This window comes from Microcoleus sp. CZ3-B2, assembly GCF_036705055.1.
Classification (GTDB): Bacteria; Cyanobacteriota; Cyanobacteriia; order Cyanobacteriales; family Microcoleaceae; genus Microcoleus.
Genome location: NZ_JAUBTN010000011.1, coordinates 1 through 57671, shown reverse-complemented (window position 1 = coordinate 57671; position 57671 = coordinate 1). Strand labels below are relative to the sequence as shown.

Here is a 57671-nt window from a genome sequence, read left to right as displayed (position 1 = left end):
AATGCAGCAGCTTTTCCAACCAATTTATCCATTTTGCGATGCCTCTATAGTTGATAGATTGAGAAATGGGAAATTTGAGCCTGAAATTTGCAGATTCAACTTCAGGTGTTAACTAATTCTGATTCTTCCGATTCTTCTGATTCATCCCGGATTCTGAAATAGTAATATAAATTAGCAACAGCCAAATCTGATGCTTTCTCCAAGTTCGACAATACTAAACTTTTATGACCCGCATTTTCCCCTTGCTCAATGATATAACCTTCATACTCTTCACGTCGCTGCGGATCGAGCATCAGTTCCAGTTGAGTGCGAAGCGCATAAAAATGAGACTTCGGGCGCAAATTTTCATAAAATAACTGTTCGTCGGGTATTGCTAAAGCTGTGGTGGCTGAATTTTTCTCCCCAATAACAGCTAAGTTTGATTTACTAAAATCAGCACTTTGTAGCTCTTTTAATTCACTGGGCGGTAAAGATTTTATCCAGTCAATCTGATTTTGCCAAGTGTCTAATAAAACTAAATCGCGATCGTGAATGCACGCAATCTCTGGAAACAGAAAATCTAGTTCTCCGTCTGAGTCGCAGCCAGCAATTACTGTTAAGCCATCTTGACGGATTTGTTGTTGAAGTTGAGAAATGCGATCGCCCGCAGCACCAAATTCATTCTGCACCTGATACGTGCCGATAATACTTTGCTCGATCGCCCAACTGCACTCTAACCGCCGCAACTGTCCCGCCGCACAGGTTTCTGCCAACAAATGCGGATTTCTGTAATCTGCTAAAGCTTCAAACAGCATCCCCCGCGCCGCATCAATTTCAGCATTGCGGCGGTTGATATCTTGCAGTTGCAAAGCCGATCGCATTCGTTGAATTGCTTGATTAAATAACCCGTAAGCCCGCACTAAAACTAAACGGTGGTTCTCAAATTTTATATCTGCAACAACTTCGGAAATTAATTGCTTAATTTCCGCACCTTGGCCTTTGACAAGTTGTTCTAAATTGATGAAACCGTTTTCTACTTTAACTTCCAGCCTTTCTACCGCTTTTTTTAGTTTCAAAGTCTGGTGCAAATTCACCGCTGACAAAGCTACCCCAGCCGCAACTCCCACACCAATGACGGCTGTAGTCGCTTGCAGCACCCCCAAACTCGCTTGGACGGCTTGAAAGCCCATGTGCGTTTGGTGCATCTGCAAGCCGCCCATAACAAGCTGCACGGGAGACACTAAGGGCGATAGCGGGCTGTTGTTGACAACCGCACCCACAGCATGGGCCGCAAACTGTCCCGTGGCTGCATCTCTCGCCATGCCGATCGGCACTCCAGCCGATGTAAACACTTGTGCGTACTTGCCAGCCTCGATCGCAGCCTGTACCGCTGCGGGAAATACAAAGTTCATCATCAATTTTTACCCTGGTAGCAACCCACAGAATAACTAATATATTATGATACATTAAATAAAAAAAAAATTATCAATAGGCCCTGCAAATGGAGACTTCGCTAATTAGTCCGCAAACGGTTGAGCTTGTTTCGCTGCTGACTGGGCAAAAACTACGAAAAGAGGATATTACTCCGCCTCTGCTTTTTCTGGCGGCGCTGGTGACGGTGTTGTTGGGAGTCATTAATGCCGACGGTACTGTTGGCGCTGAAGAAAAGCAGCAACTGGCGACAACTTTGAAGGAACTTATTCCTGCTAATAACAGTTTGCAAAAATTGGTAATGCCAATAGTTAAAAGCGTGACGCAACATCAAGTTTACAAGAAATTTCCGGTATTTTTGGCGCTGACAGCGTGTTTTTCTGAGGTGGAAAAATTGCTGCTAATTAGTTTTGGCTATCAGATGTCGGCAGCCGATGGAACGATGGACGATCGCGAAAAACAGTATTTGCAAATCATCGCCGATAGACTCGGAATCGACGGGCGATATTTGACTGTTTTGGAGGCGAGTTTTAGCAATCAATCAATAAGCGATACAGCAGCTTTAGCAGAAGTCCACTCGTTACTCGATCCAGCACAATTTCAATCTCTCGATTCTATGTTTGTCCGTGCTGCTAGTCACATTATCGAACATTTGCCAGCAAAACCCAAACAGCAAACAAATCGCAAGCATTTAGTTTCGTCCTATCAGGAGTTGAAAAAGTTTCAGGAGTATCGGCAACAACTTAACGCTGTTTGTGGCAAACTAGGTTTAACTTTGCTAGATGGAAGCGATCGCAACGTGCTATCTGCTAGTTTAACAGAAGAAGTCACAAAAATATCTCGTAAATTAGAGTCTCAATGTTTTCGCGTTGCTGTTGTCGGCGAGTTCAGCAAAGGCAAATCTACCTTACTCAATGCTTTGCTGGGGGAGGAAATTCAACCGGTGCGGGATATTCCCTGTAGCGGTACGGTGACTGTTTTAAAATATGGGCCGCAGCAGCGGGTGATTTGCAAATATACAGATGGACGCGAGGAGGAGATTTCACCTGAGCAATATAAAGATAAAGCCTCAATTTCTGAGGAAGCGGCTTTAGGTTCTTTTGGAGATGAAATTGTCAAGTCAGAAATCACAGAAATCATTTTCGAGCATCCGAATCTCGAATTGTGTACCAATGGTGTAGAAATTATTGATTCTCCCGGATTGAACGAACAAGCGGAACGCACTTTAGTTACGGAACAGGTTCTCAAAACAACTGATGCGGTGATTTTTTTGACTCACGCTCAAAATGCTTTGACAGAAAAAGAGCGGGAATTGCTGTTGTATTTGAAAAAAGAGTTGAATCCCGATCGAGATGATGAAGCTGCGAAGAGTATTTTTATTTTAGTTAATTTTGCGGATTTGCTGCGCCGGGAAGAAAGCCGCAAGCAGGTAAGACAAAGGGTAGAAACGATTGTTAAGAGTCAAAATGCGATCGCGGGTGAAAACCGGATTCATTTTATTTCGGCTCAATCTGCACTTGAGGCGATTTTGAACGGGACGGAAAATGAGTATTTGAAATCTTTTCAGGATTTTACTAAATCTCTCGAACAGTTTTTGACAGTTGAACGGGGGGCGATCGCACTTCAGCAATCTGTCGCCGGAATTAAGCAAATTATTAATACTGGCTGCGATGAATTGAGTCAATACAGGGAAATGTTAGAAGGAAAGTTGACAGTTTCTCAAGGAGATAAACTGAAAATATTTGAACTGATGGCCGAAGCAAGCGGTCGCGATGTGAAAATCAAACTTTTAGCGGATGAACTGATGGAGAAATGTGTAGAAGAAGCTATTCAATCTTGGAATGAATGGCTGGAAGGATTGGGACAACGCCTGATCGCAAAAAGCGCTCTCTGGACTTCTGATCATTCGCATATGTGGAGTCAAAAAGAGCTGACTAAAGATTATTCAGATCAATTTGTGGAAGATATCACCCAAGAAATAGAAGATTGGGCTACTGAAAAAGTACAGTCTATTTTACAACAGAATATGGGAGCTTTAAATAGTCAAATAGATGAAGAAATTTCTGCAATTCGGCAGGAATTTCAAAAGTTCGATAAGCAACTGAGTAGTAACCTTGTCAGTCAATTTAATAATTTGGCTATGGCAGGTAATTTGGGCGAGATTGGTACAAGTGGGAGCGGGATTGCTGAATCAATTGACGATATTGGTGACGGCGGATTCATGGGCGGTTTGGGAATTGGTGCTGTCGCGGCTGCTGTGTTAATCGCTCTTCCACTTGGTATTATTCCAGTAATTTTAGGGACAATAGTTGCGGGTCTTGGTGGAGGTTTGGGCTGGAGTTTCTTGGATGGCGATACAGTTAAAGCTCAAATCAAGGAAAAAGTTTGCGAGTTAGGGTTTGAGAATTTTGATGAATCTTCGCAGTCGATTTTTGATAAAATACAAGAAAGAATTATTGCATTATTCGAGAAGCGAATTGAGACGAGTAATAATGTGATGTCAAAAGCGATCTCGGTGTGGGAAAATTTATTGGAACAGCAGGAAAAGTGCGATCGCCAAAATCAAGCAGAATGCGACGCCGAAAAAGTTTGGCTGGCTGAAAAACGTCGAGAACTCGAACAAGTACAGAATCAAATTGAGGCTATTTTAAATCAGAGCGATCGCTAATTCAATGAGTAACGGGTAAACGCAAAAAAACCATAGTACGTTGTAAATACTATGGTTTTGTCGCATTGCGTGACAGTCAATAGTCCCACCGCCACGAGTTAAAGTTTTCCCCTTGTCACGCACCCTACGACTGATATCTTGCACAGAGTACGATCGCACTTAATCAATCAATCAATTCCGCTTCTTCAAAAATCTGTATAGTCGTCAACTCCAAACCAGGCAGCAACTCATCCACAATCAGCATATTATTCGTATAAACTTGACTCGAACCATCTGGGAAAAAGCTGCTTATTAAAATAGCCTCTGGATCGATTACCCAAACTCGCGTCACACCCGCAGCCAAATAATCTTTCGCCTTCTCTTCAAATTCCTTCATACTTTGATCCGGCGATATAATCTCGATCGCCAGTTCAGGAATTGCCGGACAAGCTTCATTTCGCCGCCAACTTTTCGGCAGACGCGCATAAGAAATGTACGTTAAATCGGGAACAGGTGCCCAATCTTTACCCTGACGTTTTAACAAAATCGCCCATTCTGGAAGCACTCGCCCGCGACTTTTACACCAGACACCAATCAGGCGACACAAAGCAAACTGTAAAGTAGAATGAAAATATTTAGGAGACACTTTGGGGATTGCTTCACCATCTACAAACTCATAATATACATCTCCGTCGGGCAAAGCTAGATATTCTGCTAAAGTGAGTTTGGTTCCGATGCCTACCATGAATCCCAGCCCTCTCGCTAATTAACTCAAATATCAATTATACAAAATTTCCCAACATTCCTAGAAGTACGATCGCCCCTGGGCCTCTATTCCAAAAACAGAATAAAAATATCCCCGACTTCTTAAAGAAGTCGGGGATTTAACCGCGATCGCATTTTAGGTTAGGCGTTTCGCCTGTTTCTACGCCAAAACTGGCACCGGTTGTGGCCAACGTTTCATGACTTTACCAATCACCGCCAATTCTTCCATCAAGTTGTCGAACTGATCCGGTGTTAAAGATTGTGGCCCGTCAGACAAAGCTTTTTTCGGATTCGGGTGCACTTCTATCATCAGCGAATCTGTACCAGAGGCGATCGACGCAAAGGCCATCGAAGGTACAAACTGAGCCCAACCAGTCCCGTGACTGGGGTCAACCATAATCGGTAAGTGAGTCAGAGTTCGCAGCACTGGAACCGCCGACAAATCTAGCGTATTCCGCGTATACTGCCTGTCATAGCCGCGAATTCCGCGCTCGCACAAAATCACGTTCGGATTGCCCGCAGCCATGATATACTCAGCAGCCATCAACCATTCTTCAATAGTTGCGGAAATGCCGCGCTTCAGCAAAATCGGTTTGTCTTGAGCTCCGACTTTCTTCAACAGCGAGAAATTCTGCATATTTCGGGCTCCGACTTGGATCACGTCGGCTACTTCTACGATCGCACTTAAGTCCGCCGCATCCATAACTTCGGTAATAATTCCCAAACCGCTGGCTTCCCGCGCCGCCGCCAGCAGTCCCAAAGCACTCTCGCCGTGGCCTTGGAAAGCGTAGGGAGAGGTTCTCGGTTTGTAGGCTCCACCGCGCAAAAATTGAGCGCCAGCAGCTTTGACACGCATCGCCGTCTCGACAATCATTTCTTCGTTTTCGACCGAGCAAGGGCCTGCTACGACTGCGATCGGGTGATTTAAGCCGATCGTCACAGTTCCCAAGGGAGTAGCAATCGCTACTCCGCTGGGTTCACCTTGGCGGTATTCCAGAGAAGCGCGTTTGTAGGGTTTTTCTACCCGCAGCACTTCTTCAATCCAAGTGCTCATTTCGCGCAGTTGCATCGCTTCGAGCTCTGCGGTGTCGCCTACCAAACCCATGACGACTTTGTAACGCCCAACGATTTTTTCTGGTATCAAACCCCAGTTAGTGCGGAGTTCTTCGTCTAGTCGATCGATCTCGGCTGCTGGAGTGCCGACTTTCATGACAATAATCATATTTTTTTTCCCTTGGTCTGTTGCGCTCAACACGGATTATGACACGGATGCACGAAGAAAAACTGATGTAATTTTAATTCTGCATTCATCTAGATTCTTTCACCTGTCATCATTTCTCAGTTAGCAATTGCCCAAATCTATTATAACAACCTGTTTATAGTAATGACTAAAGTCTTTGCTGGCAATTTTACCTAGAAGAAACTGAAGTTTTTACTAAAAACCTTTGAAATTTTGGTAATTTTGTCTGTTAGCTAAATTACTGATGACTGATGACTCAGAGGGCGGATTTTGCAATTTTTTTAGTCATTTGTATCATATATCCTCTTCTAAACCCGCCCCTACAAAATGCTAATGACTGCTGACTAATGACTAATGACTGCTGACTGATGACTAATGACTGCTGACTACTGACTAATGACTAATGACTACTGACTAATGATTTTTAACTTTTTGGTTTAGCGGCGCGCCATGCTTCTCGCATCCGTCCAAAATTGGTAGTGAATTCTTCCCACCCCAGAGTGCTTCCTGAAGTTTCTTCATCCCAGGAAGCTGAGAGGACTCCGTAGCTCAATCCCAATACGCCTAAACCAAAACAGCCCATGCTTACCAGCAATACTGCTGTGTTGGGCAAGTCAAACAAGCCTTTGCTGACTATCAAATAACTCACAAAAAATGTGGAAATTCCCAGAATGGTCGGTATGCCGCAAAATACCGCTATGCGCGATATCATGCGTTTGCTGACTGCTTCTGGGATGGATTGCGCCTGTTTTCTTGTTTTGTTAGCTGGAGGCTGCTTGTCGGCCACATTTGACTCTAAGGCTGCGTTTGTTTCAGGTTCTGGGGGCTTTTTAGGCGTTTTTTTACGATTTGTGACCGGTTCAAACGGTAAGCGCTGGCGGGGTGGTTCGGAGGACATATTTTATCTCTAACCTGAATTCTCGAACATTTATTCAATAGGTCTTGGTTTTTGTCCAAGATTCTTGAATATTGTCGCAAATTTTGGCTTTGATGTTTAGCCGCGAATGCCTAGACGTGCAATCAATGCTTTGTAGCGTTCAACGCTTCCCTTTTGGATGTAGGCTAGGAGGCGTTTGCGACGGCCGATCATCATCATCAAACCGCGCCGGGAGGCGAAGTCTTTTTGGTTGATTTTCAGGTGGGCGCTGAGTTTGCTGATGCGATCGGTCAGCATGGCGACTTGGACATCTGCCGATCCGGTATCAGTTTCATGGGTTTGGTAATCGCCCATGATTTCTTGTTTGCGCTGTTGTGTAAGTGGCATGAATTGATTTTAGGTTTTTTTGTACGATGTCACAATCTGGGATCTTATCACAGATCGAGAACGGTGGGGGTTGATTTTTTGGCGGCAAGGGTTGACCGGGCGATCGGGCGAGTTTAAATCCCCTTGGGGGGAAGTCAATTCCGCTACAGCGAAGTGGTGGCTGCTTGTCGCCAACTGATTTAGTTATCGGCTTAAATAGCCGATCGCCTCGCGTATCCAATCATCCGCATTACCTTTGTTGGACAAATTGCTGTCTTGACTGAGGGTTTGCAAGGCTTGCAAGACTTCCGCCCCAGTGTATCCCATCGCCAGCAGGATCATCTCGACTTCTTCTTGAATAGCTGCGGGGACTCCGGCGGCGACGGAAGTTGTCAAACCTGCTTCCTGTCTCCATTCCGAGAGTTTGCTTTTGAGTTCCAAGGCGAGGCGTTCGGCGGTTTTTGTGCCCACTCCGGGGGTTTTGGCGAGGATGCGGGTGTTTCCGCCAACGATCGCCTGGACTAAATCTGGCATTCCTAAAGTATCCAAAAGGGCGATCGCCAGTTGAGCACCAACACCGCTAACACTCGTCAACTGCCTAAACAAATCGCGTTCTGCCCCGCTACCAAAACCGTACAATACGATTTGGTCTTCCTTAACTTGCTGGTGAGTAAATATTTGGGCGATTTCGCCGGAAGCTGGCAATTGACCCGTCACGCGGGGTAAAATTTGGATTTCATAGCCAATTTGATTGACTTCGAGAGTCAAAATGACGCGGTTGCTGCCTTTGGCGATATTGGCGACAGTGCCTTTGAGATAGCTGATCATATTGTTTTTTACTAGACTTATTGCATAGATATTTGATTGATGGGCAAACCGCAGATGTCAGGTAGATAAACGCCCATCGACGCAGATAATTTCAACTCTTGAAAACCAATTAATTCAATCTTGTTTACTGAATAATACTACACTTTTGTATCAACTTATAGCGGTTCGATCGCGTGGTGATATCGTTGACCGTTGCATCGTCAGGTGATTTAACCGGCGCTAGAACACAGAGTACACAGAGTCCGAGAATATATATCTGAATCATTCCGATGCTACCGGATTTTATATGAGGTATGCCCGCAGAGGCCTATGCCCTATGCCCTAGGCCCAATCCCTCCGCTTCGCTCCGCCCAATGCCCTGCGCGGGCCAATCCCTCCGCTTCGCTCCGCCCAATGCCCTATGCCCAATGCCCTATGCCCAATGCCCTAGGCCCGCCCAATGCCCTAGGCCCAATCCCGCATAGTATCTCATCTTTCTGAGAAAGGCTATAGTTATTTTTTAATTCAAAATAAGATGCTTTTTGACCAACGACAAATCCGTCTTGCCAAAATTCACCGCCAAAGCCACATTTAAATTTTCTAAGGATTTTATAAACCACATAATTTCATCAGAAGCTTTACCTTCATAGTGATTGAACAAAATAGACAATCGCTTTTCCAACTCAGGCTTAACTTTGCCCGAAAGCAGGAGGATTTTGAGCATTAAAGCAATTGTCCGGCTGGGGCCGAGGTTGTACACCAAGTCGTAAAAAACGTAGTGACTGAGATGTTGAGAATTTTCCACTACTAAAAAGTTGAACAATTGGTTGCAAGTCCGAGCTAACAATATATTATTTAATTTCCCCGAATCGCTTTCTGAAAATGTATTTTTGATGTACTTGTACAAGCGGTCATTAAATTGACGACCACCGTATTCTGGCTCCACTGCCGAGATTAAATATTCATACAAATCAACTTTGAATGAACTGTAAGATGGAGTTTGTCTGGCATCTCTTAAGAAAAACTGAGCCGATTCTTTGTGGGTGCGCTCGCCTGCCACTTTTCCGACAAACTCCCTAACAGCTAAGTGCAGTTCTGAGTCGTTCAAAAGTGTGGGATTAGGCGCAGGTTCCACAATGCCGATCTCTGTATTTCTCGGCTCAACCAAATAATTTAAATATTGAGATAAATTATTTTCAAATTTTCGCAATCTTTGAATTTCTAGTTTTTTGATTGTTTGCTGGTCTTCCTCAACGCTGTCCTTACTCAGCAGAGAATGCCCGTACAAATAAGGATACCGATAAATCAATTGACCCAAGGGGTAACGACTATTTTGTTGCTCGGCTTCCGGGTCTTGTTCTACGGCTTTTACTAAACGCTCTAAGGTCTGGAATTCTTGACTTTTAGTAAAGAATTTTATTTGTTCTTGCAAGCGCTTGACTATGTAAAATTCCATCCCGAATCGGGGAGAAGTCTGTTTAAATAAATCTATTAGGTTGGCGATCGCAAATTTGTTCTGCGAGTGCAATTGCCAGCGGTTGATCGGGATGTAGCAGCAGCGGTGGAGGATATATTTAAAGTTCCGATCCGATCGCTTGACGGAGATTATATTGTACAGAGTTGCTTCAATGGAGCGATCGGGATAGCCCATACCGTCGATAAATAGCTTGCGGAACCGCTCGATTACCTGCGGAGGGGATTCTGTTTCCACGCAGAAGACGATGTGATCGTACAATCTCTGTTCGTTGCTGCCGGATTGAACAGTATCTGAGGGCGGGGTGAGAATGCTGCTGTCTGCATCGGTTTCTGGACTGCGGTCTGCAACTTGTGCGACAATGATGGTCGGTTTTTCCTGAAAAGTTCCCGGATGCAAAAACCAATAGTGTTCTTGGCTTAATTGTTTGTTCGCCGCCCAATCCAAGGCTGACTGCAAACTTTCTCCGGTCAATAAGTGCGACTCATCTTCGCGATCGGAAGCCAGCCACGCTGCCAGCGCCTCGCGGTAGGGTGCCAGATTTCCTAATTCTTTTTCCACCCAGAATTGATTGAAAACTGACTGATAAATTAGGTTGGCAACTCTTAATTTACCCTGAACTTTAACAACCAGTCCTGACAGTTGCAATTCTATTTGTTCGGCAGAGTAATCTGCCGCTAATCCCGGCGCTTCTGCTGGTTTTGTCTGGTCTGGCGGTCGCAAAATTTGCTGGTAGCAGGTTAACAGCTTGGTGAGGTCGCAGCGACTGTGGAAAATGCGTCTGCGAATTGTTGTCAAATGTAGGGGTTCGTCCCATTCTTCCCAATTTTTAATAATTCGATGTTTGAGTATTGTTTTGACTTGCTGGGCTTCGCAATTTCGGCCAATAAAAGACCCGTATTCAAGTACCAAGTTGCAAAGCTTTTGAGTCAAAAACGGTTGACCGCCAGTCCAAACTAATATTTCTTGGAGCACTTTTTGGGGACGAAAAGCTTTGAGTGCCAATCCTTTTGCTAGTGGAAAACTTTCTTCGAGTTGGAATTGACTTAAATTAATCGATTTTCCAATATTAAAAGGGTTGCAGCTTGAATCTCGGATCGATTCTAACGGGGCGGCTGTTCCAAAAACTGCAAAAGTCAGGCGATCGTATTCGGGTTGTTCTGCCCGCTTGGAGTAACAAGCCCGGATCGTGGCAAAAAAATCCTTGGTACTGAAATTTAGGTTTCTAGTGCTGTCAATGTCATCGATGAAGATTACCAGATTTTGCCGAACTGACTTGAGCAAAACTTTTTCGATAAATATCTCTAATCGGTACGCTGGCGACAGCAGTTCGCGATCGTTCCACCACTTGATGGCATCAAACCTGTTTGTGAGGTGCAAACTGCTGGCGATCCGGTGTACGATCGCCCCGTACCACTTTTGGGGGGAGATATCCGGGCTGCTGATGCTTTTCAAGTTGATGGCGGCAAAAACTGTACCTTCTGCTTGCAACTTTTTGGCTGTTTGCACTAGCAGGCTGGATTTGCCCATTTGTGGCGAACTCAACACGTAGCAGAATTGTCCGGCTTTGAGTCCTTCGTAGAGTTCGCTGTCTGCGGGTCGCCTGACATAGGTGGGCGCACCGGCAGGCAAATATCCTCCGACTTGATATTGGTAGGTTGAGTTGACCAATGCTGTCATCTGGGAATTCATCAAGATCCTGCGCCCCTATACTGTGCGATCGAAAGGTTACAAATTACAATAATTATTATTGCCAGCTTACTCTTGTGGAAAATTTTTGTGCCTCTTTCTCTATTGTCTACTAACTAAACTTTCTGCTGCTCAATCTTTACCGTATCTTTGCAACTGTTGACCTCAAATCTGGTTGGGCGGGCGATCGGACTCCCAGATCCGATTATTTACATTGGTTCACATAAATTATAACTATATCTATTTTTTGGGGCTCGATGGGATTGAAAACATCAAAACGGCATTAAGTTCATATTTTTTGACAATAATACTTTAAAATTCACCCGATGGTATGATATTGCCAGGGAAACTCATAACTGCAATGCCGTCAACCTTCTGCCTTCTGCTCCGTCTGGCGAATGCAGAAAAAAAAAAGGCTCAGCAATGAGTAGCAATAAAAAACCTCAGCATTTGGCTGAGGACTGCTTGAGTGGGAGATATCGTTAATCTGCGTTTTTTTTGTTGACTTAGATAGCATGGAATTCCATGCTGCTGACACTCCCCCGACTTCGATGAGCGCGGGGATTTTTAAGGAAAAACTTTTTGGAATGAATCCACAAAAAGTTTAATTCTTAAAGGCATTGTCAGTGCCAGCCAACCACTCGCTCAACTATAAAAGCTAAGTCTGTGGCTAATTGTAGAAGATGCGCCCTGATGAATTAACTACCCGATAGATGAGCACCCTGATGACATAACTCCCTGATGGATCGACGCCCTGATGGCTTTAGCCCCACTACCCAAAAAATTCAGGTTGGTGGATGATCGTGGACATTAGTAACACGTCACTTTTGGCGTTTTCGATCGCAAGCGGGTGTGCCTGTCTGAATTGATTATGGCAGGTAGATTTATCAGAAGACAAGTGGGCTATTGCATCAACCCACTTCTGAAAGATCGGGTTAGCCAAAAAGTGCCAATCTACGGAAATCAGGGTCATCGAACATGAAAAACAGCATCTTAGTATTAGGGGTAATTGCCTCGGCGGGCGTCGGCTTTTTCCAGGCAGGTAGCGCCAGCGCTTCTGCGATCGTCCCACAACCAAAAACAGCCAGCAGTTTGACGGTTTCCGGGAGTCATCCCGACTTCAACTACACTGGAACGAATGAGGATGGGGACCAGGAAGAGGTCAAAACGGGTAAAGGCAGGAAATAATTGGCGATATTGTGTGGTTGGCCCGCAGTGCGGTTGCGATCGTAGTTGTGGTTGTGGTGTTTGTTGTCGCAACCGCCTCGGCTTGAGGCGGTCAAAAGTCGATCGCGAATATCAGTCTACCTAATCAATCTCGGAGGTTGGAGTCAGCTTCCAAGAACGGTCAATGAGAAAATAAAGAGGTGAGGCGAGTCTGTCTGTGGAGTTTCCCGACCTCGGGACTTCCTTACCTTCTGATGTTCGGGATTCGGATCGGGCACAATCGTATTTCATATCTTAAAAATCCCATGGAAAATATTCTCGAAACTACCCGCCGACAGCGGGTATTGACCAGAACCCAGGAAAGGCGTCAGGCGACACCCAAAGAAAAACAGTTAATTCACCTGCTGGCAAATATGGCTTGCAGTTTAATTAACTATGACTACAAACACTCAAACGGGAAGGGAACTCTCGCGCCTTCGGAACGCAAGCGTTTAGCGGAATGGCACTACCTGCGAGTTCAGCAAATTCGCCGGATCGAACGTTCGTTAGAACCCGTAGCGACCCTCAAGCGCGTGTACTACAAGAGCATTCTCAGTCCGAGGGATCTCAAGTCTTTGAAATTTCTGTGGCTGGATGAGGAGGACAAAAACCGCGTCAAACGGGTCGATCCTGACTTGGACGACATCCTCAGCGAAGCTTTGGATCGGGGAGATACTTTGAAACAGCTATTTCACTCGATCGAATCGAAAGACCGAATTTTTGCGGCAACTCCTAGCCCCGGCGTTGTACCGCTTTGGGTCAAAGAGTGGGAAGATTCCGAATATGACATCAACTATTTTCCGCCTTCTTTCTCTGCATGGGTGTCGATCGTGGACGACTAAGCTGGGTAAGAAATTCCTTTGCACGGGAGCGATCGCCAATTTCAGATGGTAAAGGGCGGTTGCGATTGCCGCCACCGACTCTCGACTTGGCCGGGGGCGGAGTTAGGGCGCGAAGGTACGAGCAACCATCGGAGTACAGAGAAGTGAATCGAAGTCAGTACCGTTGTACAATGGAGGAAAACCAGGGCTTCAGCTAATAGCTGATAGCTGATAGCTGATAGCTGATAGTTTCCCATGACTGACTCGATTTCTACTTCTCCTTTAGACTCGGCGGCCGATACAGCCGAACTACGCTCTCAGTTGAGGTCTGGTTCGGAAAAAGCTCAACTGCAACTGCTGCAACAACACATAGCAGATGCCGGTTGGGACGTATTGATGGAATTTTTATTAGAGCGCAAGTCGGAGGAACCGACGGCGGTAATGGGTAAGGCTTACCAAATTCTTTTCAGTGCTGACTCTCCGAGAGCTGCGGAGTTTTTGCAGGCGAATTTTCCGACTGGAGTTGTGCCACTGCGATCGGACTCTAACATTGATTACACTCCGCTGCAACAATTATTGGCGCTACAGGAATTTCAAGAAGCCGATCGCTTGACATTAGAGAAGCTTTGTGAATTGGCGGGCTCCACAGCTTTGCAAAGAAAGTGGCTGTATTTTACGCAAGTTGAGAGTTTGCCGGTGGCGGATTTGCAAACAATGAATGTGCTGTGGAAAGTTCATTCCGAAGGTAAATTTGGCTTTTCGGTGCAGCGCGAAATTTGGATGAGTTCGGGCAAGAATTGGGATAAATTGTGGCCGCTAATTGGCTGGAAGAAGGGGAATAATTGGACGCGCTACCCGCAGGAATTTATTTGGGATTTGAGCGCGCCTAGGGGTCATTTGCCGCTGTCAAATCAGTTGCGGGGAGTGCGGCCGTTTGCGGCGTTGATGGGTCATCGGGCTTGGGTGAAGTGAAGGGTTTGGGGCGGGCTGGACGATCGCCGGCCCGCGATAGTTAGCGGGGAGATGGAATTTTTAGATTTAACCGCAGAGGGCGCAGAGATCGCAGAGGTGGAGGGGTGAAGAGAATAGGGGCCGCGCTAATCGATTTTTCGCTCGAAAGGCATCAAACTCTTGCAGCATCTACATGACAGCCTCAAAATTCCACATTGCAAATTTTACACCTACTGGCTACCGCACTTTTCAACAAAAAATATAGTTCCATCTACACCCCAGCTTCCATAAAACCCATCAACCAATTAGCCATCGTCGCCCTGCGAGTCTGTCTCGGCCCGAATTCCCCAATTTTATAGCCCTTAAACCCCAATTTTTCCTTCAGTAACTGCTTGTTTTCTGGAGGGGTCGATCGCGTCAATTTCACCGTCGCAGGCCTAGAATCGATAAAATCCGGCGGTTGCGGGTAATCTTGGCACCATTCCGGTGCAACATTTTCATTATTCCACACCCCAGTCTCGGCATCCCAGCGGTAGCCCAGATACAGCCAAACTAAGCGGTTGACAGCAGCATCGTCCATTTCTTCGTTGAGGATAGCCCAAATAGTTTCGTGATTGAGTAGCGGTAATTCTGACATGATTAAAGTGCGATCGCAAATAACAACAATTTAACCTATAGCGGTCTACCGAAATAGTAGGTTCAGCGCGGGAAAACCTGCATTGATTAGTGCTAGCAGTCGATCGCCCCGCCGAACCACAATACAATACTACTTACTCAAAATACCGTCCTTCTCGGCCATCGACAGCATCAAATCGATCGCGCGGCAAGAATAACCCCACTCGTTGTCATACCAAGAAATGACTTTAAAAAACGTAGAATTCAGTTCAAGTCCCGCACCTGCATCAAAAATGCTCGATCGCGCGTCGCCCCGAAAATCCGTCGAAACCACCGCATCCTCAGTATATCCAAGAATGCCTTTCAGTTCGCCCTCCGAGGCTTTTTTCATAGCCTCACAAATTTCTTTGTAGCTAGTTTCCTTACTCGTTTTAAAAGTAAGATCCACCACAGAAACGTCAGGAGTTGGCACTCGCAAAGCCATTCCCGTCAATTTTCCCTTCAATTCCGGCAATACCAAAGTAACAGCTTTCGCCGCACCAGTCGAAGATGGAATAATATTTTGAGCCGCGCCTCGTCCTCCCCGCCAATCTTTTTGGCTTGGCCCATCTACAGTAGGCTGAGTAGCAGTCATCGCGTGAACAGTAGTCATTAAACCTTCTTCCAAACCGAAGTTATCGTTAATAACTTTGGCAATTGGTGCTAAACAATTCGTAGTGCAGCTAGCATTAGAAACCACAGTATCTTTTGCCGGATCAAATTTGTGGTGATTGACGCCTACTAGATATGTTGGTACTTTTTCCGGGTCTTTAGTCGGTGCTGAAAGTATTACTCGTTTTGCTCCCGCCGTCAAGTGTTTTGATGCGCCTTCAAAATCTGTAAACAATCCCGTAGATTCTACAACATAATCTGCACCTGTTTTAGCCCAAGGCAATTCGGCTGGATTTCTAATTGACGTACAGGGGATAAATTTTCCGTCAACGATGATACCGTCTGGCTTACCTTCAACTTCGCCGTCATAAATTCCGTGGGTAGAGTCGTATTTGAAAAGATAAGCCAGGTTTTCTGGCGAAACTAAGTCGTTAATGCCGACGAATTCGATGTTGGGGTTTTTGATGCCGGCACGCATGACTAACCGTCCGATGCGACCAAATCCGTTGATGCCGACTTTTAATGCAGCCATTGTTAAACTCCTCTTGAAAATATCGTTAATCGATCGCCTAGTGTGGGTTAGAATTTACCACGCTTGCCTGTTTTGACAACTGATTCTTTTCTATATCTTAAGGATTCTGACTTCGGCTTCCGTTTCGGTGCAATTCATCCTGAAATCACCGCAGGTTAAGGGCTGATGGCTGACGATCCATAATTGTAAATTTTCTATAACGATAGCAGGCGCAGATTGTTTTTCACAATTGCGTTTTTGCAATCAAAGGAAAGTGATAATCAAAGATTTATCTCAAAGCAAAAACCGATTAACAACGAAAATTTAATACTTCAAATATTTGCTACATTAATAATGTAGATTAATTGCGGTGATTATTGCTGTACTTAATTCTAGCTCCTGCCCATTGAAGTTTTTCCCTCAAAGTGCCGTAATAAGAATAGTTTTCCCGCAAAATGATAAACTTGGCTTCGCAGTCTGCCATCCGCACATCTACGCGCTGTCCCGGCCAAATTGCAGTACCCAAAATGCCGTCTGTCCAGAGTTTTGTACTGAGTTCGTAATCTGCTAAGGGCCAAATGCTGACGACTGAACCGGGCGGCAAAACTACAGCCCGACTCGATAAGCTTAAAGGGCAAATTGGAGTAACTGCGATCGCATCCATTCCGGGATGAATAATCGGCCCGTTGGCGGAGGCGGTGTAGCAAGTCGAACCGGTGGGAGTTGCCACAATTAAGCCGTCGCCTTGGTATTGATCGACTACTTCGCCGTCAACTTCCATTTCTAGAATACAGCTAGGCATTCGATCGGCAGAAGCTGGTTTAATGCACATTTCATTGAGTGCTAAAAATCGATCGCTCTGGGGTTCGAGATTGGTTCTGTTTCCCTCAAAAATTGCCGCCTGCAACATCATCCGCTTCTGCACAGCATATCTGTCTTGGGCCAGTCTGTCCCAAATCTCGTCAGTATTCTGGAAATCATCAAAAGATTCAGTTAAAAAACCCAGATGTCCCCCCACATTCACCGCCAAAATCGGGATGCCGTCAGCAGCTAAATTCCGCGCTGCAGCCAGGGCCGTACCGTCGCCCCCCAGAACCACGGCTAAATCTATGGGACTGTTACTAGAAGCTAAAAACACCGGATACGGATTATCTTTCGCGCCGCTAGGGCCCATCAAAACTTGACACCCGCGACTTTCTAACTGGCGGGCGCATTGTTCTGCCCACCGCTGGCTCATGATGTCTCGGGCTTTGTGGGCGATAATTACTTGTTTTAGTTGCACAACCTATCTATTTTAGATTTTGGATTTTGGATTGTGAGATTTTAGAGTGAACTCACAATCTATGGATTTTGGATTTTTGATTGTGAGATTTTAGGCTGATTGAAATATCTTAAAATGTTCGATCGCACAAATTGGTTTTGGACATCAGGTTAGATTTTAAACTATTTTTGAGCATTGCGAGGCAGAGCCTGTGGAGCTGCGTTACCCGGATGTGCCTGGTAAGGAGAAAGCCGGGAAGAAATATTATTATGACTGCATTTCCCCATCTTCCATCTGGCTCTCCTAGCTATCCGGTGCTTTATATAGATTATATGCCTCATGGTAAGGAATTGGGCGATTCGATTCCGAATATTTTGTCCTGTGCAATACAGTACAGTTTGCACCACCAATCCAAGAGAGACTTTGTAACAAACATAATACTAATGAAAAACGATGGTAGAAGAGAAGCGTTATCCCCTCTACCATCGCTACAACAACTGACCAATGGCAATAAATTAGACGGCGCTCAACGAGCGATCTGAAAGAGCCGCTTTGCCAAACGGATTTTCGTAGGAATGAGTTTTGTTGTAAACCAAAAATTCATTGATTAGTTCTGCAAAATAGTCAAAGGCGACATCAATCAACTCCATCGCTTGTTGGCGAATCTCCTCTGACACTTCAATTTCTCTGATGGCTTGCAAAGAGGCTGGAGTATGGAGCGTGTGGGTATTTTCAATGTGATTGTGACACATACCAAAATAGCGGAACTCATGTCCAGTCATCGCTTGCAGTTGCATTGCCACCGGATTGGTTGCCCCGAAAAAAACATTGGCTGTGACTTCAGAAACCTCGATCGCCACCAGCTTCACGATCGGATCGGCTTGGTAGGTGTAGCGTTCAAACAGAGGAAGCATGGAGCGAGATACCTTGGTGTGATCGCTCCAAATGAATCGTACAACATCGCTGAACGGCATGGAATAATTTATGCCCATCTTCTCCATGTCTTCCAGCAGCCATTGCCAATGAAAATGTTCTTCATGAGTGTGCCGATTCACTATTTCTTGAATCTTGTTTGTCGTGGGCTCCTGTCGCAAAACCCGCTTGCACAACTCGCTAAACTCCAATGCCAGTGGGGTAATCACTGGCGCAAATGCCAGTTTTTGCCGAGGTTCAACACTTTCATCTTTCATATACTCGAAAAACGGCAATTGAGCAAATTCCTGATTCTTTTTTTCAATTATACGAAGAAGGTCTTTCATCTCAATTCTCCTGTCAACAAAAAGTGAGTAGTTAAATTTAGCTATAGCCGAGTTCAATCTCTTCAAAAAAAATGAATGGGGGTTTATCCCTAACCATAAATTTCTTAGAGCCTCCTAAAATCAATGGCAATCAGTCAATTGAAATCAGGGTGATGCGATGGCGACTGGGACTTTATAACCCACCTTCCGCACTTCAAGATGTAATATGTAATTATTACATTTGTTGGTAGTTTTGCAAACATAAAAACAGAAGAACCTAAGTATTTGTACGCAAACAAAACTTTAAATAACTCACAATTGTCGTATTACTTAGCATACTACAAATTGACGTGCCGAATGTGGGTTATAAAAAAGAGTAGAGGCACTGTTATAACCTGAAAAAATTGTAACTTAATTTTTTTGTTATTGCCCTCTGTAAAACTACTGGTTAGCAAACTGTCAAAACTACCAATTCAATACTCAGTATTTCCCATTTTTCAGTAAATTATACTGAGACTACTAATGGCTTTTTATCTATCTGAAGCACTTTGATAATTAGAGTACATCAATAAAAATTAGATTTCTCAGGTACATAATACCGTTATAGTCTATATTTCAACCTGCCTGAATGTGTTAGTCGGCTCTTCTGGCCATCCAACGATCTATCTAGCTTATATCTCTCAGGGTAAGGGTTTGGGCGATTAGATTGCCAAGATTTTGTGCTGTAAAATACAGTTTTCACCACGAATCCAAGAGAGCCTTCCATCTTCCATCTTCCCTCTTCCCTCTTCCCTCTTCCCTCTTCCTTCACCCGTCGTTGATTCGGGATTTGGGGCGCGGCCAGATAATGCTGGTATCGGATGCTAGCAGGCGAGAAACGGCGATCGCCCCAAAACGGTTGAGGTGGCTTGGATCGAAAAAAAAGTCGTTGCGGCCGGGCCACCGCTGGGACAAGTCGCGGAAAGCGAAGCCTTGTTGCTGCGAGAGTTGCTGCATTCGCTGCCGGAACTGCTGTTCTGCCTGCAGTCGCGCGGGATCTAAGTAGTCGTCGGTTAGGGGCAAATTGACGAAAATTAGGGGGATTTTGCGCGTTTTGGTAAATGCTACGACTGAGTTAAAGGCTGCTGCTTGTTTTCCGCCGAGGTTGAAGTTTTCGTAGTCGCGATCGTACATACCTGAAACGTAGGGGCGTTCTTGATAATAGGTGTTGGGATTGTAGCGCGCCGATAGGGCCATGAATCCGTTGGAGTCGATCGCATTTGCCGGTGCGCTGACTTGTCTGCTTGCTACTGTTGTCGGCTGCGCTGCATCATAGACAACGGGCAAGATTTCCGTTCCACCAGAGAGGAATTTGATTGTGGGGCTCGCCTCTTCCCCGCCTCCTGCCTGAGCTCTGCGGAAAATACCATCGCCGCCACCGCCGCCACCACCACCACAGGGCTGCGGGAATTTGTAACATCGGGGAATCACGTTGGGTTCACCAGACGGGAGTTTGGGACGAATGCCTGTTGCTAAAAGTTGGCTGCCTTGTGAATCGACGATTGAATTAAAAGTGCGATCGTCCCGGCCGCTGTTAAATGCCCGCACGCCGTCGGCCCAGACAATCATTTGAGGCAAATAATCCGGCTTCAACAGCCGCCGCAGTTGAAAGTCAACTACTTGTGCAGTTGCGCCGTTGATTGCAAAATTAAATATTTTTAAGCCCGGACGCCCGTTACCCGCCAAAGCTTGTTTTAGCTGTTTGGGATCGACGCCTTGCAAGGCGCGGGAACTGCCGACAATCAAAACATCTGGCGGCCCGACAGTCGCAACGTAGGATAGGTAAAGTTCTAGTTGTTCGTTGAGCAAATCGCTGCTGAAACTAACTGTACTGGCGGCTTGCGATCGGGCCCGGCCCGCTTGCTGTTGCGAATACACCAGGTTTTTTGTGTACTCGATGACTTTTTTCTCGGCAAACGCCCGCCGGGGACTGCCGGGGGGAACCGCTTGCATCCAAGCGACGGCTTGCACCCACAGGGCTGCTACTTCGTCCCAGTCTTCTTTGGAATTGGCTGATTGAGCCAAATTAGAAGCTTGGGTGGCAAAGCTAATTGACTCCGCAAATGGGTCGTTTTGGGTGCAGGAAGCAGCGCTGAGGGATTTTTGGGTTTTGTTGGGGTTTCGAGCCAACACAGAGCTTGGCGGCTCTGCTAGGGCTGCCGGTTCGGTGGTGTGAGATGCCCCGGAGTTTTTGGGCGGGTTGGGCTGCGAACATCCGGCTGTTAGGGCGATCGCGGCTGCGGCGGCGCAGGTAAGTTTTAAGATGTTAGTGCTCAGGATAGCAATATAGCGGCGAATCATACAGCTTTCACCGTTGGCGAAACATTAGTAGATATTACCGCAAACAGTCAAAATTCTCTCGGTGCGATCGCGCCTTTAATTGCGTATTTCTGTCTGAGATTCGATGACTGCTTCGGCTTGCAGGGCGATCGATCGCAATTTATCAAGAGTATCCTGATTAGCACTCTGCCACAATCCCCGCTGGCGAGCTTCTAACAATCTCTCCGCCATATCCCGCAGCGCCCAAGGATTGTTTTCTTGGATAAATCCCTGCACTTTTTCATCAAAAATGTAAGCCTCTGCAATTCCTTCATACATAAAATCTTCTACACAATTTGCCGTCGCATCGTAAGCAAACAAAAAATCCACCGTTGCCGCAATTTCAAAAGCACCTTTATAACCGTGGCGCATCGCCCCTTCAATCCATTTCGGATTTACCGCCCTGCTGCGATAAACCCGCGCTATTTCTTCTTTCAGTTTTCGCACTTTCGGATTTTCTGGAATCGAATTATCACCGAAATAGGTTTCAGGATTTTTGCCTTGCAAATTGCGAATTGCCGCCGTCATTCCGCCTTGGAATTGATAATAATCGTCGGAGTCGAGGATGTCGTGTTCGCGGTTGTCTTGGTTTTGCAGAACTATTTGCATTTCGCCGAGGCGTTTTTCAAATGCTTCCGGTGCACAACATCCCCATTCACTTTGTTTAACTCCTGCAACATCTCCCTGCAAATTTGAGGAACTAGAGGAAGTATAGGCGTAACTGCTCCAATTAATGTAAGCTTTTGCTAAATCGCCGTCGCCTGTCCAGTTTTGAGCTTCAATTATGCCTTGAAGTCCCGCGCCGTAAGCCCCCGGTTTTGAACCAAAGACTCGAAATTTCGATCGCACTTCTGCATCTTCCCGACTCAAACCCGCCGCTTCCCAATCCAAAATCTCTTGTTTAACTTGCGCTGCTAAAGGATTATCTTCGGCAGGTTCTTCTAAATTTGCTACAGCTTTTACCGCACTGTCAAACAAATCAATTAAATTAAAAAAAGCATCGCGGAAAAAACCAGAAATTCGCAAAGTAACATCAACGCGCGGCCGCCCCAAAACAGCAACAGGCAATATTTCAAAATCTACAACCCGGCGCGAAGGCCCATCCCAAATCGGTTGAACTCCGATTAGTGCTAAGGCTTCGGCGATGTCATCTCCCCCCGTCCGCATGGTGGATGTTCCCCACACTGACAAACCCAAAGTTTTCGGATATTCGCCGTTTTCTTGAGTGTATCTTTCGATTAAAGTTTCCGCAGCAACTCGACCAACTCTCCAGGCGGTTTCTGTTGGTATGGCACGGATATCTACGGAGTAAAAATTGCGACCGGTGGGCAATACATCGGGTCTGCCGCGAGTGGGCGCGCCGGATGCGCCGCTGGGAATGTGCCGCCCATCTAGTCCGCGCAACAGGTTAGTAATTTCTTGGTTTGTTTGGAGGAGTAAAGGCAAAAGATAGTTTTCGATCCAGTCTAATTCTAGTTGGGTCGCTTCTCCAATTTCCAAATTAGCAACGGCAGATAAGCGCGGAGAAACGCGGATATTTTCGATTAAATTATCTACTAATTCAGCGGCTTTTTCTTCGAGTTCTGCTGTTAAATCGCCCGCTGTACGGTTCTGAATTATCGACGTTGGATCGGCTGTTAAGGGGTCGAAATCGTAGCCTGAGTCTTCAGCTAGGGCGCGGGTTATGCCCGATCGCGCGTTGGTGGGATGGCGGGCGATCGCAATTATCAAATCTCTCAACTGTCGCCCTTGGGGACATTGACCAAAAATGTGCAATCCGTCGCGAATTTGCGATTCTTTGAGTTCGCAAAGATAGCCGTCGGTACGGGTGATAAATTCGGTAAATTCTGATTTATTTAGCTGGATTCCTAAGTCTTTATCTAAGTTTTCCTGGTTGGTGAGGGCTACAATGCGATCGCGAATCATCGGTAATCGAGACGGATCTAAGCTTTGGGCTTCGCAATATTCGTCGATTAAGGCTTCTAATTGCTGCAAGGGCCCGTAAAGTTCGGCGCGAGTCATCGGCGGGGTCAGGTGGTCGATTATCGCGGCTTGCGATCGTCTTTTTGCCTGGGAACCCTCCCCCGGATCGTTGACAATGAAGGGATAAAAATTCGGCATCGCGCCTAATGCTACTTCGGGATAACATTTGTTAGATAGTGCAATACTTTTACCGGGAAGCCATTCTAAATTGCCGTGTTTTCCCGCATGAATTATCGCATCAATTCCTAATTTTTCTCGCAGCCAGTAATAGTAAGCTAGATAATTGTGGGTAGGTTCTAAATCCGGTGCGTGATAGTTCAAACTCGGGTCAATTTCATATCCGCGCGATGGTTGAATTCCCACAAACACATTGCCAAACTGAATCCCCGGAATCGGAAAGTAGGGACACGGCATTGCCGTGTCCCTACCTTGTGTATGACCTTCTGCCAACCCCCATCTATTGCAAATTCCATCCTGTACTTCCTGCGGCAAACTAGCAAAGTATTTTTGATATTCTGCTAAATCCAAAGATTGACGAACAGGCTGTAATTCGCGTCCTTCCGGGTCATTTGTCACGCCAGAAGTCAGGAGTTCAATTAACTCATTACCGCTAGGGGGGATATTTTCAACTAGATAACCGGCTTGCTGCATCGCTTTGAGGATTTCGACACAGCTAGCGGGCGTATCTAAGCCGACTCCGTTGGCTAATCTGGCGTTGCGGGTGGGATAATTGGCGAGAATAATGGCGATGCGTCTGTTGGCGGCTGGGGTTTGTTTCATTTTTACCCAATTCGCGGTTAAATCTGCTACAAATGAAATGCGATCGTCCGCTGCGACATAGCCTACCACATCTGTTTCTAATTCATCGTTCCAAGTCTGTACGGCTTTAAAAGAAACAGCCCTCGTAATGATTTTTCCGTCTACTTCTGGCAATGCTACATTCATCGCCACATCGCGGGGCGAAAGTCCTTGTAATTGTGTTTCCCACTGTTCCAAACCGCCACCGCTGAAGATTGCTTGCAATACAGGAACATCTAAGGATTTTAAACTGTTTTGTTCGGGTTCTGGACTGCTGAAACCGGAGACTGCAAAACTTGTTGTATTGATGAGTAATTGAATTGGTTCTGAGTCTTTGGGTTGAAAATGTTCCAGCAATTCTATTTGCAAATCTGGTTCCCGCAGCGAAGATACAAACACGGGAACTGGCACTAAGTTTCGCTCTGTTAAAGCTTGACAAAGTGCATCAATAGGTGCGAGATTTCCTGATAAGTAATGAGCGCGATAAAATAAAATCCCGACTTTAGTTTGTGATGGTAAATCTGGAACCCCCCCCCAGCCCCCCTTATTAAGGGGGGAGCCGGAAGCACTCAAAGTCTCCCTTAATAAGGGGGATTTAGGGGGTTCTGCATCTGGTTGTAAAATCTCTAAACACGCTTCACCGCCTCCCCGCCAATCGTAAATTCCAACGCGGGAAACTGTTTGAGGAAGAGGCGGATTGTAAGCAGTTTTCAAACAAGTATCGGCGGTAAATTTGAGGGCGTTAACAAAATTTTGAACTCCGCCTTCGGTGAAGTAGCGCCACAGTCTATCGACTGCTGACAGCGATACATTGGAATGGCTGATTAAATCGGGGTCTGGACTGTTTTCACCGGGCATCACAATCAATGCTGCATTAGTTTTCTGCGCCGTTTCCCGCAGAATTTCTAATCCGTAAGACCAATAGGAACGCCCGCCTAATAGTCTTAAAATTATCACCTCCGCCTGTTCTAAAATTTCCTCTGCATAGGTATCTATGGTTAATTGTTGCTGCAATTGAAGCAAGTTTACGGCGCGCACTTTGGGGAATTCTGGCGGCATTTTGGAGGAGGCGGCCGCGAGTGTTTGAATGTCGGTGTCAGCAGCACTAATAAATACTATTGGTGCTGGGGTTTGTTGAATAAAAATTACTCCTTCTGCTTGAGGGTTCCAACCTCCGGGTGTGGCTGCTATTTTGTGCATTATTTTTTCCTCTATAATAAGTTAAATTTTTACAATTTTTAGATACAAAAGCTCTTACTTAAGTATTACACGAAAAAAGATGTTTGTAGTGAGGACTTTAGTTATCGTATTTGGAGCGGAATGAATTCCGCACTACGAATATATAAAATTCATAATGTGATCAAGAAAACTCCCACAATCATGATAGCAGATCCTAACAATCTTTGCTGGATATCTTTTTCTTTGAAAATGAAATGACCGAACAGTACACCCATTAATACGCTGGTACGTTTAACTGCTATTACTTGCACGACTAAAGTCATTGTTAAAGCTTGCATCTGAAAAATGACTCCTAAAGCATTGAAAAAACCCATGGTTGCTAGCAGCGGTAAGTGTTTGATGATTTTGCGGCTGGGGTTAGGGGTTTTGTTGAGTAAAACTGGTAGCAATAAAAGACTCATAGTCGTAAATAAAGAGAACAACCAAAAAATTGGGGAGGAGTTCTGCACGCCTATTTTATCAAAGTTTGATGTGATACTCCAGAGAAATGCTACGATTAACATTAATTTTGGCCCGGGCTGGTGCAGCAATGCTTTGAAGGGCGCTAGGTATCCTTGAGATTTTTCTTTAATGTTTAATAGATAGGAGCCTGTGACTATGAGAAAAATTCCGATATAATCAAAAAGATTGGGATATTCGCCGACAATTAACGGTGAGGTTAGCAGCATGAATAAGGGTGTCAAAGCTACTAACGGGACGGTGAGGGATAAGTCCGAGAGTTTGATGGCTTTTATGTAGAGGATAGCTGTGACTGCGTTGATGCTTCCTCCGATTGACAAAGCTATCCAAAATTGCGGGTTTAGTTGCGGATTTAATTGGGGTATTTCTATGAAAAATAGCAAGGGAGTTAAAAATACGGCTGAAAAAGATGCTAGCGACCAAGCTACTACGTATTCATCGTTTTTTTTCAGGTTGTGCTTGCTGAAAACGTCTTTTATTGCTTCAAAAAAAGCGGTAAGAATTCCAAAGATTAACCAAGTCAACCTAAATATGCGCTCCTGATTCGCTCGTCGTTTAGCAAGTCCAATCCTATACCTGTGAGGGTAATTTTACCAGCTTCTAGTACGTAAGCCCGATCGGCAATTTGCAGTGCTAAATTCGCGTTTTGTTCTACCAATAGAATTGTAACGCCCGTGGAGCGCAGGTTTTGAATAATTGTGAAAATTTCTTTGACGATCGCCGGTGCTAGGCCTAAACTGGGTTCGTCTAATAATAGCAGTTTGGGGCGCGACATCAGAGCGCGGGCGATCGCCAGCATTTGCTGTTCGCCCCCGCTGAGAGTTCCAGCTAGTTGAGTGCGCCTTTCTGCTAAGCGCGGAAATATCTCGAATTGGCGGGCTAAATCGGCTTTGACTGCCGCAAAGTCCGATCGCACGTAAGCCCCCAATTCCAAGTTAGCTAAGACTGTTTGCTGCGTCAAAACCCTGCGCCCTTCGGGACTGTGGGCGATGCCCAATTTCACCACTTCGTGGGCTTGGCGGCGGCTGATATCGCGGCCGTTATAGATAATTTGTCCTTGGCGCAAATTAACTATTTTAGAAATAGCCCTGAGTGCGGTACTTTTTCCCGCACCGTTAGCACCGATGAGGCTGACAACTTCGCCTGCATTAATTGTCAGATGAATATTTTGCAGGGCTTGAATTCCGCCGTAATTTACACAGAGATTCTTGAGTTCTAAGAGGATATTTTCGGTAGTTTTTAGTGGGGTTAGGTGCATTTTTTGTAACTTGATTTGTTGATAATCTTACTCGTTTACTCGTTCCAAGGCTCTGCCTGGTAACGCAGATAAGCGAGGCTCTGCCTCGATTTTTCCTGTTACTAAACGAGGCAGAGCCTCTAGATATCGGTTCTAAGGCAGAGCCTTGGAACCAGTGAAACCGGTTGAATTTTTTATTTTTAATCTCCCAAATAAGCCTCAATTACAGCAGGATTATTCCTGACGACAGCAGGTTCGCCCAAAGCAATAAGCTGACCAAAATTAAAAACCGCAATTCGATCGCACAATCCCATCACCAGCGGTACGTGATGCTCGATCAATATTACAGTTAAATTGAATTGTTCCCGCACTTCCCGGATAAATTCACTTAACTTGTGCTTTTCACTGGGATTCATCCCCGCCGCCGGTTCATCTAACAGCAATATTGTCGGTTCTAGGGCTAAGGCGCGGGCAATTTCTAAGCGCCTCTGGTCGCCGTAGGGCAGGTTTTTGGCTGGTTCGGCCGCGCGATCGCCCAAACCGACCAAATCCAACAATTCCCGCGCTTTCCGCTGGGTTTGGCGCTCCCTTGCGTTAGACTCTGGTAAGGCTAAAATCCCCGCTAGGAGCGATAAAACCGGATTTGGCGATCGGCTGTGGATGTGTCGGGCGATCGCCACATTATCCAACACAGAAAGTTCGCCAAACAACCTAATATTTTGAAATGTTCTGGCAATACCTTTATTCGCAATTTGATAAGGCCGCAATTTAGAAATATTTTCGTCTTGATAAATTAGATTGCCAGCAGAAGCAGGTATCAGTCCAGTCATTACATTAAACAGAGTAGTCTTGCCAGCGCCGTTAGGGCCGATCAATCCAAAAATTTCGTGTTTTTGAACTGTGAAAGATACGTCATTTACAGCCACTAAACCGCCAAAGCGGCGAGTTAATCCTTGGGCTTCTAAGACGGGATTGCTTTGTGATAAGGTAAGTGGTTCGCCAATCATCAAATATGATAGAATAGTGATTATCTAATTATGCCTCAAATTATGGATGCTTAAAAACTTTTAGAACGAATCACCGTAAACCCCAAAATATTTAACGGCAAACCGATTATCCGGGGTCGCCGACTGGCAGTTGAGCATATTCTAGGAATGTTAGCGGCTGGCGACATTCCTGAAACGATTCTCGAAGGCTATTCGTGGCTAGAAAGAGAAGATATTCAAGCTTGTCTAATGAATTAGGTCGATTGAGAATCCGAAATCCGGGATAAGGAGGATAAACTCAGGGGAGAAATCCGATGCAATACCTGGTAGTAACAGTTATGAAGAACGTAAAATCAATTACCTTTACAGGCATCAAGGTAAATACTTGCTAGTTCCTAACACGCCCGTTGAGATTTGTATTGATTGCGGTATGATTTATTACGATGCAGCAGTTATTAAAGAAATTTAGTGCCGTTTTTTTGCTATTCACCAGCAGAATTAAATGCCGGATTCATATATCAAAATTCCCACCTAAAGTTACACGTAAATAAATTTTGGTTGGTTTGGGAAGATACGATTGTCGCCCTAAATTCGAGATTTCCCGATCGCGCGATCGCCATTTGCAGCACTCCGCAGAAATGGAAAACCGCTATAATGTCTTCATTGCCGTACCGCCTCAATCTCCTCAAGCCGTCTCGCCAGGGAAATCTTATGACGATGCACGTACCAGATCCGCAATCTTCCCCAACAAAAGTGCTGCCGACGATGTACGATCTACCTAGTGAAGACCCGGAGGAACCCGGTTTGCCTGACGAATATCACCGGTGGCAAGCACAACTTTTGTGCGATAGCTGCATTCCCCCCAATTATCCGCCCGATCGCGTATTTTCGGCCAGCGATCTCAATCTATACTACGACTCCAACCATCTCAATTGGTACAAAAGACCAGATTGGTACTTAGTTGTGGGCGTTTCGAGATTTTACCAAGACAGAGACTTGCGCCAAAGTTACGTGATTTGGGACGAAGCAGTCAATCCTTTAATTGCGATCGAATTTCTGTCACCCGGTACGGAAGATGAAGATTTGGGGCTGACAGAATCGGCACCAAACAAACCGCCGACTAAGTGGCAGGTTTACGAGAGAATTTTGCAGATTCCCTATTATTTTGTGTTTAGCAAATACAACAACCAATTGAGAGTATTTCGCTTAATTGGCAACCGTTACCGCGAACAATTGTTAACAGGTTCTCGATTCTGGATACCCGAAATACAGTTAAGTTTGGGTTTGTGGGAAGGTGCTTTCCTGCAAAATGAAAGGTTGTGGCTGCGCTGGTACGATATTAATGGGAATTTGGTTCTGACTCCTGAAGAATTTGAAAGACAGCGAGCTCAATTGGAAAGCCAACGAGCTGAATTGGAAAGCCAACGAGCCGAATTTGAAAGGCAACAAGCTCAAATTGAAAGACAGCAAGCTGAATCGGAAAGACAGCGGGCTGAATCAGAAAGACAGCGGGCTGAATCGGAAAGACAGCGTGCTGAATCGGAAAAGTATCGGGCAAATCAATTGGCCGATCGCCTGCGAGCAATGGGCATTAATCCAGACGAGCTGTAAAATGAAGTAGCAGCCTGCAATACTGTCTGCTGTCTCAATAAAAACTTATTAACTAAAAATAAATTATGCCAGAATCTACCTCATTGCGCGATCGCTACCTAGCACTGATCGATAAAATTGTCGAAATCACCCTCAAAGGTCAAATTCGCTCGAAAGAACAAGTTTATCAAATGCTGGTGCAAGACATTGCTGCCGGCACCGGCGAAATCTTTGAACGCTGTTTCGGCGAACGCCTTGACGCTACCGAAAACCTGCTAAGAAATGAAAAAGACGAAATCAAACAAGCAAAGGGAAATCGCAGCCTCAGAGCGCTAAAAACTATCCAAGGAGAGTGGGAGCGCTGGCAGAAAGATAACCGAGTCGATCGCGAAATCGCATCATCCATCCAACAAATTATTACCGCCGAATCTAACAGTCGCCTCCTCGCCTTATTGCAAGTAATCGATCCCAATAAAGAACATCCGCTGACTCTCGCTCAATTGCAGCAATTAGCAAAATCCCTGCACCAACAAATGCTGCAAACAACTAATCCCGAAACCGAGCGAGATTTGCAGCAAATTACCGCCGGTATTGCCAAAGGTTTAGAATCTTGGCAGCGGTTGGAACCGGAACTCGTCGGTTGGATTTATCAGCCGCAGCAGCTAGGATTCGCTGGCAGTCCCGAACAAAATGGGCCTTGGGCTTTTTGGGCAAAAAAGGTTAACAGTCCTTGGCCTCATGCTCTTTTGCAGACTATTTCAATCGGTGAATCTATAGTTGAATTTGCAGCCAAGCAATCTAATGTAGAAATTGGTACATTGGTGGAATTGGCGATTATTTTGCAGTGTTTGCAACGGGCTTTGGCGACATGGTTTGACAAGCAAGTTTACGATTCCAAGGTGTCCACAAAAGCTTCAATTTCTACTTACATTACTTTTGCGGTAATTTGGAGCCAGCTAGCTAGTGGGTTTAATAATTCTACTAAGAGCGGGGAACAGTTGGCTAATGCTTGTTTTCAAGTAACTTTGCAAATTTTGCGCGCTTTTTCTGTGCGGGAATACTTTCCGCTTTACGGGGGGATTTTTGCTTCGTTTGACGGTAAAGCTCTGCGCCATACTTTGGATTATTTAGACGAACCGCTGCGCCGTGTTGAAGGTACTCAAGCGAAAGCTCGGATTCTGACGCTTTTGGGTTATTCGATGCAGGCGGCGGGGGCCTACGAGCGATCGATCTTACTGCACAAACAATCGCTGGAAATTGCCCGTCTCGAAGGAGATAAAGCTTGCGAAGTTGCTAATCTCAATCACATCAGCCGCAACTATGTTGCTCAAAAAAATTATCAGGAAGCGATTAATTACAGCCAGCGGGCTTTAATTATGGCACGACAAGCGGGAGAGCGGCAAGGTGAGGCAAATGCCCTGGCTAATTTGGGCTACAGCGAAGTGTTTCAGGCGCGGCAGTTGGAGGAGGTGGAACCGGAGGTTTATGAGAGTGCGATCGGCTATTTGGAGCAAGGTTTGTTGTTGTCAGAAAAATTGGGCGATCGCCAAAGTCAAGCTTTTTGCTCTAGCAGCCTCGGAATTGCTAAAATTGCTCTGGAAAATCCCGCAGGTGCGATCGAGTATTTGATTGAAGGTTGGCAAGCTGCCCAATTTTCGGGCGATTTGTATTTGCAAGGTCTGAATTTGGCTTATTTGGCTCAAGCTTATTACAGCTTGAATGAACTAGAACAAGCGATATTTGCTGGCTGTTTGGGGATGTATACTTTGGAGCAAATTGGGGCGGTGGAGTGGCGGCAATCGGCTGGTTTGCTGACAATTTTGCGGGGACAAATGGGGCCTGAAGCTTTTAAAGAATCTTTGGCCAAAAGCCGATCGAAGATCGTTCCGGCGATCGGCGTTGATGGCTACGATTACATCCCAGAATTGCTGGAAAAATACCAGCAATCTATTTGATATTCGTAATCTTGAAAAATCAGGGCGGGCACTCTTGGCACCGCCCCTACGGAAACTACGATTACTTCTCAACAATCACAGACGTACCAACTGCGACTTTCTCAAATAAAGCTTGGGCATCTTTGTCGAACATTCTGACACAACCGTGAGAAGCCGCTCGCCCGATCGACTCTAGAGTCGGAGTCCCGTGAAAACCGATCACATTCTTACCATCAGTCCAAAACCCGATCCACCTACTCCCCAGCGGATTGTCGGGCCCTGCGGGTACAAGTTCTCCCGTCCAAGGATGTTCCCAAACAGGATCTTTAATCATTTGCATGACTTTAAAGCTGCCCGTGGGAGTTTCCCAGCCCTGTTTCCCGACAGCAACCGGGAAACTCGCTTGCACCTTATTTTTGCGGTAAACATAGACGCGGCGTTCTCGCAATCTCAGCACTAAACGGACTTCCTCAACGGGATTTTCTACAGCCTTTGGTTCCTGGGGAATAAACTGCAAAGATTCGCCCAGGGGCGGCAGTTCTGGGGCTGCGAGATTCGGCAATTTTACCTCAGATTTTGAGCGCTCAGTGGCGGCACTATTGCTTGGATTTGCAACAGATTGGGCAGTCGCCTGCTGCTGTAAGGCTACAGACAGCGCCGCCGCACTCAAACTCAGCACAATTAACTTGTTAAATAAAAATTTGCTGTTCACCATTTTTTGTTCGCTTAACTCCTCACTAGAAATTGCTACAAAGCTGCTATCCAATTATCCGCCAACTGCACCCGATATGCAAATTTTCGAGCTGAATTTTTGACTGTAAATGCGCCCCAGTTTTTTGTTTCCATTTCACAAATTATAACTTGTTTAACGATCGCAAAAAAGGTTGGTAGTGAGGACTTTAGTCCGCAATTTAGGACGAAGTAAAGTCCGTCCTACGAACTGTTTTTGCGATCGAGCTGCCGGACATAATTATGATGCGTAAATCCTGCAAACCCATGATTTAATTTTACCTGGGACTAATTTTGATTTTTTAGCTGTGGCAGACTGGCGATCGACAATTAAAACTGTGGCACTGCTGAATCCGGCAAGCGCAATCTGTCTTTTTGCCGATTTTCCTGCCCGGGAGCGACAGTTAGGTGGGCCTAAAAAAACGGAAACGGTCGATCGAACAAACTCAATATATCACGCCTGCACAAAGAGAGATACCAAGTGCTGAACTTATGGTAAATCGGGAACTTTTGATATAAAATTCAGTCGCTAATAAGTTATTCGATAATCTTTTGTAATATTGTTATAAATTTCCTACTCCGGGGATTAAACTGGATTAGGTGTAGAGGTTGGGATTTTCGCGCAGCGGAAGCAAACCCAACCCAGAATAGTAGTTAATGTGAGGTTTCAATGCGTCTTCAGAAAATCAAATTATTGACAGGTGCAACCCTGTCGGTGCTAATGTCGGCTGTCTCAGTGCATCCGGTGATGGCTAACCCTCCAACTCAAATAGCCCAAACCCAGACTACCAACACAGCAAACACTCAAACTCTGACCGGTTTTGTCAAAAGTATTGTCGGCGACGTAGTAACCATTCGCCCAGAAAATTCGCGGTACAGGACTCTCAGGATTCAAAAATGCGTCCTGAAAATTATTGGCCTGGTACCGGGAATGAAAGTCAGAGTCTTGCTAGCCGGAGATATGGTGCAAAATATCGCCGTGATCCCCGACTACAAGGTGGTAGCTACAACGGTTGTTCGTCCCGCCGCCGTAGCACCGCGTCCGGCCCCTGAACCGCCACCAATGCTTCCGGCTCCCGCTCCCCGTCCAATAACCCGTCCGGCTCCAGCTCCGATGCCGGCTCCCCGTCCAATTCCGGCTCCCCGTCCGGCTCCTGTGAGAGGACTTTGGTAGAACTAGGTTTTTAAACGGAATAAGTCACCGCGCGCGGTGGCTTCGCTGTTTAATAGCAGCTAAAATCAAAGAATTGTCGAGCAATTGTGGAGAAACCGCTGCTATGTCTTACCTGCGTTTCCTGTTGCTAATTCTGCTGCTGCCGTTGATTGGGTGCGATCGAGCTACAGATGCCACAGCCACTTCTGTTCCCCAGCCAAGTCCGCTGTCGCAAATTCCCTCCCCTGCACCGCTGACAAATGGTCGGACAAATCAAATTGTACCGACCAAACCGCTTTCCCCGCAGCCCATCGGCATTGTGGCAACATCTTTGCCGCAGCCAGGAGCCACCGAAAGCGCCTCGAAACCTGCTCAAGTAATACCGATTCCCCCATCGCCAGTGCTGCGAGTGCCTCCCGGCTTTGTGGTCAACGTTTTTGCTGACAATTTAGACGCTCCCCGATGGCTGGCTTTGACGCCGACTGGGGATGTTTTGGTAACAGAAACCCGGCAGAATCGGATTACGCTATTGCGGGATGGTAACGGCGACGGTGTTGCTGAGGTTCGCAAGACTTTTGCTAGCGCCCAAAACAATTTAAATATTCCCTTTGGGATGGCTTTTGCCGATCGCTATTTTTTCCTGGGAAATACCGCAGAAGTCCGCCGGTTTCCCTACACAAAAGGGCAGGAACAATTAACTGGAACAGGGGAAAAAATTGCCGATTTACCGGGCGGTGGCTACAATCAACACTGGACGCGAAACGTTGTCGCTTCCCCAGACCAACGCCAGTTGTTTGTATCAGTTGGTTCCCAGTCTAATGCCAACTCCGAACCGCTGCCGAGGGCGTCTGTGCAAGTGATGAATTTGGACGGCACCAACCAGCAAACATTTGCTTCCGGTTTGCGAAATCCCGTGGGATTGGATTTTCACCCCAAAACTAATCAACTCTACACCACAGTCAACGAACGCGACGGTTTGGGAGATGATTTGGTACCGGATTACTTGACAAGAATTCGTAAAGGCGAGTTTTACGGCTGGCCTTATGCTTATTTTAAGCCGAATTTGCTCGACCCGCGCCACTCCAGAAACGGCAAGAGCGATCGACCTGATTTAGCGGCCAAAACATTGATGCCAGACGTACTGTTTCAGGCGCACTCGGCAGCTTTGGGACTTCAGTTTTATGACGGCAAAAGGTTTCCCAAAAGATTTTTTAACGGTGCGTTTGTGGCGTTTCGCGGCAGTTGGAACCGCAACGCAGGAACTGGTTACAAAATTGTGTTTGTACCTTTTAATGCGGCTACCGGACGACCTGAAGGCTATTATGAGGATTTTTTGACTGGTTTTCTCACCGATCCTTCTGGCCCGAAAACTTGGGGGCGGCCGGTTGGTTTGCTGGTTTTACCTGATGGGAGTTTGCTGTTTACTGAGGAAGCGAATAACCGGATTTATCGGGTTCAGTATCGCGGGTGAAAAAAGGGCGATCGATTAGATACCGACTTTTTCAAGAAGTCGGGAATCTGATTTTTTAGTCAGCTTCCAACCTTACTAAGTTGAGATTCACCGGAAACTTTTTGAAAAATTAATAACCTATCTGCTTCCGCAGTTTCGCGATTTAAATCCGACAGTTCGTAAAATGATAACTTTAGTAGCTGATTTGATTTGAAATTGTAAATGTTAGCCGAAAATCGCTATTTTTTATATCAATTGCAGTCTGTGCTTTTTGTTTTAAAGTCAGTGGGGTATTCCTCTTAATATCGTTTCCGGTTGCATGGGAATGATTTAACCACAGAGAGCGCAGAGAACACAGAGGAAGACAAGAGAGTGATGAATACAGGACGATGAAGCGCGGATTTGATCTGACTCGATTTTACAATTGGGATGCTACCGGATTTGATATAACTATAGCATTTTCTAGTTTTTAGGGCAAATAACCTAAAAGTTTTGCGATCGCGCTTTAAAATCTCGAACCTGGTTGTTTGAGAAACTCTGCTTCTTCGGGTGTTGTTTCGCGTCCGAGAATCTGATTGCGGTGGGGAAATCTGCCAAAACGCTCGATTATTTTGAAATGCCGAATTGCGAAATCAATGACTGATTCGCTGTCGGGTTCGCCGCTGAGTTGGCGAAAGAGTTCCACAGATTTTTGCTGGTGTTCTAAGTTTTCGCTGTGTTCAAAAGGTAGGTAAATAAACCATTTTTCTACTTGCAGCAATTCGCGATCGAAGTTATTGTTAACAGCGTGTTGGGCGGCGGCTAAGGCTTTGCTGTCTGTGGCGAATGCTTTCGGCGTTTCGCGAAACATATTGCGCGGAAACTGATCGAGGAGTAAAATTAATGCTAGGCAGTTTTTGGGAGAATCTTGCCAATAGTCTAGTTTGCCGGAGGCGGCTAGTTCGTATTGCGACAGAAAGTTCGCTCGCACTTCTGCATCAAAATCCGTATTTTTCTCAAACCATTTCTTGTGAACTTTGCCAAACTCAGGAGAGTGCGATCGACCAAACCAAAAATCTAAAATTTCATTCATTAGCAATCTAATATGCGATTGATTGTTGATTGCAGCTTCAGTGTGTGCAGTTGCACAAAATGCGCTATCTGTGCAACTACCAACCGCAGCGATTAATGATTAGCAATGAGGACTGAGAAGCGTTTGTTGTCCGGTGCTTAATGTTAGGAACTAGCAAACAATCTGTCCCAAGTTTTGCCTCCCACAATTCCGTCTACAGGAAGGTGGGCTTGTCGCTGAAATCTCTTCACTGCGTCTAGGGTTGTCGGGCCGAACACGCCATCAATTACGATGGGCTCAGGGCACACACCCTGCGCGTTCAACAATTTTTGCAGTTTTCTGACATCTGCCCCTCTCGATCCGTGTTTCAAGATCCTTTTATGGAATCTAACTTCTGGTTCGTGGCAATCATTAGTGGGACAAACGGTGCCACCCGCTGAATAACTGGCTGCATTGGCACCAGTCAAAACTAATAAGCCCAGAAGTGCTAGTAAATAATAAAAAGTCTGCGATCCAACCATACTTTCCCTGTTAATTTTCTCAAGCGTTTTCTGCAACTTTCACCCGCCATAAACGGGTATCGTGCCGCCGACTCAAATCGTGGACGATCCCCAAATTTTAGACTAAGAACTCCACTTCCCGTAATTCACGACGCTGCAAGTCAATCCAAAATCTAAAACTTGTACTGAGCGAATCCGAAATATCTAAAATCTAAAATCGACTGACGATTGTTTGAGAGTGAGAAACCGGGTTTCTGGGATGGAGGTATCCAATCTCGCTTGACCGGGTTTCTGGCAATAGTCAACGGACATTCTACAATATAAGTGGCTGTACTGCAAAATCTCCGATCGTGCAAGTTAAATTTTGTTGCACTTTGGTAGCAGCAAAGGTAACAATTACTTTGCAGACGACTGCAACTGTCAGCATTACCAAGTTTCTCGCTAGGGGGTAATCGCAAACGCGATCGTTTGCTGCTGAAGGAACCCGATAGTGTTGGTTCAATATTATTTCGGAGTAATCGGCTGCTAATCGGACGTGCAAGCAGGGAATGGAGACTCTGGTACAGTAATCTTTGACTGCTTGCGGCCCGACGCTGTTATCAAAAGTATCGATCGCGACGGCGCTATTGGCAAGCAGTCGATCGGCATTTGCGCGTGTCAATTCTTTGGAGTGCGCGTCAATGCTGACGGATAAAGCGCGGTACAGGTTGTTGGCGAGAATTTTGGCTTTGAATGCGCCGATGTCCGATCGATAATAAGGTTGAGTGGAAAGGTTGCGCTTTTCGATGCGATCGATGACTCTTAACTGGCAAAAGCCCGATCGCGCCAGACTTTCTGTAATATTCGCACCCAAAGCGCCCGCGCCGCAAACCGTTACCGAGAAGTTTTTTAGCAGCGACATTACTGCGGAACTTCTGTAAAGTTGTTTGTGAAAAAATATACTTATAGTAATTGGGAATTGGGAATGGGGAATTGGGCGGAGCGAAGCGGAGGGATTGGGAATTGGGCGGAGCGAAGCGGAGGGATTGGGAATTGGGCGGAGCGAAGCGGAGGGATTGGGAATTGGTTATTTGACCAAATACTAACAAGTAACCACTAACAAGTAACCACTAACCACTAACTACTAACTACTAACTACTAACTACTAACTATTTCCGATGCCCCATCCCTCCGCTTCGCTCCGCCCATTATCTATCTTCAACTACTCCAACTAACGACTTTTAAATTAATCTAGTATTAATTTTTCTAAAGATTCTTGACATCAATAAATATCCTAATATAATATTGAGCAATCGCAAAGATAAATCTTGTAAAGATCTGAATCGAATATGTTGCAAAATCTCTTTTTTAAGTTGGTTGGAGTGACAGTTTTGACAGTTTCCATCTTGGGCTATGCCCCAGTTGTTCGAGCTGAAAATACTCATGGAGCTACTGCTTATTCTCCGACTTCTGACGCTACGGGTATTAGTTGGGATCATGCTACAGAGAAAGAAGCGCTAGACGCAGCAGTGGCCGCGTGCAATCAGCAAAGTGATGGGGCTAACGACTGCGAACCCCTGACATCTAATACGAATAACTGTGGAGCGATCGCAGTAGGTAAAGGAGGAGCGGGTGCCGGTTGGGGCGAGGATAAATCAGCAGCAGAAGCTCAAGCTCTGGCTGGTTGCAGCGAACTAGAAGGCGGCAACTGCAAAGTGCAGCTTTCGGCTTGCAACAAGTAATTGAACTGATAAAAATCGGTCGGAGGGATGTATATTTCCGATCGCAAAACAGCTTAAAAATATCTATATTATATCGGGTCAGTTAGGCAAAAAAAGGCTTGTAGTGAAGACTTTAGTCATGATAGTCTGATGACTAAAGCTCTCACTACAAACCACTTGGGTGCGCCACAAGCACCTTACCCAGTTAATCACCTATTTCGGAAGTAACTGGATCGGGTGGCAGTAAACTTTCTAATCTATCTTTTGACCAGTATTCAGTAGGATAGGCGAGTCCAATAATATCAGAGAGTCGAATCAGCCACGTAACTTGTCCGTAAGCATCAGTATTTTCTCCCTGTTCGTTTGGGGGAACAATTACCAAAAGTTCGATAAATTCTCCAAACAAATTAATCGGAATGCCGCCGAAGCTACTATTATTTGTTTTAATCCAAACTTTACTGCCTCGATCGAGAGCTTCTTGCAGTCGCTGGAAGAGCAAACTGGATTTTTTGACCAGGGATTTTTGGGTTTTTGACTTTTTTCCCATAGTTTTAAGAAGTTAAAGTAGTTGTACTGTCGGTTGCACGGTGGCTTGAGGTTAACGCGCGATCCTCTGCTGCAAGCTTCGCTAACGCGATTTGGTATTTCAACGAACAAAAAAAGGTGGTGAAGCGGGCTTATCCCCTAGGGAATCGCCTTGTCAACACCCTATCAGTGTAGTCTACAAGAAAGTGCTGCAGTGCGATCGTAACAACAATTTAATTGCCAAATCGGGAAATGACACCAGTTTACAAAAAATGTAAGTTTAGCAAAGCTTCAAACCCTTAACTCATAAGTGATTCCCAATTATTCAATTATTTAATATAAAATCTAAAATCCTCCGATATTCGGTGGGAGTGTTACAGAATCAGTTAGGGATACCCGTATTTATACTGTGCCCAAATTGCAGTATAATCGGCGAAATCTTCCCAAATCGTTTAAGTAAAAAAATGGACTGGCGAAAGCTCATTCATCCCAACCGGAAAACTTCAACAAGTCCACCAGCAGTGCCAGAAACTCGATTGTCTGTAGAATTCTTGTTGGGGCTGTTTGCGGCGGGATGGACGGAACAACAGGTATTAGAAAAATATCCCGCACTCACTTCGTCTCAGTTGCGCGAGGCTTTGGCTGCTGCTGATTCAAAGTTAATTTCATCCATCGCCAATCCAGAGTTACTAGCAATTGTCGAGCAAACTAGAGAAGAATTGAAAAGCGGGAAAAATTTATCGCTTGAGGATATTGAGGGAGATGTTTGGGAGTAATCTTAAATATGGTTAGATGGGAATTATACAGTAGTGCGATCGTCCTCGATCGCGATTATTTGTTGTTAGTGGGGACGATCGCACTGCACTCAAAAAATTACCATTCTGTTTCTGCCAAATGTCGATGATGTTGACGCATTCCCTCTAGCATAACTTGTTCTGACACCACATTCAGAATTACGCCCCAACTGCGACAGTAATTCCTATCGGCATCAACAAAATAAGATGCAGAATTTTCGCCTTCATCTGTTACCATCATGAACTGCTCGACCACCTGCTTCTTAAGTCGCATTGCTTCCACCGCGCAACCGCAGCTAGTGCGGCAGCCTGCGTTAATAGAACTCTTGCAAAAATCCAAAGCACCCCACCCCAACCCTCCCCTCCCGCGGGGAGGGAGCAAGATTATTCTTGTTTCTCCCCGCGGGAGGGGGGACTTGCGGGGGGTAAATTTGACTTTTGCAAGAGGTCTAATGTGCTTGAATGCGCGTTCCCAATCAATCAATTCGCTGCCGTTTGCTTGGACTTGGTACGGCATCGTGTCAAGGGCCCAGAGGAACAGTACAGCTTCGTAAATGCCCGAAATCATAGCAGGGAGACCTTTGCCAACTTCGATCGCGCCCGTCGCGAATTGTATCCAAAATCAAGAAACCGAATTTCTCTGAGAAATGTGGTTGGGCGACAAGGGATACGCAAAGAAACCGGTTTCTCAAACCCTGCGCGCAAGTCTCAAATCGCTCAAACATCCTTCACATAAAAAATGCTATCGCGAATTTTGTGGAAGCCGGCTGACTCGTAAAGTCGCAATGCACCTGAAGGGTTTGCAGCATCTACGCCGATAATTGCAGTCTCGACACCGGCAGCTTTGAGTCGATGCAAACCAGCCAGCAACATAGCCCGTCCCAATCCAATTTTGCGGAAACCTCGCCTTGTACCGAGAACAGTAATCCAGCCTTCATTTCGTCCTGTGCGATCGCACTCTTCCGGGCTAATTTCGCAATAACAAAAAGCTGCAAAAGTCCCGTCAGCAGCAACTGCAATCAAGTCTAAATCTTTTCTATAATTGGGTTGGGCTAAATCGTATTTGAATTTTTCGACTGTTAAATCGCGGTGGTTCCAGTGATCGATAAACGATTGGTTGTACATTTCTACCCAAGCTTCCGAATCCTGCGCGCCGGGGAATAGACGCAGCACAAAACCTTCTGGGAATTGGGGTTGTGCGATCGATTCCGAGAGCGATCGCGCCATGCGGCAAAAATGCCGATCAACTCGAAAACCGCAACTTTCCAGCACAGAAATGCGATCGGCATCCTGTGCCCTAGCCCAGGATCGCAGCTTCACAGGCGCGCCCCGCTCTTTTACAACTTCGCGCATCCGCGTTTCGCCCCAAGCGACGGCTACCGCTTCCACATCCCCGGATCGGGCGTCGGGGTGGACGCGAAACGACAGCAAACCCTGGATCGGCTCTCCAGTTTCCGCAATCGACAACTCGGCGAAACCGATTAATTTGTTTTCGGCATCTTCCCAAAGGCGGATATCGCGCGCTAAATCTCGGCACGGTTGGTTAATTTTTTGTTGCAATTCCGAGATGGAAGTGCCTTGATCGAGCCGATCGACTGCTTCGCAAATATCGATCAAATCGACGATCGCACTTAAATCGCGATCGCCTCCATAGCAGCGCGCCGAGAGATTTGCTATCATAGCTAATCACCATTTCCTGTTGTTATTCAATTTAAAAATAGCTTGGGCGATCGCGCGATCGGGTCGATCGACATTAAAAATTCCAAAACGCAAACACTCACAGTAATCCAACCCCTACAGCAGTTGATTGCACTCGTGAGTTTCGCTCGATTTAGGTTAAGGATTTGGGATGGGAGTAGAAGGACTTGAACCTTCGACCTTGAGATTAAGAGTCACCTGCTCTAACCAACTGAGCTATACTCCCGCATCGGAGCTACTATAACACAACTTTTCTGAAAAATCAAGTGTTTTCGTAAAAATTTGTGGCGATCGCCTAGTGCGAGTTTTCTGTAAGGGCGATCGCGCCATTACAACCTCAAGCAACTTAAATAGCGGCTTTCGTTGATTCGCTGCAATGCGGTGTTATGGCGCTGTACTGCGCTACTTCTGATGCTGTGCCATTTGGTGGCAAATTGCTGTCTGAATTTTGACATCGAAGTCTGGATCGTCAACTGTTGTAATGACTCTCGGCGATCGTTCCCGACGTTTTGCTAGATAAGCTTGAAAAGCAGCTCTATCCTCTCGGTGAGCGACAAAATACCACCTTAACTCTCGGTAAGACATTGCACTGTAGTTAAGTAGTCGTGCAAAATTAATTACACGAGATTTCGCGTGAAACCCTTGCCCAGCAAGGAGTCTTTATGTAATTAATTTTGTGTAGTTACTTAATTTGACTCATTACAGCGCCTCCCCATTCGGTATAATTTCCAACTCTCTTTCTTGGTTATTTCCTGCCAATATGAATAAATTTTGAGTGCGATCGCACTTAAAAATTAGGGAAGGGCTTATTGATCCACACCTCACAAATTTGTGCATATTTCTTACTAAATTTTGGTGTACAAGGCAAGTTTCTAGCTTTGGCTTCAAGAGGCTTGATAACTTTTGAAATTAATAACATAGGGACATCTAAAGTGAGAATCAAAGCTAAACCAACCCGAGAGTTTACTGCGACAAGGTACAGCCCCATGAAAAAGGCTGGCAGAAGAAAAACTAATAATGCTAAAGTCATATACATATTTCTGCGTGCCAATGATTTGAAGGCTTCAAAATCGCTGCGAGTCTCGATCGCGCTATGAGCTGCAAGAAACCGTCGAACATCGACCCAACCTACTATCGCAATAATCGTTCCAAGTAGTTTGAGAATTAGACATATCGCTGCTAACATCTATGCCTCGCTAAATATTTAACTGTCTTTTCTGCATACAATTTTAGCAGATCGCAGCGCCTTTACAAACCAACAAGCAAACAGAAAAGCCAATTACTCAAATAGGTTTGAATTTTCTGCTACTTGTGAATTTAGCAAAACGCTACTTCAAAATTCGGGAGACGACACCAGCACCGACAGTACGATCGCCCTCGCGAATGGAAAAACGCATATTTAACCCTCTAGCTTCTACTTTCGGCCTTTAAAAATGGGTGATATAAAAGTTTAACCTATCTGGTACCGGTTAAAAGCCGGGTGCATCACCCCTCTGCCAACCGCCCTTAAAATTTCTGTTTTTGCGCTGTAATTCCTAGAAACTCATTTTTTTAGTAAATACTTCAGTCCTTTTTTCCCCCAGAAATTGCCACAACTAAAGTCTATATTGCTAATGCTTCAGTCGATAGTGAAGCAACATGAAACCGTTGCTGTAGATTTTGCGATCGACCAATTCCAGATTCGTCGGTGCGATCGCCCTCCCAAACACAGGAATTCCCGCCCCAATGACTACCGGGTTCAACTTCACAATCATCTCATCAATCTCAGAAAAAAGAGTTGCAGCTAAATTGCCACCGCCGCACAGCCAGATATCTTGACTCGCTTCCTTTTTCAATTCTTTAACGAATGCAACTGGATTGTCTGAAACGAGTTTAACATTCTTATCTGGACTGGCTTCCATACTGCGCGACAAAACATACTGTTTCAAGCTGGGATAAGGATTAGTCAGACCCACATTTAGCCCTACCTCATAGGTTTTCCGTCCCATCAAAACAGCATCAAACTGCTTGTTCTCTGGACTAATGCCGAGAGCCTTTTGAACGTGAGCCGGAAAAGTTTCAGGAAAAAACTCAAACAAATCAGCAAAATGCTCTCCTTGCATAGGAAAACAATCAAATGAGCCATCTTCGCGAGCAATAAACCCATCAACGGTGGAAGCAACGTAATATTTTAGTTTTCTCATATTTAACCTTTTTTATGATAATTATATCTTACAACAATTTTACATCGTACTGTTTGAACCTATCGTCATGTGTAATGATAGTGTAATCTTCTGCTAGGGCTTGAGAAATAATTAGACGATCGAAAGGATCTTGATGATAAAAAGGAATATTTTGCAATTTATCGTAATGAAGGAACTTAGTTTCTAGACTTTGAAAGTCTTGGTTAATCAGAAAATTTTCTAACTCGGACACAGAAATAGACAAAGATAACTTACCGACCTCCATTTATTTAGTCAAGCGGATAACGAGGCTCGAACTCGTGCCTAGAGTTTGGAAGACTCGAATGCTACCGTTACACCATATCCGCAATATTTGAAATTAAAAACAACTTTAAATTTTTAATCGTCTTTCTAAAAAAAAATGATTAATTCGATCTGAACAAACTGTTAAATTCTGCCAATATTTTTCTTTGAGCGCTAAAGTCTAGTACGGAAAAGATGACGCTTTTGAATCTGCCCGCAAATTGACCGTTCGACAATAAAAAGTCTGCAAACATCTGCGCTACCATTGAGGGATCGTTTCTAAATACGCCACATCCCCAAGCACCTAAAACTATCGCCTCGCAACCTTTGTTAAGAGCTAGCGCTAACAATTTTGCACCACGTCCATACAGAGTTTCCCTGATTTTCCCCCTACTCTCTGACTCTTGTCTCCAAATTTGACCAGCATTGGGAGCTGAACTTGTGATAAAATCTACAAGATAAGGTTCATCAAGTAAAGTTCCATCATCTTTGCGGAATACTGGACAACCGGGAGAGTAAATGAGTCGATCGGAGTAGAGCAGCGATTTGTGAGAGCGATGATACTGGTAGTATTGGGGACATTTTAAAAGGCTTTTGTAGAGTGCAGAACTGCGTGCTAAACTTTCTTCTTGTGCTTTAGCGCCTTTGATGAATCCACCACCCGGATTTTTAGCAGAAGCGAAGTTTAGGACTGCAATTTTTGCAAATTTGTGCGATCGCGCTGTACGCTCTGAGCCCACCAGCGTTGTCTCATTCCTCACCATAAATTCCGTGTTCGAGAATTGAGGAGTACCTGAGAGAACATCTTGCTCGATCGCTAACAGGGCTTCTGGTTCATAGTATGCTGTCCCAGCAATACAGGATGCTAATTGGCGGTCGAGATTGACCTGCTTACCTTCAGGGGACAAGTAGTAACCATCTTCGATGATTTTTAGCGTATGTTGGGCGATCGCGATTCTTTTCATGCTTTTTACTAGGATTTGCTAGAACAAATTAGCGATAAAACTGCTAGATAAAATTTAGCATAATTAGATAAAATCCTTCTGATTTTAGTACAAGCAAGTGACAGGATTTGAACCTGCAAGAAAGCTTTACAAGAGCCTCATGTTACCAATTACATCACACCTGCATTTTTGGTAGCGGGGGCAGGAGTTGAACCTGCTATGAAGAGGCTTATGAGACCTCCAAGCCTACCCAGGCTACTTCACCCGCGATGTCACCAAATACCCCTGACTGGCATCGAACCAGCACTGACTAGATCCTAAATCTAGCGCCTCTACCGATTGGGCTACAGGGGCAAAACCGATCGCACTTTTGGGTTTTGATACCCAATACCCCTGACTGGACTCGAACCAGCAAAACACTCGTTCTAAGCGAGCGATGTTTTCCAATTACATCACAGAGGTAAAGTCGGGATAGCAGGAGCAGAACTGGGAAGGTAGGACTTGAACCTGCATTTGTCCGCTTTCAAAGAGCGGTGCCATGCCAATTAGGCGACTTCCCAATAATTTGATGCCGGGGTAGGCTTTGAACCTACATAAACTCCTATTTCAGAGATAGGCGACTTTACCAATTTGTCTACCCGGCAATTTGAAAAATGGCTGCCTCAGTAGGACTCGAACCTACAACCTAGCGGTTAACAACCGCTTGCTCTACCATTGAGCTATAAGGCAACGAAATCCCCCAAGTCAGTATCGAACTGACGACTTCTTGTTCTTCAAACAAGCGCTCTACCAACTGAGCTATCGGGGGAAACGGAGAAGGTAGGATTTGAACCCACGACGGGTGTTAAACCGCTCTTTCTTAGCAGGAAAGCGCCATAAGCCGCTCGGCCACTTCTCCGAGCACGAGAACGGAGGGATTTGAACCCCCAAATGTTCAGTCGCGCAAACTGAATTGTTGTCCAGTTACAACTCATTCTCAAAATTGCAACTGCATATTAAATACACAGGACTTACCCAAGGGGGTCAAAAACCCGGTTTCTCTCTTAATATCTCTCGTAGAGATGCAAGATTTTTCTCAGAAACTGGGTTTTCTGTATAAGTCATAATACAGTTGCAAATGGGTCGGGCTGGAATTGAACCAGCAACGCTTTAAGCTACTGTTTTACAGACAGCTACCCACACCAATAGGAGGGCCAACCCAAGATGGAAAATTTGGTAGGTCGCCAAGGAATTGAACCTCGATCCATCCGCTTAAAAGGCGGCTGCAAAACCATTCTGCCAACGACCCCCGCAAAGTGCTGACGGGAGTTGAACCCGCAAATCACTTGGGTGAAAACCAAGCGGCTTAAACCATTTGCCTACAGCACTATTTATTTGAGATTTGAGATTGCTCTTGCGAATTGGTAAGAACAGAGGTTAGGGCGGGATTTGAACCCGCGAAATTCGGTTTTGCAGACCGATGCTTTGAGCCGCTCAGCCACCTAACCTGGGAGTCCCGACGAGGTTTGAACTCGCAATTTTCACCTTGAGAGGGTGACGGCTTAAATTAATTTGCCTACGGGACTTTGAAAGTTTTGAGTTTTAAGTTATGGGTTTTGAGTTAAAGAAAATTGTTAATTCAAAACTCATAAATTTGTTACTCATAATTTGTTACTCGCAACTCCGGGAAACGGAGACGAGGCTGACGGGTTTCGATCCCGCTACCTTCGCTGTGACAGAGCGACGCTCTCCCAATTGAGCTACAGCCTCAAGAAATTGCTGTTTGGACGGGTGGCGGTTGATTCCGCGTACTACAACCCGATCGGGCTTTTGTTGCCGGAGTCTACACCGCCGATGTCCGCAATTATGTGACACGATTAATTTTATATTCGGTTTTCAAGGTTCGTATTGCTTGTGGAATAAGGCTTTTAAGCTCTTCCTCCTTCGCCGTACGTTTATACTACAATATGCACTACAAAACTGTCAAGGGGGTAATACAACTTTTTTTGAAATTGGGTTTTTTCAATGGGGGACGATCGCCAAAACCAACACTCTCACATCCCAGGATTACCAAATATCAAGACATTAGGCTGCTAAACTGGTGGTGTAGCCCGTAATAAATCCGATGCTGAAACTGTACTACACTCCGATTTCTGTGAATTCTCGCCGCGTTTGGGTGGCACTTCTGGAAAAGCAGATCGCGTTTGAGCCGATCGCACTTAACCTCGACGGCGATCAATTTGAACCGGATTTTCTAGGAATTAACCCCTTCCACCGCATACCTGTGTTGGTAGATGGAGATTTGACTGTGGTGGAGTCGCTGGCAATTCTGGATTATATAGATGCAAAATATCCCGCGCCCCCACTGCTGCCAACAGAGGTGAAAGCCTTGGGAATTGTGCGGATGGTGGAAATGGTGACGTTAAATGAACTATTGCCGGCGATGTTTCCCTTGACTAGGCAACTGCTGGGCGTGCCGGGAGATACTGAGGAAAAGTTGGCACAGTCAAAGCAACAGATATTAACGGTGCTAAGGTTTTTTGAGGGCTTGCTGGCGGATGAACGCACTTTTTTTGCTGGCGAACAGTTTTCTTTGGCGGAAGTCGTGGCGGGGACTGCGGTGCCTTCAGTGGAGATGTTTGAGATATCTTTTGATGAGTATCCGCAGTTGCAGCAGTGGGGCGCGAGGCTAGCTGGGCGATCGAGCTGGCAGCAAACAGAGATACCTGACGCGGAAATTGCGACTAAAATCCCAATTATTAGAAATTTACTGGCGGCAAGGCTTTAACAGAGCGATCGAGCTTCAAATCAATATACCGGGCAATGAGAAATCGCCGCGATACCAACAAAGTCCACTCCTAGCGCACTCAAGAAACTCTTAACTCTTGCGGGTTTTGTCTGTGTCGGCGCGCATTCGATCGCTGTCAATCCCGGCTGAGACATAATAAAAAATTTAGTTTTTTCCCCTGGAATTCCCATTATCATTATCCGCAGTGTGGAGTGAAAGGAATTTCAAGTGAGCGGAAATCATCTGTTTGAGAGACTGCGAAAACAATGGCGTTTTCTGGCGATCGCCCTGACAGCGACTGCGATTAGCTTTATCGTCGGTGCGCTGATGCCGACAAACCAACACCTCAGCAATAATCCTGCAACCGCTCAGGTGCAGGTGCAAAATCTCAACCAATCCTTGACGGTAAATCCGTTAGCAAAGCAGGTAGCGGACGATCGCACAGCCTTGAATGTCGATCGCACAATTGAGAAACTTCTCACTGTATTGGAATCAAAAGAAAAGCTTTTGACTTTTGTGCCGCCGGAACAGTTTCAGGGAACAACAGTTTTTGAAGGAAAAGTCAAAGATTCTGAGAAAGTTATTGCTTTAACGGTTGACGATGGGCCGTGGCCGGAAACGACGGAACAAATGCTCGATATTTTCCAGCAAAATGATGTTAAAGCCACATTTTTTTGGATAGGTAAATCTATCGAAAATTCTCCTGAAATTGCTCGGCGAGTTGTGGCTGCCGGTCACGCGATCGGCAATCATACGTGGCATCACTGGTACGATGCGATGGATGCGGCGACGGCGGCTAGCGAAATCGATCGCACGGCTCAACTTATTTACGACACGACGGGAGTTAAGACTACTTTTTTTCGCCCGCCGGGAGGTGTTTTGAATAATGGTTTGGCTAAGTATGCTAAGGAGCGCAATTATTCTGTCGTGATGTGGTCGGTAACTTCTGCGGATACCGATCCGCGCGCTCAACCGTCGGCTTTTGTTAATAATGTGTTGAAGGGTGCGAAGCCGGGGGCGATCGTTTTGATGCACGATGGCGGGGGCGATCGATCTCGTACTGTTAAGGCTTTGCCGGAGATGATTGCTGGTTTGAAACACCAGGGATATCGGTTTGTGACAATTCCTGAGTTGCTGGAAATGCAAGACCAATCAGCGTAAATTGTGGGGCGATTGCTTGTCTTTTTTTGAGGGTAATACTAAGGCTAAACAAACCGGGTTTCTTATCGTAGAAACCGGGTCTCTGACTCTCTGTGCGTCCAAGACTGATATTAATTACGGCTGTACGGGAATGATTTAACCACAGAGAACGCAGAGAACACAGAGGAAGAGAAGAGAGAGATGAATAATTTCGATACTAACGGATTTGATATGAGTGAGGAAAATGCCGATCGCCCAAATCACCTAAAAAAAACCGATTGGCCTGCGATAATCAGCTTTGAGATATCAAATATTACAAATCAAACCTTGTCTGAACAGCCATTAATTCCACCAGAATCAACCGATCGCCCAAACCTCCCCCACTGGCTATACTCGTTAGAAACCTGCGAGAGTACAAACAGTTGGGCGATCGCCCGCGCGGCCAAACTCCACCACGGAGATGTAATATTTACTAAGCAGCAAACCAGCGGGCGCGGCCAACACGGGCGCATTTGGTATTCGCCGCCCGGTGTTTTTACTGCTAGCTTTGTCCTAGACAATCTCAATCCCAATCTGTTACCCGGACTCAGTTTAGCAGTCGGTTTGGCGGTGATTTACGCGATCGAAGATTTGGTTCCCGAATGCCGCGATATGCTGCGCCTGAAATGGCCGAATGATGTTTGGATCGATCGCCACAAATTAGCCGGAATTCTCTGTGAAGCCACTTCTAGCAATGTTTCCGGCAAAACTCGCGCAGTTGTGGGAATTGGACTCAACCGCTGCGTGGATTTCGCCGCTGCGGGATTGGATGAAAGGGATCTCGGCAATGCGGTAAGCTTGCATTCTATTGCTACTAAAGTACCAGATGAATTGTGTTTGCTCGATCGACTGCGACATTATTTACTCGAACTAGCCGATATGTTTTCCACCACAGACAAGCCAGCCCAAAAGTCTGGTTTAGCGCTACTTTTACCCGAATTGTGCCGCCGCGATGGGCTGATTGGGTGTAATGTGGCGATCGAGCTTTCCTCAGAAACCATCTGCGGAAAAGTCGCCGGCATTGACGGAAGCGGCCGGTTGTTAGTATGCTTGGCGGGCGATCGAAGACAAGCCTTTACCTCCGGGCGAGTTCGATTGAATTAAGGGTCATTAGTCAGTAGTCAGTAGTCATTAGTCAGTAGTCATTAGTCATTAGTCATTAGTCATGAGTCAGTAGTCAGTAGTCATTAGTCATTAGTTATTAGTTATTTGTTATTTGCTAGCAACTCCCTGTTTGGCCAATTCCCAATTCCCAATTCCCAATTCCCCATTCCCAATTCCCCATTCCCAATGCCCAATGCCCAATGCCCAATGCCCAATTCCCAATGCCCAATTCCCAATCCCTCCGCAACGCTAGAGCCCCATGCCCAATTCCCAATTCCCAATCCCTCCGCTTCGCTCCGCCCAACTCCCCATTCCCCATTCCCTCCGCTTCGCTCCGCCCAATTCCCCATTCCCCATTCCCAATTCCCCATTCCCAATTCCCAATTCCCAATTCCCAATTCCCAATTCCCCATTCCCCATTCCCCATTCCCCATTCCCAATTCCCAATTCCCAAATTTAATTTACCACCTCAAATACTACTAATCTTCTCAGCCAGAGCGGTTGATTAGCCTCCACACCTTCAGGACTGCCCTTAGTAGAAGCAACCTGTATTCTGTTACCACTTATCCCTTGTTTGACCAGAGCAGTTTTCACATTTGCCGCCCTTCCCAGTGCCAATTTTTGATTTTCCGCCGGACTGCTTTTCAAATCACTGTAGCCAATAATTCTTAAATTCTTCGTACTATTTTGCTTCATATATTCCTTGACTTTTGTCAGCTTTTGTGTAATGTCTTTTGGCGATAAAATTGCTGAACCCACACCAAAATAAAGGCGAACATCTATTGCTTGTGAGGAAGGTTGAGTGCCTATTCCCACCGTATTTGTTACAGACTTCACCCCCGGAATTTTTTCAAAAGCTTGAGTTATTTTCTCAGCATCTGCCGCCTTGCTCACGCTACCTGCAACGGCGACTTTTCCCTCTGCATAGCGAGCCGAAATATTAATGCTTTCTAGTTTATTCAAAAGCTCCACAGTGCGTTTGACATCGGCAGCAGCTAAAACCGGATCGGGAGGTACTTCAACGGCGATAATTTTATTGTCAATTGTTAATTTGGGAGCAGTTTGTTGAGCGATTTTTTCCGCTTGCAATCGCAGTTTTTGATTCGGTACTCGTCCCGAAATCTCCAATATTCGATCTTTAACATCTGCCGCGAGGCGATAAACCGATAACTCTGGACTAGATTGTAAAGCTAAATTTGTATCTGCTTCTATGCTAGCTGCAATCCCGCTGCGGTATAGATGAATTCCCCAAGGTATGCCAATTAAACCTAACGCGGCTAAACTGATAATTTGTAAAATTGGCTTTTTAGGAGATTTAACTTTTATATCTGTCTCAATTAACTTTTGCAAATTCGTGTTGATTTCGGCAGGCACTGCGGTGTAATCGCCGTTAAATGATTGGATTATATCTCCGTATTCTTGAACAATATTTTTGAATATTGCTCGCATTTTGTACTTAAACCACTGCCTCGTTTCTCCCTGCATTACTACTGCGAGATAACATGAACCAGCGACTTCTAGTACAATTGTAGATGTGCCGTATTCTATGGCATCAATCTCGGCAATGTTTCCCGATTGAGAGATACAATCGTTGACAAAAGCGCGAATAGCAGTCAGCATTCCCGCTACCATCTCTGATTCTAATTGTTCGCGTTCAGAATGCTGTACTGCTGAAATTACTAATCCTGATTCTTTTTGAATTAAAAAAACAGCTTTAACAGTCAGCGGTGTTGTTTGCTGCATCAGCAATTCTGCTTCAGAAACTCCCTGTAATTTGGATTGAATTTTGCGAGTAATTCCCTCTGTACTTAAGGATGATTCGACTTTTTCATTGATCTGGTGCATCATCTCTGCGATGTACTTTAAAATCGTGCTGCCGACGATCGGATAAAGTGCATCCGACATTGCTTCTCGTTTGAGATGAATTTGCTGTTTGATAGCAGAGGCCATTTCCGGTGCGATCGCCATTGCAATTGCATCGGGCGATTCACTGACTGTGTGACGGATTCCCGCAGGAAGAGCAGGCGCTATGGCTACTCCCATCGAGTGTTTATTTTCTCGGGTTTTGGTATTAATTACTTCATCAATTATCGGAGTTATGCTTTCTGTAAATGATTGTCTCGACTGATTTATTGTTTCGAGCATCATTTCGGGAAATATCAGTTGAATTTGCCTCAATAATTCTTCCCGATCGCCTCCCCATTGAGCATCGGTTATTTTGCGTTCGAGTTCCTCTACTTTGCCGTTAAGTTTGTAATTATAACCTACAACTTCATCTAACAATGGTAAAATAGATTCGATCGCAGACTTTTGTAGTTGCGCGTGATGGTTAGCCATCAACTCGTCAATCAAAGGTTTCAGTAAATCTGTAAACAAGTCTGTGGATTCATAAATCCGGTGTTCGATCGCCACAATCTTTTCTTCGATGTTTGCGAGTCTTAGATCGATTCTTTGATCCTGAAGGATGGCATCGACAGCGGGGGCGATCGCAGATTCTATCTCTAGCTTCGCTTCCCGAAGGCTTCCCGACACCATCTCTACGATCGCAGGCATGATTCTGCCCATCAACCCTTCTATTTCGGCTAAAACTTGCTGCTGAACTTCGACAATCTTACTTTCATTTTGCAATATTTGTGCTGCAATACCGCTGTTTTGAATGGCAGTGTTGACAGCCGGGGCGATCGCCTCTCTGACTTCTAACTTTGTCTCATCAATTTTCCGGTTCAGCGACTCAATCATTAGCGGCATCAACCGCGCCATGATTTCTTCCGGCTGAGACTTTTGCTGTCGCTGAAGATTGTTTAATCTACTTTCAACATCGCTCAATTTTCCTGGAACTTCTCTTTGCAGAATTGCTGATTCTATCAAAGGTTCGATCGCCGCTGCTACTTCTAATTTTGATCGATCAATTTTTTGGTTCAGCAAATCAGTGATTGCTGGCATCATCATCGCCACGATCTCTTCTGGCTTCTGAATTGGCGACTGCCCGGCCGCCAGCCTGCCCTCGATGATGCTTAATACTTTTTCTTCTATTTCTACCCAAGCTATTCTTACCTGTACCGACGGTGCGACAGCTTCGACAACCTCTAATTTTAATTCACTAATTTTGCGGTTCAGCAAGTCGCTAACTACCGGAACTAATTGCTTGATTAAATCTTCCGGTTGCTGCTGGGAACGCTGCTGAATGTTCGCCAGTTGATCTTCAATTGTTACTACTTTCTTTTCCAGCCCGTTTTGATTGTGAATTATTTGATTGACTGTCGGTGCGATCGCCGAAGCTACTTCTAACTTAGACTCCTCTACCCGACGGTTGAGCAACTCGCCCACCACAGGCATCAGCCGTTGGATCAATTGTTCGGGATTCGGTAGTTGCTGGTGGTTGAAACTAGCAATTTGATTTTCCAAATCCGCTAATTTTGCCTGGAATTCCAGGGGATTAATTCCATCGTTGGTGGCGAGTTCGATCGCCTTTTTTAATTCCAACTTAAACCCCTCTACTTCTTCTCTCACTAACTCAGGAATTAACGGTCTGACTAATTTTATCAACTCCTGCGGTTCAGACATCAAATTTTCAAAATTTTCTAACCTTTGTTCCGCGTTCAAAATATGACTGTAAAATTCCGGCACATCCCTTTCAAACAGCAATTGCTGCAACCTTTTGAACTCCTCCACTGCTTGTGCTAATTCTTCCTCCGAAGGTCGATAATTTTTGGCTGTCTTCGCCGTACTAGATACACCTGGTTCTTCATTATTTATTTGTCGTCTTTGAGATGGAATTTCTTCATTATTAGTCAATACTTCCGGTACAACAGCAGAGGATTCGATCAAAAAAGACAATCGCTTTCGTTGATTTTCCTGTTCATCAAATCCCTCGATTTGTTGTTGAGGTGAAAGCGGTAATTTCAGCTCATTTGGTCTTTTTTTAAAGTTTTTTACTAATTGCAATTCAGTCAGTATGGTTAGCAATTCCTGAAGTTGTTCTCCGGCGTTAGGGATTGCCAAATTTTCATCTGCAACTTCTGGTTCTGACTGATATACTTTGCCTAAATTATCATTAGATGCTGCCATACTTTGTTACCAAAATCTGATTTTAACCGATCGCCAAAAATGACCTGTTGGCTTGTCGCCTCACTACTGCGAAAATCAATAGACATCTCCAATAATTCTTGTGGAACTGGCAGGATACCTGCTGTTTACAGGCTTTTTAGGATTTGTCTAATAGGAATGACACAATTAATTTTTCGCCCTGGGCCGATCTCGCGCCTATCGGCCTATCTTAACTGCTGTTCTGCGACTGGCCAACTCGGCCGCCAACTGCAATGCTGCTTTCATGCTCGAAGCATCGGCAATCCCTTGACCTACAATATCAAAAGCTGTGCCGTGATCTGGAGATGTGCGAACAAAGGGCAAACCAATTGTTGTATTGACTGCTTTGTCGAAGGCCATCAATTTTACTGGAATCAACCCTTGGTCGTGGTACATTGCCAAGTAACCGTCGTGAGCTTCCTTGGCTAAGCCGTACCAAACTTTAGCCGGTTTTACCCACAGGGTATCCGGGGGTACTGGCCCGTCTAACTGCACTTGAGGAAAGCGATCGCGCTGCGTTTCCAACCAAGGTATCATCCAGTCTTGCTCTTCCTTTCCCAGTTTGCCATTTTCGCCACTGTGAGGATTTAAGCCAGAAATTGCAATTTTCGGTCTTTCTATCCCAAAATCTTCCCGCAAACACTCTACCAGCAATTCTAGTTTTTCGCTCAGCAATTCTGGAGTCAAAGCATCGGGTACTTGACGCAGGGAAATATGTGTAGTAGCGAGTAAAGTTACTAGCGTCCAACCGCTGTGGGGAGATGTGGCGGCAAACAGCATTCCGAAGCGCTGCGATTTGGCTTGGGCGGCCAGGAGTTCTGTTTGTCCGGGATAATTGTAACCTGCAGCCTGCCAGCAAGTTTTGGAAATTGGCCCGGTAACGATCGCACAAAATTCGCCGGCAAGGGTACGGGAGATCGCCTCTTCCATATACGCAAAGCTAGCCGCCCCGCTAGCTGCATTTCCAACACCGGGGACAATGGAACCCCATTTGCTGTCTGCTGCTATATCAATAATGTCTAGTGTTTCGGGATTTGCCAAGGATGCAGCAGCAGTAGGATGGATCGATCGCCACCGATCGTAAGTTTGCTGCAAAATTGCCCGATCGCCAAAAACCGTCACTTTCAAAGCAGCAGCCGGATCTGCCAAGGCCTTGAGAATCACTTCCGGGCCTATTCCCGCCGGATCTCCGAGAGTTACAGCTAGTTTTGATTCCCGATCCAGACTCAAGGCAGTTTTCTCCCACAAAATACAGGAATTTCGGCAATGAAATTTTAACATTTAAGTAGCTAATTTTCTAAAATTATCCGAGACCTGCCGAAAATCCCGGAAATCCCCGACTGCGGATGAAAACTCGCTGCTGGATTAACCCAGGCTGCTAAGTTTTTGAATGGCGATCGTTGATCTAAGTAACTTGATACAGTAAAATACCACCATGACACAGGCCATAACACCGTTGATACGTTAAAGCGCGATCGGCAAGTGGAACAATTGGTCAACCAGAAGTAGCAATCTCAAGTGAGATACCCAGCCGCTCTCAAAACAGTACGGCGAAACTTGACCCAGAAACCAGCAAAACTCAAATTTTCCCTCAAAAAGTAGGGTGGGACACGCCCAAACTCTAGGTCAGTATCCTAGTAGGCTTGATTCAGATGAACCGGCAAAGATTGTCTAAACTCGACTGTTTGGTTGTGACTTGGGTAGAATCGAACTGTTCGGAAATTGCTCGCAAGAGATAGCTAATTTTTCGGTGAATCAAGGAATTGAGAATCTCCGACTCTAACAAAGCCGAGAGTGTCAAAGTATGTTTATTTAATTTGCGATCGTCAAGGAACTCTAAAACACATGAACCCTGAATTTATCAGCGCAGCCTTTTTGTCATTTTCCCTAATTTTCGTCGGTATCGGTGGAGGCTTCTTGCTGCTCAAACTCCAAGGCGGCGGCGAAGAATAGGCGATCGTACCGATCGCCGCAACCGGGTTTTTTTACTATAAAAATCGTGCAGGATCGTTGGCAAGATTAGAAAAACCCGGTTTATTAAAATTTAGTGTCAGAGTCCTGAGTTATTACAACATATCGTTACCAAGACATCAGTATCAAAGCCACAAGCAAAATTTTTATTAGTCGATAAATACGCAACGCTTTCTCTCAAACTCTGGGAGTCTGGGACTCTGGGACTCTCTCGCCTGCCGGATACCGATCGTTATATGAGACGATTTCAGGTTTTTGTTAAGTTTTTATAAAAAAATGAGAAAGACCTGATACTATTGTATAGAAAGTTTAAGATTCATAAATAAATCCCTAGATGACTTTATTGATTGTAGGTGCCACCGGCACTCTCGGCCGCCAAATAGCCCGCCGCGCCCTAGACGAGGGCTACCAGGTGCGCTGTTTAGTTAGAAATTACAGAAAAGCTGCATTTTTGAAAGAATGGGGCGCCGAACTGGTACCGGGCAACCTTTGCCAGCCTGACAGCCTGATTCCTGCACTAGAAGGCGTCAGTGCTATCATCGATGCAGCAACAGCCAGTGCAGGCGATTCTGTCAGCATCAAAAGAGTAGACTGGGATGGAAAAGTATCGCTGATCCAAGCAGCAGCAGCAGCAGGCATCAAGCGTTACATCTTCTTTTCCTTTCTTGATGCGGAGAAATATCCGCAAGTCCCTTTGTTGGAAATCAAGCGCTGTACAGAGCTGTTTTTAGCAGAATCCGGTCTAGATTACACAATCTTGAGACCTTGCGGCTTTTTGCAAGGACTGGTGAACTTGTACGCCATGCCGATTTTGGACAATCAGGCAGTTTGGCTGCCTAACAAGCCGTCAGCCCTTGCCTACATGAACACTCAGGACGTTGCGAAGTTTGCCGTCCGGGCGCTTTCGGTTCCCGAAACCGAGAAAAAAACTTTTCCGGTAGTGGGAAATCGAGCTTGGGATGCTGAAGAAATCGTGCGGTTGTGCGAGCGGCTTTCTGGGAAGACAGCTAAAATCACGCGCACCCCAGATGCCTTGTTGCAAGCCACCCGTCAACTTGCTAAGTTCTTTCAGTGGAGTTGGAACGTAGCTGACAGATTGGCTTTTTCAGAAGTTTTGGCCGCCGGAAAACCCTTGAAAGCTCCGATGGATGAGGTTTACAGTGTCTTCGGAATCGACCCCAAAGAAACTACTACTTTGGAGTCTTATCTCGAAGAATACTTTAATCTGATTATGAAGAAGCTCAAGGAAATAGAGTACGAGCAGCTTAAGACGAAAAAACGGAGTAAACAAAAAATGCCCTTTACATTTTAAAGTGCCGAAAGCTGGGATTATATACAACGACGTTAAACCAGTCTCTTGTCGCATCGCCGAAGAGTTGAAAGACAAGCTGACTGCCCGCGGCTGGGAGGTCTGCGCGGTTTCCGGTTCTGGGGGAATTTTGGGCTATTCTAGCCCCGATCGCCCCATGTGCCACACTCCTATCGACCAACTTGTCCCTCCCGGTTTTGACAGCGACATGGAGTTTGCAGTGGTTTTGGGTGGCGACGGTACGGTGCTGTCTGCATTTCGCCAAGTTGCTCCCATCGGAGTGCCACTGCTGACTGTCAATACCGGTCATATGGGCTTTTTAACAGAAACTTACCTAAACTTGCTCCCGCAAGCTTTGGAAAAGGCGATCGCCGGAGAATACGAAATAGAAGAAAGGTCAATGCTGGCCGTGCGGCTGTTTAGAGACAACGACTGTCTCTGGGAAGCCCTTTGTCTCAATGAAATGGTTCTGCACCGCGAACCGCTGACTTGTATGTGTCATTTTGAAGTGGCGATCGGTCAGCACGCCTCTATTGACATTGCCGCAGATGGAGTAATTATCTCGACTCCGACAGGATCGACAGCTTACGCCCTTTCTGCCGGCGGGCCTGTAATTATTCCCGGAATACCGGTGCTGCAATTGATCCCTATTTGCCCCCATTCGATGGCTTCGCGGGCTTTGGTGTTTTCCAACACCGAACCGGTCAAAATTTTGCCGGCGAGTCCGAGCCGCCTGGTAATGGTGGTAGATGGGAACGGCGGATGTTATGTTTTGCCGGAGGATTGGGTACAAGTCGAGCGATCGCCCTACTCAGCCCGCTTTGTTCGGATACAGTCTTTTGAGTTTTTCCACATTTTGCGGGAAAAATTAGGCTGGGGATTGCCTCACATTGCTAAACCGAGTTCCGTTGAGTTGCCTTAATAGTTGTTGTTGACACTCCCCGACTATCAAGGTACGGGGATTGTTGGCTCAACCAGTTGGCTGGCTCGTAGATATCATATCAAGTCCTAGCTGTGGGAGAGCACAATTCCCGTTCCCGTTTTTCACCGATTGAAGGGGAAGAAACTGTAACTAAATTCTTAGACATCTATTGACATCCTTCCCGGATTGGGCAAGAATAATGGTGTAGTCT

At 45.6% G+C, this 57671-nt stretch carries 52 protein-coding genes and 17 tRNA genes (1 of these 69 running past the window's edge); 20 read left to right on the top strand and 49 right to left on the bottom strand.

The annotated features are described in order from the left end of the window. Positions 1 to 32, bottom strand: partial view of a hypothetical protein gene (locus QUA97_RS07140; RefSeq protein ID WP_333194134.1) — the 5' portion only. It extends 328 nt beyond the left edge of the window; the window shows 32 of its 360 coding nt (coding positions 1-32); its start codon is at positions 30 to 32; the stop codon falls past the left edge of the window. Between the two features lie 69 nt (positions 33 to 101). Then, positions 102 to 1394: a hypothetical protein gene (locus tag QUA97_RS07135; RefSeq protein WP_333194132.1), complete on the bottom strand. Its 1293-nt coding sequence runs from the start codon at positions 1392 to 1394 to the stop codon at positions 102 to 104. Between the two features lie 86 nt (positions 1395 to 1480). Here QUA97_RS07135 and QUA97_RS07130 point away from each other — a divergent pair, with 86 nt between their 5' ends. Beyond that, positions 1481 to 4078 (top strand): dynamin family protein, encoded by a 2598-nt coding sequence (locus QUA97_RS07130; protein WP_333194130.1) that lies wholly within the window; start codon positions 1481 to 1483, stop codon positions 4076 to 4078. Between the two features lie 163 nt (positions 4079 to 4241). On the opposite strand, the gene QUA97_RS07125 is transcribed toward QUA97_RS07130, so the two are convergent. The 4 genes from QUA97_RS07125 to rpsO all read right to left on the bottom strand — a co-directional run bounded on the left by QUA97_RS07125 (position 4242) and on the right by rpsO (position 7326). Continuing rightward, on the bottom strand, positions 4242 to 4802 hold the full coding sequence (locus tag QUA97_RS07125; protein WP_333194128.1) for a Uma2 family endonuclease: 561 nt from the start codon (positions 4800 to 4802) through the stop codon (positions 4242 to 4244). A 180-nt stretch (positions 4803 to 4982) separates the two neighbouring features. Next, complete coding sequence (gene aroF, locus QUA97_RS07120; RefSeq protein WP_194067112.1) at positions 4983 to 6044, bottom strand: 3-deoxy-7-phosphoheptulonate synthase; 1062 nt, start codon at positions 6042 to 6044, stop codon at positions 4983 to 4985. Between the two features lie 442 nt (positions 6045 to 6486). Beyond that, positions 6487 to 6960, bottom strand: coding sequence for a PAM68 family protein (locus QUA97_RS07115; protein ID WP_194067111.1), 474 nt, complete (start codon positions 6958 to 6960; stop codon positions 6487 to 6489). Positions 6961 to 7056: 96 nt separating this feature from the next. Continuing rightward, complete coding sequence (rpsO, locus tag QUA97_RS07110) at positions 7057 to 7326, bottom strand: 30S ribosomal protein S15 (RefSeq protein ID WP_333194125.1); 270 nt, start codon at positions 7324 to 7326, stop codon at positions 7057 to 7059. Between the two features lie 19 nt (positions 7327 to 7345). Here rpsO and QUA97_RS07105 point away from each other — a divergent pair, with 19 nt between their 5' ends. Beyond that, complete coding sequence (locus QUA97_RS07105; protein ID WP_333194124.1) at positions 7346 to 7504, top strand: hypothetical protein; 159 nt, start codon at positions 7346 to 7348, stop codon at positions 7502 to 7504. A gap of 5 nt (positions 7505 to 7509) precedes the next feature. Here the strand turns inward: QUA97_RS07105 and ruvA are convergent, their stop codons facing one another. After that, the gene (gene ruvA, locus QUA97_RS07100; protein ID WP_333194122.1) at positions 7510 to 8133 is read right to left on the bottom strand and encodes a Holliday junction branch migration protein RuvA; all 624 of its coding nucleotides are present in this window, start codon (positions 8131 to 8133) and stop codon (positions 7510 to 7512) included. Between the two features lie 499 nt (positions 8134 to 8632). After that, a complete protein-coding gene (locus QUA97_RS07095; protein ID WP_333194120.1) occupies positions 8633 to 11278 on the bottom strand; it encodes an AAA-like domain-containing protein in 2646 nt (881 codons plus the stop codon). A 975-nt stretch (positions 11279 to 12253) separates the two neighbouring features. Here QUA97_RS07095 and QUA97_RS07090 point away from each other — a divergent pair. The 3 genes from QUA97_RS07090 (at position 12254) to QUA97_RS07080 (ending at position 14274) form a co-directional block, all read left to right on the top strand. Then, positions 12254 to 12463 carry a hypothetical protein gene (locus tag QUA97_RS07090; RefSeq protein ID WP_194012439.1) on the top strand — a complete coding sequence of 70 codons (210 nt, stop codon included), beginning with the start codon at positions 12254 to 12256 and terminating at the stop codon, positions 12461 to 12463. Positions 12464 to 12747: 284 nt separating this feature from the next. After that, entirely contained in the window at positions 12748 to 13323 is a 576-nt protein-coding gene (locus tag QUA97_RS07085; RefSeq protein WP_194012440.1) for a hypothetical protein, read from the top strand. A 234-nt stretch (positions 13324 to 13557) separates the two neighbouring features. Continuing rightward, entirely contained in the window at positions 13558 to 14274 is a 717-nt protein-coding gene (locus QUA97_RS07080) for a GUN4 N-terminal ARM-like repeat domain-containing protein (protein WP_333194117.1), read from the top strand. 250 nt (positions 14275 to 14524) lie between these two features. Here the strand turns inward: QUA97_RS07080 and QUA97_RS07075 are convergent, their stop codons facing one another. From QUA97_RS07075 to QUA97_RS07035, 9 genes are all read right to left on the bottom strand, one after another. After that, positions 14525 to 14890 (bottom strand): DUF1823 family protein, encoded by a 366-nt coding sequence (locus QUA97_RS07075; RefSeq protein WP_333194115.1) that lies wholly within the window; start codon positions 14888 to 14890, stop codon positions 14525 to 14527. 129 nt (positions 14891 to 15019) lie between these two features. Further along, entirely contained in the window at positions 15020 to 16051 is a 1032-nt protein-coding gene (gene gap / locus QUA97_RS07070; RefSeq protein WP_194012510.1) for a type I glyceraldehyde-3-phosphate dehydrogenase, read from the bottom strand. Between the two features lie 340 nt (positions 16052 to 16391). Continuing rightward, positions 16392 to 17312 (bottom strand): NAD(+) kinase, encoded by a 921-nt coding sequence (locus QUA97_RS07065; RefSeq protein ID WP_194067105.1) that lies wholly within the window; start codon positions 17310 to 17312, stop codon positions 16392 to 16394. A gap of 494 nt (positions 17313 to 17806) precedes the next feature. Continuing rightward, positions 17807 to 18550 (bottom strand): hypothetical protein, encoded by a 744-nt coding sequence (locus tag QUA97_RS07060; RefSeq protein WP_194067104.1) that lies wholly within the window; start codon positions 18548 to 18550, stop codon positions 17807 to 17809. A 786-nt stretch (positions 18551 to 19336) separates the two neighbouring features. Next, positions 19337 to 20869 (bottom strand): hypothetical protein, encoded by a 1533-nt coding sequence (locus tag QUA97_RS07055; protein ID WP_333194111.1) that lies wholly within the window; start codon positions 20867 to 20869, stop codon positions 19337 to 19339. Positions 20870 to 20944: 75 nt separating this feature from the next. Further along, on the bottom strand, positions 20945 to 24868 hold the full coding sequence (cobN, locus tag QUA97_RS07050) for a cobaltochelatase subunit CobN (protein ID WP_333194109.1): 3924 nt from the start codon (positions 24866 to 24868) through the stop codon (positions 20945 to 20947). A gap of 149 nt (positions 24869 to 25017) precedes the next feature. After that, on the bottom strand, positions 25018 to 25890 hold the full coding sequence (locus tag QUA97_RS07045; protein WP_333194107.1) for an EamA family transporter: 873 nt from the start codon (positions 25888 to 25890) through the stop codon (positions 25018 to 25020). Then, a complete protein-coding gene (locus tag QUA97_RS07040; RefSeq protein ID WP_333194105.1) occupies positions 25887 to 26624 on the bottom strand; it encodes an ABC transporter ATP-binding protein in 738 nt (245 codons plus the stop codon). Before QUA97_RS07040 ends, QUA97_RS07045 begins: the two co-directional genes overlap by 4 nt. Positions 26625 to 26803: 179 nt before the next feature. Next, positions 26804 to 27610, bottom strand: a complete 807-nt coding sequence (locus QUA97_RS07035; RefSeq protein WP_333194102.1) for an ABC transporter ATP-binding protein — start codon at positions 27608 to 27610, stop codon at positions 26804 to 26806. Positions 27611 to 27679: 69 nt separating this feature from the next. Here QUA97_RS07035 and QUA97_RS07030 point away from each other — a divergent pair, with 69 nt between their 5' ends. From QUA97_RS07030 to QUA97_RS07020, 4 genes are all read left to right on the top strand, one after another. Next, on the top strand, positions 27680 to 27847 hold the full coding sequence (locus QUA97_RS07030) for a DUF433 domain-containing protein (protein WP_194067130.1): 168 nt from the start codon (positions 27680 to 27682) through the stop codon (positions 27845 to 27847). Continuing rightward, entirely contained in the window at positions 27843 to 28058 is a 216-nt protein-coding gene (locus QUA97_RS28275) for a YgiT-type zinc finger protein (RefSeq protein ID WP_370589076.1), read from the top strand. The genes QUA97_RS07030 and QUA97_RS28275 overlap by 5 nt, the downstream gene beginning before the upstream one ends. Further along, a complete protein-coding gene (locus QUA97_RS07025) occupies positions 28058 to 29200 on the top strand; it encodes a Uma2 family endonuclease (RefSeq protein ID WP_333194100.1) in 1143 nt (380 codons plus the stop codon). The genes QUA97_RS28275 and QUA97_RS07025 overlap by 1 nt, the downstream gene beginning before the upstream one ends. A gap of 65 nt (positions 29201 to 29265) precedes the next feature. Beyond that, positions 29266 to 31134, top strand: a complete 1869-nt coding sequence (locus QUA97_RS07020; protein WP_333194098.1) for a tetratricopeptide repeat protein — start codon at positions 29266 to 29268, stop codon at positions 31132 to 31134. A gap of 61 nt (positions 31135 to 31195) precedes the next feature. Here QUA97_RS07020 and QUA97_RS07015 read toward each other — a convergent pair whose 3' ends face one another. Beyond that, on the bottom strand, positions 31196 to 31828 hold the full coding sequence (locus tag QUA97_RS07015) for a L,D-transpeptidase (protein WP_194012195.1): 633 nt from the start codon (positions 31826 to 31828) through the stop codon (positions 31196 to 31198). A 684-nt stretch (positions 31829 to 32512) separates the two neighbouring features. On the opposite strand from QUA97_RS07015, the gene QUA97_RS07010 reads away from it, so the two are divergent. Both QUA97_RS07010 and QUA97_RS07005 read left to right on the top strand, forming a co-directional pair. Then, complete coding sequence (locus QUA97_RS07010; RefSeq protein ID WP_194067097.1) at positions 32513 to 33016, top strand: autotransporter; 504 nt, start codon at positions 32513 to 32515, stop codon at positions 33014 to 33016. A 103-nt stretch (positions 33017 to 33119) separates the two neighbouring features. Then, positions 33120 to 34466 carry a PQQ-dependent sugar dehydrogenase gene (locus QUA97_RS07005; RefSeq protein WP_194067096.1) on the top strand — a complete coding sequence of 449 codons (1347 nt, stop codon included), beginning with the start codon at positions 33120 to 33122 and terminating at the stop codon, positions 34464 to 34466. 484 nt (positions 34467 to 34950) lie between these two features. Here QUA97_RS07005 and QUA97_RS07000 read toward each other — a convergent pair whose 3' ends face one another. The 3 genes from QUA97_RS07000 to QUA97_RS06990 form a co-directional block, all read right to left on the bottom strand. Beyond that, a complete protein-coding gene (locus QUA97_RS07000; protein WP_194067095.1) occupies positions 34951 to 35517 on the bottom strand; it encodes a DUF924 family protein in 567 nt (188 codons plus the stop codon). Between the two features lie 143 nt (positions 35518 to 35660). Next, positions 35661 to 36017: a peptidoglycan-binding domain-containing protein gene (locus QUA97_RS06995; protein ID WP_333194094.1), complete on the bottom strand. Its 357-nt coding sequence runs from the start codon at positions 36015 to 36017 to the stop codon at positions 35661 to 35663. 292 nt (positions 36018 to 36309) lie between these two features. Further along, complete coding sequence (locus tag QUA97_RS06990; RefSeq protein ID WP_194070476.1) at positions 36310 to 36942, bottom strand: ThiF family adenylyltransferase; 633 nt, start codon at positions 36940 to 36942, stop codon at positions 36310 to 36312. 5 nt (positions 36943 to 36947) lie between these two features. Between QUA97_RS06990 and QUA97_RS06985 the strand changes: the two genes are divergently transcribed. Both QUA97_RS06985 and QUA97_RS06980 read left to right on the top strand, forming a co-directional pair. Further along, entirely contained in the window at positions 36948 to 37070 is a 123-nt protein-coding gene (locus QUA97_RS06985; protein WP_255515918.1) for a hypothetical protein, read from the top strand. Between the two features lie 254 nt (positions 37071 to 37324). Beyond that, positions 37325 to 37717, top strand: a complete 393-nt coding sequence (locus QUA97_RS06980) for a DUF4189 domain-containing protein (RefSeq protein ID WP_194070463.1) — start codon at positions 37325 to 37327, stop codon at positions 37715 to 37717. A 184-nt stretch (positions 37718 to 37901) separates the two neighbouring features. Here the strand turns inward: QUA97_RS06980 and QUA97_RS06975 are convergent, their stop codons facing one another. Beyond that, complete coding sequence (locus QUA97_RS06975; protein WP_194009959.1) at positions 37902 to 38243, bottom strand: hypothetical protein; 342 nt, start codon at positions 38241 to 38243, stop codon at positions 37902 to 37904. 442 nt (positions 38244 to 38685) lie between these two features. Between QUA97_RS06975 and QUA97_RS06970 the strand changes: the two genes are divergently transcribed. Next, the gene (locus QUA97_RS06970) at positions 38686 to 38997 is read left to right on the top strand and encodes a DUF433 domain-containing protein (RefSeq protein ID WP_333194090.1); all 312 of its coding nucleotides are present in this window, start codon (positions 38686 to 38688) and stop codon (positions 38995 to 38997) included. A 97-nt stretch (positions 38998 to 39094) separates the two neighbouring features. Here the strand turns inward: QUA97_RS06970 and QUA97_RS06965 are convergent, their stop codons facing one another. From QUA97_RS06965 to QUA97_RS06850, 24 genes are all read right to left on the bottom strand, one after another. Then, entirely contained in the window at positions 39095 to 39583 is a 489-nt protein-coding gene (locus tag QUA97_RS06965; protein ID WP_333194088.1) for a hypothetical protein, read from the bottom strand. A gap of 149 nt (positions 39584 to 39732) precedes the next feature. After that, on the bottom strand, positions 39733 to 40695 hold the full coding sequence (locus QUA97_RS06960) for a GNAT family N-acetyltransferase (RefSeq protein ID WP_333194086.1): 963 nt from the start codon (positions 40693 to 40695) through the stop codon (positions 39733 to 39735). Between the two features lie 170 nt (positions 40696 to 40865). Then, a tRNA-Lys gene (locus QUA97_RS06955) sits at positions 40866 to 40939 on the bottom strand. A gap of 176 nt (positions 40940 to 41115) precedes the next feature. Then, complete coding sequence (locus tag QUA97_RS06950) at positions 41116 to 41298, bottom strand: DUF6887 family protein (protein ID WP_194070465.1); 183 nt, start codon at positions 41296 to 41298, stop codon at positions 41116 to 41118. 202 nt (positions 41299 to 41500) lie between these two features. Beyond that, positions 41501 to 41899: a hypothetical protein gene (locus tag QUA97_RS06945; RefSeq protein WP_333194082.1), complete on the bottom strand. Its 399-nt coding sequence runs from the start codon at positions 41897 to 41899 to the stop codon at positions 41501 to 41503. A gap of 424 nt (positions 41900 to 42323) precedes the next feature. After that, entirely contained in the window at positions 42324 to 42896 is a 573-nt protein-coding gene (locus QUA97_RS06940; protein ID WP_333194080.1) for a dihydrofolate reductase family protein, read from the bottom strand. 28 nt (positions 42897 to 42924) lie between these two features. Further along, positions 42925 to 43128, bottom strand: coding sequence for a PIN domain-containing protein (locus tag QUA97_RS06935; RefSeq protein ID WP_333194078.1), 204 nt, complete (start codon positions 43126 to 43128; stop codon positions 42925 to 42927). A 44-nt stretch (positions 43129 to 43172) separates the two neighbouring features. Next, positions 43173 to 43243 (bottom strand) — tRNA-Gly (locus tag QUA97_RS06930). 57 nt (positions 43244 to 43300) lie between these two features. Next, positions 43301 to 44143 carry a TIGR02452 family protein gene (locus QUA97_RS06925; protein WP_333194076.1) on the bottom strand — a complete coding sequence of 281 codons (843 nt, stop codon included), beginning with the start codon at positions 44141 to 44143 and terminating at the stop codon, positions 43301 to 43303. Between the two features lie 92 nt (positions 44144 to 44235). Further along, positions 44236 to 44307, bottom strand: a tRNA-Thr gene (locus QUA97_RS06920). Positions 44308 to 44312: 5 nt separating this feature from the next. After that, positions 44313 to 44391: transfer RNA gene (locus QUA97_RS06915), tRNA-Met, on the bottom strand. Between the two features lie 11 nt (positions 44392 to 44402). After that, positions 44403 to 44476, bottom strand: a tRNA-Leu gene (locus QUA97_RS06910). Positions 44477 to 44510: 34 nt separating this feature from the next. Then, a tRNA-Leu gene (locus QUA97_RS06905) sits at positions 44511 to 44584 on the bottom strand. Between the two features lie 24 nt (positions 44585 to 44608). Beyond that, positions 44609 to 44682: transfer RNA gene (locus tag QUA97_RS06900), tRNA-Gln, on the bottom strand. Between the two features lie 8 nt (positions 44683 to 44690). Next, positions 44691 to 44766, bottom strand: a tRNA-Gln gene (locus QUA97_RS06895). A 10-nt stretch (positions 44767 to 44776) separates the two neighbouring features. After that, positions 44777 to 44851 (bottom strand) — tRNA-Asn (locus tag QUA97_RS06890). Positions 44852 to 44857: 6 nt separating this feature from the next. Further along, a tRNA-Phe gene (locus tag QUA97_RS06885) sits at positions 44858 to 44930 on the bottom strand. A 3-nt stretch (positions 44931 to 44933) separates the two neighbouring features. Beyond that, positions 44934 to 45020: transfer RNA gene (locus QUA97_RS06880), tRNA-Ser, on the bottom strand. 220 nt (positions 45021 to 45240) lie between these two features. Then, positions 45241 to 45322, bottom strand: a tRNA-Tyr gene (locus QUA97_RS06875). A 13-nt stretch (positions 45323 to 45335) separates the two neighbouring features. Then, positions 45336 to 45410, bottom strand: a tRNA-Lys gene (locus tag QUA97_RS06870). A gap of 5 nt (positions 45411 to 45415) precedes the next feature. Next, positions 45416 to 45490: transfer RNA gene (locus tag QUA97_RS06865), tRNA-Glu, on the bottom strand. 45 nt (positions 45491 to 45535) lie between these two features. Beyond that, positions 45536 to 45609 (bottom strand) — tRNA-Cys (locus tag QUA97_RS06860). Beyond that, positions 45610 to 45687: transfer RNA gene (locus QUA97_RS06855), tRNA-Glu, on the bottom strand. A 111-nt stretch (positions 45688 to 45798) separates the two neighbouring features. Continuing rightward, positions 45799 to 45871, bottom strand: a tRNA-Asp gene (locus QUA97_RS06850). Between the two features lie 355 nt (positions 45872 to 46226). Here QUA97_RS06850 and QUA97_RS06845 point away from each other — a divergent pair. From QUA97_RS06845 to QUA97_RS06835, 3 genes are all read left to right on the top strand, one after another. Beyond that, positions 46227 to 46889: a glutathione S-transferase family protein gene (locus QUA97_RS06845; RefSeq protein ID WP_194070471.1), complete on the top strand. Its 663-nt coding sequence runs from the start codon at positions 46227 to 46229 to the stop codon at positions 46887 to 46889. Positions 46890 to 47117: 228 nt separating this feature from the next. Continuing rightward, positions 47118 to 48050 (top strand): polysaccharide deacetylase family protein, encoded by a 933-nt coding sequence (locus QUA97_RS06840; RefSeq protein WP_333194073.1) that lies wholly within the window; start codon positions 47118 to 47120, stop codon positions 48048 to 48050. A gap of 180 nt (positions 48051 to 48230) precedes the next feature. Beyond that, on the top strand, positions 48231 to 49172 hold the full coding sequence (locus QUA97_RS06835; RefSeq protein WP_333194071.1) for a biotin--[acetyl-CoA-carboxylase] ligase: 942 nt from the start codon (positions 48231 to 48233) through the stop codon (positions 49170 to 49172). Between the two features lie 115 nt (positions 49173 to 49287). Here the strand turns inward: QUA97_RS06835 and QUA97_RS06830 are convergent, their stop codons facing one another. From QUA97_RS06830 to pdxA, 3 genes are all read right to left on the bottom strand, one after another. Beyond that, positions 49288 to 49626, bottom strand: coding sequence for a hypothetical protein (locus QUA97_RS06830; protein WP_333194069.1), 339 nt, complete (start codon positions 49624 to 49626; stop codon positions 49288 to 49290). 2 nt (positions 49627 to 49628) lie between these two features. Further along, entirely contained in the window at positions 49629 to 53240 is a 3612-nt protein-coding gene (locus tag QUA97_RS06825) for an OmpA family protein (protein WP_333194067.1), read from the bottom strand. 195 nt (positions 53241 to 53435) lie between these two features. Next, positions 53436 to 54539 carry a 4-hydroxythreonine-4-phosphate dehydrogenase PdxA gene (pdxA, locus tag QUA97_RS06820; RefSeq protein ID WP_333194065.1) on the bottom strand — a complete coding sequence of 368 codons (1104 nt, stop codon included), beginning with the start codon at positions 54537 to 54539 and terminating at the stop codon, positions 53436 to 53438. Positions 54540 to 55103: 564 nt separating this feature from the next. On the opposite strand from pdxA, the gene petM reads away from it, so the two are divergent. From petM to QUA97_RS06805, 3 genes are all read left to right on the top strand, one after another. Then, positions 55104 to 55211, top strand: coding sequence for a cytochrome b6-f complex subunit PetM (gene petM / locus QUA97_RS06815; RefSeq protein ID WP_106332537.1), 108 nt, complete (start codon positions 55104 to 55106; stop codon positions 55209 to 55211). 352 nt (positions 55212 to 55563) lie between these two features. Then, entirely contained in the window at positions 55564 to 56541 is a 978-nt protein-coding gene (locus QUA97_RS06810) for an SDR family oxidoreductase (RefSeq protein WP_194070474.1), read from the top strand. A 1-nt stretch (position 56542) separates the two neighbouring features. Continuing rightward, positions 56543 to 57460 carry an NAD(+) kinase gene (locus QUA97_RS06805; protein WP_194070475.1) on the top strand — a complete coding sequence of 306 codons (918 nt, stop codon included), beginning with the start codon at positions 56543 to 56545 and terminating at the stop codon, positions 57458 to 57460. Positions 57461 to 57671 lie beyond the last annotated feature (211 nt).

Bases quoted from the DNA above. Each gene is read 5' to 3' on its own strand.
- QUA97_RS07125 (WP_333194128.1), bottom strand. From the start codon at position 4,802: ATGGTAGGCATCGGAACCAAACTCACTTTAGCAGAATATCTAGCTTTG.
- QUA97_RS07130 (WP_333194130.1), top strand. From the start codon at position 1,481: ATGGAGACTTCGCTAATTAGTCCGCAAACGGTTGAGCTTGTTTCGCTG.
- QUA97_RS07005 (WP_194067096.1), top strand. From the start codon at position 33,120: ATGTCTTACCTGCGTTTCCTGTTGCTAATTCTGCTGCTGCCGTTGATT.
- QUA97_RS06965 (WP_333194088.1), bottom strand. From the start codon at position 39,583: ATGATTTCGGGCATTTACGAAGCTGTACTGTTCCTCTGGGCCCTTGAC.
- QUA97_RS07015 (WP_194012195.1), bottom strand. From the start codon at position 31,828: ATGGTGAACAGCAAATTTTTATTTAACAAGTTAATTGTGCTGAGTTTG.
- QUA97_RS06810 (WP_194070474.1), top strand. From the start codon at position 55,564: ATGACTTTATTGATTGTAGGTGCCACCGGCACTCTCGGCCGCCAAATA.
- QUA97_RS07010 (WP_194067097.1), top strand. From the start codon at position 32,513: ATGCGTCTTCAGAAAATCAAATTATTGACAGGTGCAACCCTGTCGGTG.
- QUA97_RS06960 (WP_333194086.1), bottom strand. From the start codon at position 40,695: ATGATAGCAAATCTCTCGGCGCGCTGCTATGGAGGCGATCGCGATTTA.
- QUA97_RS06980 (WP_194070463.1), top strand. From the start codon at position 37,325: ATGTTGCAAAATCTCTTTTTTAAGTTGGTTGGAGTGACAGTTTTGACA.
- QUA97_RS07095 (WP_333194120.1), bottom strand. From the start codon at position 11,278: ATGAATTCCCAGATGACAGCATTGGTCAACTCAACCTACCAATATCAA.
- QUA97_RS06975 (WP_194009959.1), bottom strand. From the start codon at position 38,243: ATGGGAAAAAAGTCAAAAACCCAAAAATCCCTGGTCAAAAAATCCAGT.
- QUA97_RS07090 (WP_194012439.1), top strand. From the start codon at position 12,254: ATGAAAAACAGCATCTTAGTATTAGGGGTAATTGCCTCGGCGGGCGTC.
- QUA97_RS07075 (WP_333194115.1), bottom strand. From the start codon at position 14,890: ATGTCAGAATTACCGCTACTCAATCACGAAACTATTTGGGCTATCCTC.
- cobN (WP_333194109.1), bottom strand. From the start codon at position 24,868: ATGCACAAAATAGCAGCCACACCCGGAGGTTGGAACCCTCAAGCAGAA.
- ruvA (WP_333194122.1), bottom strand. From the start codon at position 8,133: ATGATCAGCTATCTCAAAGGCACTGTCGCCAATATCGCCAAAGGCAGC.
- QUA97_RS07000 (WP_194067095.1), bottom strand. From the start codon at position 35,517: ATGAATGAAATTTTAGATTTTTGGTTTGGTCGATCGCACTCTCCTGAG.
- QUA97_RS07020 (WP_333194098.1), top strand. From the start codon at position 29,266: ATGCCAGAATCTACCTCATTGCGCGATCGCTACCTAGCACTGATCGAT.
- QUA97_RS07085 (WP_194012440.1), top strand. From the start codon at position 12,748: ATGGAAAATATTCTCGAAACTACCCGCCGACAGCGGGTATTGACCAGA.
- gap (WP_194012510.1), bottom strand. From the start codon at position 16,051: ATGGCTGCATTAAAAGTCGGCATCAACGGATTTGGTCGCATCGGACGG.
- QUA97_RS06835 (WP_333194071.1), top strand. From the start codon at position 48,231: ATGAATAATTTCGATACTAACGGATTTGATATGAGTGAGGAAAATGCC.
- QUA97_RS06945 (WP_333194082.1), bottom strand. From the start codon at position 41,899: ATGTTAGCAGCGATATGTCTAATTCTCAAACTACTTGGAACGATTATT.
- QUA97_RS06970 (WP_333194090.1), top strand. From the start codon at position 38,686: ATGGACTGGCGAAAGCTCATTCATCCCAACCGGAAAACTTCAACAAGT.
- QUA97_RS06845 (WP_194070471.1), top strand. From the start codon at position 46,227: ATGCTGAAACTGTACTACACTCCGATTTCTGTGAATTCTCGCCGCGTT.
- pdxA (WP_333194065.1), bottom strand. From the start codon at position 54,539: ATGTTAAAATTTCATTGCCGAAATTCCTGTATTTTGTGGGAGAAAACT.
- QUA97_RS06825 (WP_333194067.1), bottom strand. From the start codon at position 53,240: ATGGCAGCATCTAATGATAATTTAGGCAAAGTATATCAGTCAGAACCA.
- QUA97_RS06995 (WP_333194094.1), bottom strand. From the start codon at position 36,017: ATGGTTGGATCGCAGACTTTTTATTATTTACTAGCACTTCTGGGCTTA.
- petM (WP_106332537.1), top strand. From the start codon at position 55,104: ATGAACCCTGAATTTATCAGCGCAGCCTTTTTGTCATTTTCCCTAATT.
- rpsO (WP_333194125.1), bottom strand. From the start codon at position 7,326: ATGCCACTTACACAACAGCGCAAACAAGAAATCATGGGCGATTACCAA.
- QUA97_RS07080 (WP_333194117.1), top strand. From the start codon at position 13,558: ATGACTGACTCGATTTCTACTTCTCCTTTAGACTCGGCGGCCGATACA.
- QUA97_RS07035 (WP_333194102.1), bottom strand. From the start codon at position 27,610: ATGATTGGCGAACCACTTACCTTATCACAAAGCAATCCCGTCTTAGAA.
- QUA97_RS07040 (WP_333194105.1), bottom strand. From the start codon at position 26,624: ATGCACCTAACCCCACTAAAAACTACCGAAAATATCCTCTTAGAACTC.
- QUA97_RS06925 (WP_333194076.1), bottom strand. From the start codon at position 44,143: ATGAAAAGAATCGCGATCGCCCAACATACGCTAAAAATCATCGAAGAT.
- QUA97_RS06950 (WP_194070465.1), bottom strand. From the start codon at position 41,298: ATGTCTTACCGAGAGTTAAGGTGGTATTTTGTCGCTCACCGAGAGGAT.
- QUA97_RS07060 (WP_194067104.1), bottom strand. From the start codon at position 18,550: ATGAAAGACCTTCTTCGTATAATTGAAAAAAAGAATCAGGAATTTGCT.
- QUA97_RS07115 (WP_194067111.1), bottom strand. From the start codon at position 6,960: ATGTCCTCCGAACCACCCCGCCAGCGCTTACCGTTTGAACCGGTCACA.
- QUA97_RS07135 (WP_333194132.1), bottom strand. From the start codon at position 1,394: ATGATGAACTTTGTATTTCCCGCAGCGGTACAGGCTGCGATCGAGGCT.
- QUA97_RS07055 (WP_333194111.1), bottom strand. From the start codon at position 20,869: ATGATTCGCCGCTATATTGCTATCCTGAGCACTAACATCTTAAAACTT.
- QUA97_RS06940 (WP_333194080.1), bottom strand. From the start codon at position 42,896: ATGAGAAAACTAAAATATTACGTTGCTTCCACCGTTGATGGGTTTATT.
- aroF (WP_194067112.1), bottom strand. From the start codon at position 6,044: ATGATTATTGTCATGAAAGTCGGCACTCCAGCAGCCGAGATCGATCGA.